General features: G+C 51.9%; 53 protein-coding genes (2 of these 53 cut by a window edge). 26 read left to right on the top strand and 27 right to left on the bottom strand.

Annotated elements, in window-relative coordinates; translation table 11 throughout:
• Positions 1-164: the 5' portion of a ferredoxin family protein gene (locus KF749_03735; GenBank protein ID MBX2990263.1), read on the bottom strand. Its footprint begins 103 nt before the window's first position; only the first 164 of its 267 coding nucleotides appear in the window; its start codon is at positions 162-164; its stop codon lies beyond the left edge, outside the window.
• A gap of 495 nt (positions 165-659) precedes the next feature.
• On the opposite strand from KF749_03735, the gene KF749_03740 reads away from it, so the two are divergent.
• Positions 660-1124 (top strand): hypothetical protein, encoded by a 465-nt coding sequence (locus KF749_03740; GenBank protein MBX2990264.1) that lies wholly within the window; start codon positions 660-662, stop codon positions 1122-1124.
• A gap of 8 nt (positions 1125-1132) precedes the next feature.
• Here KF749_03740 and KF749_03745 read toward each other — a convergent pair whose 3' ends face one another.
• The 4 genes from KF749_03745 to KF749_03760 form a co-directional block, all read right to left on the bottom strand.
• Positions 1133-1837, bottom strand: coding sequence for a toll/interleukin-1 receptor domain-containing protein (locus KF749_03745; GenBank protein MBX2990265.1), 705 nt, complete (start codon positions 1835-1837; stop codon positions 1133-1135).
• 72 nt (positions 1838-1909) lie between these two features.
• Positions 1910-2470 (bottom strand): hypothetical protein, encoded by a 561-nt coding sequence (locus KF749_03750; protein ID MBX2990266.1) that lies wholly within the window; start codon positions 2468-2470, stop codon positions 1910-1912.
• 197 nt (positions 2471-2667) lie between these two features.
• Positions 2668-3192, bottom strand: coding sequence for a DinB family protein (locus KF749_03755; GenBank protein MBX2990267.1), 525 nt, complete (start codon positions 3190-3192; stop codon positions 2668-2670).
• A gap of 20 nt (positions 3193-3212) precedes the next feature.
• Positions 3213-3908 (bottom strand): NAD(P)H-binding protein, encoded by a 696-nt coding sequence (locus KF749_03760; GenBank protein MBX2990268.1) that lies wholly within the window; start codon positions 3906-3908, stop codon positions 3213-3215.
• Positions 3909-4035: 127 nt separating this feature from the next.
• Between KF749_03760 and KF749_03765 the strand changes: the two genes are divergently transcribed.
• Positions 4036-4245: a hypothetical protein gene (locus KF749_03765; protein MBX2990269.1), complete on the top strand. Its 210-nt coding sequence runs from the start codon at positions 4036-4038 to the stop codon at positions 4243-4245.
• 171 nt (positions 4246-4416) lie between these two features.
• On the opposite strand, the gene KF749_03770 is transcribed toward KF749_03765, so the two are convergent.
• From KF749_03770 to KF749_03790, 5 genes are all read right to left on the bottom strand, one after another.
• Positions 4417-5430: a hypothetical protein gene (locus KF749_03770; protein MBX2990270.1), complete on the bottom strand. Its 1014-nt coding sequence runs from the start codon at positions 5428-5430 to the stop codon at positions 4417-4419.
• A 25-nt stretch (positions 5431-5455) separates the two neighbouring features.
• Positions 5456-5836 (bottom strand): nuclear transport factor 2 family protein, encoded by a 381-nt coding sequence (locus KF749_03775; GenBank protein MBX2990271.1) that lies wholly within the window; start codon positions 5834-5836, stop codon positions 5456-5458.
• 42 nt (positions 5837-5878) lie between these two features.
• Entirely contained in the window at positions 5879-6166 is a 288-nt protein-coding gene (locus KF749_03780) for a hypothetical protein (protein MBX2990272.1), read from the bottom strand.
• A 61-nt stretch (positions 6167-6227) separates the two neighbouring features.
• Positions 6228-6506, bottom strand: a complete 279-nt coding sequence (locus tag KF749_03785) for a hypothetical protein (GenBank protein ID MBX2990273.1) — start codon at positions 6504-6506, stop codon at positions 6228-6230.
• A 29-nt stretch (positions 6507-6535) separates the two neighbouring features.
• Complete coding sequence (locus KF749_03790; protein MBX2990274.1) at positions 6536-7099, bottom strand: biotin transporter BioY; 564 nt, start codon at positions 7097-7099, stop codon at positions 6536-6538.
• Between the two features lie 157 nt (positions 7100-7256).
• On the opposite strand from KF749_03790, the gene KF749_03795 reads away from it, so the two are divergent.
• The 14 genes from KF749_03795 (at position 7257) to KF749_03860 (ending at position 27462) form a co-directional block, all read left to right on the top strand.
• Entirely contained in the window at positions 7257-10997 is a 3741-nt protein-coding gene (locus KF749_03795) for an immune inhibitor A (GenBank protein MBX2990275.1), read from the top strand.
• A 980-nt stretch (positions 10998-11977) separates the two neighbouring features.
• Complete coding sequence (locus KF749_03800) at positions 11978-12991, top strand: hypothetical protein (GenBank protein ID MBX2990276.1); 1014 nt, start codon at positions 11978-11980, stop codon at positions 12989-12991.
• Between the two features lie 210 nt (positions 12992-13201).
• Positions 13202-17482, top strand: coding sequence for a T9SS type A sorting domain-containing protein (locus KF749_03805; GenBank protein ID MBX2990277.1), 4281 nt, complete (start codon positions 13202-13204; stop codon positions 17480-17482).
• A 217-nt stretch (positions 17483-17699) separates the two neighbouring features.
• Complete coding sequence (locus KF749_03810) at positions 17700-18641, top strand: ribose-phosphate pyrophosphokinase (protein MBX2990278.1); 942 nt, start codon at positions 17700-17702, stop codon at positions 18639-18641.
• Positions 18642-18719: 78 nt separating this feature from the next.
• Positions 18720-19388 carry a 50S ribosomal protein L25 gene (locus KF749_03815; protein MBX2990279.1) on the top strand — a complete coding sequence of 223 codons (669 nt, stop codon included), beginning with the start codon at positions 18720-18722 and terminating at the stop codon, positions 19386-19388.
• 9 nt (positions 19389-19397) lie between these two features.
• A complete protein-coding gene (gene pth / locus KF749_03820; GenBank protein ID MBX2990280.1) occupies positions 19398-19997 on the top strand; it encodes an aminoacyl-tRNA hydrolase in 600 nt (199 codons plus the stop codon).
• Positions 19998-20144: 147 nt separating this feature from the next.
• Positions 20145-20549, top strand: coding sequence for a 30S ribosomal protein S6 (gene rpsF / locus KF749_03825; protein MBX2990281.1), 405 nt, complete (start codon positions 20145-20147; stop codon positions 20547-20549).
• Positions 20550-20623: 74 nt separating this feature from the next.
• Positions 20624-20845, top strand: a complete 222-nt coding sequence (gene rpsR, locus KF749_03830; protein MBX2990282.1) for a 30S ribosomal protein S18 — start codon at positions 20624-20626, stop codon at positions 20843-20845.
• Positions 20846-20869: 24 nt separating this feature from the next.
• Positions 20870-21313, top strand: a complete 444-nt coding sequence (gene rplI, locus KF749_03835) for a 50S ribosomal protein L9 (protein ID MBX2990283.1) — start codon at positions 20870-20872, stop codon at positions 21311-21313.
• Between the two features lie 155 nt (positions 21314-21468).
• On the top strand, positions 21469-22422 hold the full coding sequence (locus tag KF749_03840; GenBank protein MBX2990284.1) for an endonuclease/exonuclease/phosphatase family protein: 954 nt from the start codon (positions 21469-21471) through the stop codon (positions 22420-22422).
• A gap of 43 nt (positions 22423-22465) precedes the next feature.
• Positions 22466-23530 (top strand): hypothetical protein, encoded by a 1065-nt coding sequence (locus KF749_03845; GenBank protein ID MBX2990285.1) that lies wholly within the window; start codon positions 22466-22468, stop codon positions 23528-23530.
• Positions 23531-23554: 24 nt separating this feature from the next.
• On the top strand, positions 23555-24352 hold the full coding sequence (locus tag KF749_03850) for an N-acetylmuramoyl-L-alanine amidase (protein MBX2990286.1): 798 nt from the start codon (positions 23555-23557) through the stop codon (positions 24350-24352).
• Positions 24353-24590: 238 nt separating this feature from the next.
• The gene (locus KF749_03855; protein ID MBX2990287.1) at positions 24591-26432 is read left to right on the top strand and encodes a 2-oxoacid:acceptor oxidoreductase subunit alpha; all 1842 of its coding nucleotides are present in this window, start codon (positions 24591-24593) and stop codon (positions 26430-26432) included.
• Positions 26425-27462, top strand: coding sequence for a 2-oxoacid:ferredoxin oxidoreductase subunit beta (locus tag KF749_03860; protein MBX2990288.1), 1038 nt, complete (start codon positions 26425-26427; stop codon positions 27460-27462). Before KF749_03855 ends, KF749_03860 begins: the two co-directional genes overlap by 8 nt.
• A gap of 67 nt (positions 27463-27529) precedes the next feature.
• On the opposite strand, the gene KF749_03865 is transcribed toward KF749_03860, so the two are convergent.
• Positions 27530-27916: a hypothetical protein gene (locus KF749_03865; GenBank protein MBX2990289.1), complete on the bottom strand. Its 387-nt coding sequence runs from the start codon at positions 27914-27916 to the stop codon at positions 27530-27532.
• A 158-nt stretch (positions 27917-28074) separates the two neighbouring features.
• Here KF749_03865 and KF749_03870 point away from each other — a divergent pair, with 158 nt between their 5' ends.
• The 5 genes from KF749_03870 to ftsE are packed head-to-tail and all read left to right on the top strand — an operon-like array spanning position 28075 to position 33620.
• Complete coding sequence (locus KF749_03870; protein MBX2990290.1) at positions 28075-29079, top strand: bifunctional oligoribonuclease/PAP phosphatase NrnA; 1005 nt, start codon at positions 28075-28077, stop codon at positions 29077-29079.
• On the top strand, positions 29076-30584 hold the full coding sequence (locus KF749_03875; GenBank protein ID MBX2990291.1) for a leucyl aminopeptidase: 1509 nt from the start codon (positions 29076-29078) through the stop codon (positions 30582-30584). Before KF749_03870 ends, KF749_03875 begins: the two co-directional genes overlap by 4 nt.
• 29 nt (positions 30585-30613) lie before the next feature.
• A complete protein-coding gene (locus KF749_03880; GenBank protein MBX2990292.1) occupies positions 30614-31972 on the top strand; it encodes a GWxTD domain-containing protein in 1359 nt (452 codons plus the stop codon).
• Positions 31972-32961 (top strand): 4-hydroxythreonine-4-phosphate dehydrogenase PdxA, encoded by a 990-nt coding sequence (gene pdxA / locus KF749_03885; GenBank protein ID MBX2990293.1) that lies wholly within the window; start codon positions 31972-31974, stop codon positions 32959-32961. The genes KF749_03880 and pdxA overlap by 1 nt, the downstream gene beginning before the upstream one ends.
• Complete coding sequence (gene ftsE, locus KF749_03890; protein MBX2990294.1) at positions 32958-33620, top strand: cell division ATP-binding protein FtsE; 663 nt, start codon at positions 32958-32960, stop codon at positions 33618-33620. The genes pdxA and ftsE overlap by 4 nt, the downstream gene beginning before the upstream one ends.
• Positions 33621-33783: 163 nt before the next feature.
• Here ftsE and KF749_03895 read toward each other — a convergent pair whose 3' ends face one another.
• The 5 genes from KF749_03895 to rpmE all read right to left on the bottom strand — a co-directional run bounded on the left by KF749_03895 (position 33784) and on the right by rpmE (position 38267).
• Positions 33784-34020: a NifU family protein gene (locus tag KF749_03895; GenBank protein ID MBX2990295.1), complete on the bottom strand. Its 237-nt coding sequence runs from the start codon at positions 34018-34020 to the stop codon at positions 33784-33786.
• A gap of 61 nt (positions 34021-34081) precedes the next feature.
• Entirely contained in the window at positions 34082-35167 is a 1086-nt protein-coding gene (gene apbC, locus KF749_03900) for an iron-sulfur cluster carrier protein ApbC (GenBank protein MBX2990296.1), read from the bottom strand.
• Between the two features lie 55 nt (positions 35168-35222).
• Positions 35223-36440, bottom strand: coding sequence for a glycine C-acetyltransferase (locus tag KF749_03905; protein ID MBX2990297.1), 1218 nt, complete (start codon positions 36438-36440; stop codon positions 35223-35225).
• 40 nt (positions 36441-36480) lie between these two features.
• On the bottom strand, positions 36481-37878 hold the full coding sequence (gene rsmB, locus KF749_03910; GenBank protein MBX2990298.1) for a 16S rRNA (cytosine(967)-C(5))-methyltransferase RsmB: 1398 nt from the start codon (positions 37876-37878) through the stop codon (positions 36481-36483).
• 170 nt (positions 37879-38048) lie between these two features.
• Positions 38049-38267 carry a 50S ribosomal protein L31 gene (gene rpmE / locus KF749_03915; protein MBX2990299.1) on the bottom strand — a complete coding sequence of 73 codons (219 nt, stop codon included), beginning with the start codon at positions 38265-38267 and terminating at the stop codon, positions 38049-38051.
• A 170-nt stretch (positions 38268-38437) separates the two neighbouring features.
• Here rpmE and porQ point away from each other — a divergent pair, with 170 nt between their 5' ends.
• Positions 38438-39388 (top strand): type IX secretion system protein PorQ, encoded by a 951-nt coding sequence (porQ, locus tag KF749_03920; GenBank protein ID MBX2990300.1) that lies wholly within the window; start codon positions 38438-38440, stop codon positions 39386-39388.
• Positions 39389-39458: 70 nt separating this feature from the next.
• Here porQ and KF749_03925 read toward each other — a convergent pair whose 3' ends face one another.
• The 11 genes from KF749_03925 to amrA all read right to left on the bottom strand — a co-directional run bounded on the left by KF749_03925 (position 39459) and on the right by amrA (position 49240).
• Positions 39459-40214 carry a ZIP family metal transporter gene (locus KF749_03925; protein MBX2990301.1) on the bottom strand — a complete coding sequence of 252 codons (756 nt, stop codon included), beginning with the start codon at positions 40212-40214 and terminating at the stop codon, positions 39459-39461.
• Between the two features lie 5 nt (positions 40215-40219).
• Positions 40220-41365, bottom strand: coding sequence for a hypothetical protein (locus KF749_03930; GenBank protein MBX2990302.1), 1146 nt, complete (start codon positions 41363-41365; stop codon positions 40220-40222).
• Positions 41362-42294, bottom strand: a complete 933-nt coding sequence (locus KF749_03935; protein MBX2990303.1) for a CPBP family intramembrane metalloprotease — start codon at positions 42292-42294, stop codon at positions 41362-41364. Before KF749_03935 ends, KF749_03930 begins: the two co-directional genes overlap by 4 nt.
• Positions 42295-42374: 80 nt before the next feature.
• Entirely contained in the window at positions 42375-43049 is a 675-nt protein-coding gene (locus tag KF749_03940; protein MBX2990304.1) for an OmpA family protein, read from the bottom strand.
• A 34-nt stretch (positions 43050-43083) separates the two neighbouring features.
• Positions 43084-44418 (bottom strand): glycine--tRNA ligase, encoded by a 1335-nt coding sequence (locus tag KF749_03945; GenBank protein ID MBX2990305.1) that lies wholly within the window; start codon positions 44416-44418, stop codon positions 43084-43086.
• A gap of 82 nt (positions 44419-44500) precedes the next feature.
• A complete protein-coding gene (locus tag KF749_03950) occupies positions 44501-44938 on the bottom strand; it encodes a hypothetical protein (GenBank protein ID MBX2990306.1) in 438 nt (145 codons plus the stop codon).
• A complete protein-coding gene (locus tag KF749_03955; GenBank protein ID MBX2990307.1) occupies positions 44935-45717 on the bottom strand; it encodes an enoyl-CoA hydratase/isomerase family protein in 783 nt (260 codons plus the stop codon). Before KF749_03955 ends, KF749_03950 begins: the two co-directional genes overlap by 4 nt.
• A gap of 111 nt (positions 45718-45828) precedes the next feature.
• On the bottom strand, positions 45829-46893 hold the full coding sequence (locus tag KF749_03960; GenBank protein ID MBX2990308.1) for a glucose-1-phosphate thymidylyltransferase: 1065 nt from the start codon (positions 46891-46893) through the stop codon (positions 45829-45831).
• A gap of 4 nt (positions 46894-46897) precedes the next feature.
• The gene (locus KF749_03965; GenBank protein MBX2990309.1) at positions 46898-47788 is read right to left on the bottom strand and encodes a DUF2520 domain-containing protein; all 891 of its coding nucleotides are present in this window, start codon (positions 47786-47788) and stop codon (positions 46898-46900) included.
• A 33-nt stretch (positions 47789-47821) separates the two neighbouring features.
• Positions 47822-48676 (bottom strand): AmmeMemoRadiSam system protein B, encoded by an 855-nt coding sequence (gene amrB, locus KF749_03970; GenBank protein MBX2990310.1) that lies wholly within the window; start codon positions 48674-48676, stop codon positions 47822-47824.
• 9 nt (positions 48677-48685) lie between these two features.
• A complete protein-coding gene (gene amrA, locus KF749_03975) occupies positions 48686-49240 on the bottom strand; it encodes an AmmeMemoRadiSam system protein A (GenBank protein ID MBX2990311.1) in 555 nt (184 codons plus the stop codon).
• A gap of 571 nt (positions 49241-49811) precedes the next feature.
• On the opposite strand from amrA, the gene KF749_03980 reads away from it, so the two are divergent.
• The 4 genes from KF749_03980 to glmM form a co-directional block, all read left to right on the top strand.
• Positions 49812-51191, top strand: a complete 1380-nt coding sequence (locus KF749_03980) for a sigma-54-dependent Fis family transcriptional regulator (GenBank protein MBX2990312.1) — start codon at positions 49812-49814, stop codon at positions 51189-51191.
• 1255 nt (positions 51192-52446) lie between these two features.
• Positions 52447-54177, top strand: a complete 1731-nt coding sequence (locus KF749_03985) for a T9SS type A sorting domain-containing protein (GenBank protein ID MBX2990313.1) — start codon at positions 52447-52449, stop codon at positions 54175-54177.
• Between the two features lie 384 nt (positions 54178-54561).
• Positions 54562-56814 (top strand): T9SS type A sorting domain-containing protein, encoded by a 2253-nt coding sequence (locus tag KF749_03990; protein ID MBX2990314.1) that lies wholly within the window; start codon positions 54562-54564, stop codon positions 56812-56814.
• A 168-nt stretch (positions 56815-56982) separates the two neighbouring features.
• Positions 56983-57671 carry the start of a phosphoglucosamine mutase gene (gene glmM / locus KF749_03995; protein ID MBX2990315.1) on the top strand. 694 nt of this gene lie beyond the right edge of the window, so 689 of the gene's 1383 nt are visible here — the first part of the coding sequence; the start codon lies at positions 56983-56985; its stop codon lies off the right edge, out of view.

Genomic DNA, 57671 nt, shown 5'->3' on the forward strand with positions numbered 1-57671 from the left:
GCAATCAGCACCGGCGGATGATACCCCTTTGCATTGTATTGCTCGGAGAATTTCAGCGCCGTTGTGGGGCAGAACTCGATGCAAAAGCCGCAGCCTTTGCACCGCTCTACTGTTACAACCAGCGACCCGACGCCTTTCCTGGTCGCTTGTTCTGATGTGGCCATTCGTCGATCCTGACATTGAAAATGATAGAATTACCTTATTTCCATCATAATTCGCGCCAACAGAAAATGGGCAAATCAAACAAAATAAGGCATTCTTCTCCCTCTGATTATCATATCTGAAAATAGGGGAAGTCAGTTTCTTGAATTTGGAAATGCCTCTGTTGAGAAATTCAGCAGGGTGCACTTGTAGAATCGACAGTTTTTAGAAACCATGGACCGGAAGAAAAGTGTTAATATGAGCAGCAAAGACCCAAGCTCGGAACGGCACACATATTGACCCTGCATATTCCCGAACCCGTATCTCTTCACTAACCAAGGGAATGTCGTTTGAAGAAATCTATCCTGATTGTTCTTGGGCTTTCATTCGCACTTATTAATTGTGGATGTAATGTTACCGAGTCGCCTGTAGATTCCTTGCAACACGGCCTCATAGAACATCATGAGAATCCTGCGGGCATTACTACTCCCGGAGTTTCAACAGGAACATTACTCAAGTTGCCCAGACCTCTGCTCTCGCAACCCAACAGTGTGCGTGTTACAAAATTAGTATCGCCATCCGGAACGACAATCCTGAGCGGAACGATCAGCTACGTAACCGAGAGGTTCGGCGTTGCCCTGTTCGACGTAAAATTTACAGTTCCTGGCGGAGCTGTAAACACCGCGACGTCCGTTACAATGACGATTGACAGTTCGCATACCGTAATCAGATTCCAGCCGGAGGGACTGCAATTTCTCAAGTCCGCATCGTTGGATGTTACGCTGATCAATCTCGATCCGTTCTCTCCGCGTGAAATCATCAAGTTCGTGCATGTTACTTCCTCGGGCAGTTTTGTTCCTCAGGACTTTGAGAAGATCACGATAAGCGGCGCTATCGGAAACATCCTACTGAAAAAAGGCAGGGTCAACCACTTCTCGGCGTACGGGTTCGGAAGGCTGACATCAGAGGAAAACTGGTACTGACATTCACGTCAGATTCTTAGGTGTCCTTCAATACCTTTGATGAGTCTGTCCATATCCTGATGAAAATCGGGGTCGGGGCGGACGGCAATTCCGTTGCGGTAGGAAAGGGAATGAAGGGATGTCGGCAGATCGCCTTCGCGCGGCATTTGCGCCCCCTGTACGAGAACAGGCACAACAGGAATGTCGCGTTGGAGTGCGGCTTCAATTTCTACCCTGACAAAATCACGTTCATCGTTCAATCGACTTCCCCCTTCTCCGGAAACCCACTGTTTGCCGATAACCGCGATAAGAACGTCGCATTTTCCGACCGAGTCTCCGAGATGCTTTCGGAAATCAACGCCCAAGGGAATTGAATCGACATCTTTGAAAACGGATTGCTTTCCGAAGTGCTGACTCAGACGATCGTACATCCGTCCGGTTACATCACTGCTGTCTTCACGCCGGTAGGAAATGAAGACAGTCGGAGCGGCGGCAACCGGGGCCGGAGACTTTTTCTTTTTCTTTGATCGGGAAGGAACAGATTTGGGAGACCACACCTTCGGGGGTTGCTTGCCGGCTGTGGTCGCTTCCGTCCCGTCCCGTTTCTCAGCCCACGATTTCCAAATGTATCCTACCACTACCAGGACAATCACTGCGATCCCGACGTAGAGTTGGAAGTCCCAAAAACCCCAAGAATCCTCCGGCTCATTCGAAGGCAGTTGGTACACGATCATCCCGAAAAGTATCCGGATTGCAGGCATGGGTCCTCATCAATCATGTTAAAAAACGTAGTCAAGCGTTACCGTTCAATTCGGCACCCCGAGTGCCACCCTCCGGCGAACTGCGAACATTCCAACCCGGAAGAAATACGTCAGCCAGGCAACAATGCCGGTCAGTTTTGCCCCGTCTTCAAACAAGTACCTGTCCAATTGCGGTGGTTTGTAGAAATCGAGTACGACTGACGCCCCAAAAAAGAAGAGTGCTGTCGCGAGAACCATGTACTCCGTGTTCAATATCAGGAAACGAAACCGGAAAAGGTAGAGCAACACCAATCCGGGATAACTGAGAACCACAAGGGTTTCCGGAACACCGAAGTACGGGAACACTTCTTCATGCAGAAGGAAGACATCATCGAAACTGAGCCAGAGCGTCACAAGTCCCGACACAAGAAGAAACTTTCTGGCTTCAGAACTCTCCGCATGTCGCGTAAGGATGGCGGCACACATGAAACACACCGCCGCCGCTCCGGCCCAAAAGAATATGCCGAGTTGCGAAAAGAAGCCGATATACGCCTGTATACCGGCGACCGCCGTCGGATCGCGTGTAAGGTAGCCGATGGGAATCCCTCTCCAGTAATGAAGAAACACTACCGCACCGATGAACACTGCTGCGACGCACAAAATCATCGCAATAATGTGTCGCACTGCGCGAAGCTGGGAAAGAGGTGAAAGTTGCAGTTTCATGAGTACGTGTTCCCCCTGACGTTGTGAGAAGTTTGCATCAAATGAAAGGACAATTAGCGAGAGTGTCAATTTATCTGTTCATGAGGATAACAGCCCGTCGATCATCGGTGGAGCACCGACAGATAGTTTGCCCAGGGTCCTACGTCTTCTGAGTACTGCTTTGCCATCACGCGGGATATTTGGGCGAGATGGTCGAGATCGTGCACAACCCATGTCGCCAGTAGCTGTTCAAGCGTTACAGTCCCGAACTCCGGATGCTCGCCTGTTCGTCGCAAATGACCGTCGTTGAGGTTCAACGCCTTCACATCAGCGAGATTCTTTGCCCGAAGAGCGGCAAAGCGGGCAAGGAGTTCGTCAAGTGGCTTCTCCTTGTTGGTTCGGAGATGACGGAACCGGTCGAAAGGCTCGAACTTGCGAACGTGCTCCTGCGAGAGAATAATACGCAACCGTGCCGTCCAGTCGGTTTCTTCACCGTCAATCAAATGGCCGACAACATCAAACGGACTCCATGTATCGGGGCCTTCGTTGCTGCGAGTCCATTCATCCGGCAGTCCGGAGAGCAGAGTTCGCAGAACGGAGGGGGTTCTTTCAAGAATGGCAATGCTGTGCGTCAGATTGAAGTTCATAGTTGGGGCCTGATTTGAAGTTAGGGTGATGATTTGAACGCCAACGCTGACGGAGTTTGACACCCGACAATTGCCGGAGCTTCATGAATCAGTGCATCATTTTCAAGCGCCGCAACCATGAAGAGCGCAAAGTCCACACGGCGCGTGAGGTTGCTTTCGAGTACGGAATCGCCGACATGTTTGCTCCAGACCGGCAGGCCTTGACTCTCCCCTTCTTCAAGATCGCTTCCCCGAACGATAGTCCATTTCGATTCGCTTGCAAAAATCCTGCGGCATGCTTCGATTTGATCGTCAATGTCAAGCAGCCTGGTGAGAGTGCCTATCCAACGGGCGGCACGCTCTTGCAACTTGAGTATGTTTGAAAATTTATCCAGTCCATCCCGTGTGATGTGCCATCCGCAGGAGAAGATCAGCCGGGCACCCGGCCTTGCAAAGTCGAGAACCGCCTGTGCTGTTCCGGTTGCGTACTGCTGCCGACCCCACGGGACCAGAACAGTCAGAACGCCATCGCAGCCGGCGACAGCTTTCTTGATAACTTCACGTTTGTTCGTCGCCCCCGGAATGATGGTGATACGTTCTTTGAACTTGTCGAGTTTTGCAACGCTCTTTTCCCGGCAAACGCCAACAACTTCGTATCCCCGGTCGAGGGCGTGTTGTACCATGTACCGGCCCAACTTGCCTGATGCGCCGATGATGCAGACTTTTTTGATGTTCATTACGGTTGTTCAATGTGAGATAAAATGAGATGATGAAGTGTTGCGTCCCGGAAGTGGGTTGCAACCGCCTCTTTCTCCTATTGCCGAGAAAAGGATAGCGGAATTTTCACTTCATGTCAAGGGTAGGATGACGAACGCATGGCCACCACAGTTCCAAACCGCAGAGGGTGATGATTTCATTATTGGCGACAGAGCCAACGTCTACAAGACAGCCGTTCCCATTCTGAAGAAGAATTCCATGTTCAGCGCTGTTCCTCCGCCTGAGGTGCATCGCCTCATGGCGGAAACAAACGGACAAGTGTACAAGGCTCCGTCAGGCAAAATGGTCAACTTATAGAATGGGTCCCCATTCCCTCGGTAGACTTTTCGGGAATGGACATCTTGATGGGCGTGAGGTTTCATTGCTAAGGTACGGGCTTCGCTGAAACGAACTCTATTCTGTTTGCGCCTGGTTCAGGTTTTCTCAAGGCGACAGCAACCTCGCCCTTCTGGACGCGACAGACCAAACCTATGTGACGAGAAACGTCAACAGGTAGATACTGTCCTCCGAGGCGCTGGCTACGACTACTTCATGCTTACCCTTGGGAGTGAGGAGTCCCAAGTCAAACGTAATCTCGCCTATAAGGTCATCATTCCTTCCCTGAATCGGATTGTTGTCATAATCCCACAACTGGACTCTATGTTTGCCGATTGACTTGGAAATTTCGAGATTTGGTGAAACTGTTTGTCCACCTTTTACATCTTCATAATTCTTGTTGGCCGGCCATACTTTTTGCCCGTTGATATTGATGTACAGGTTATCAGGAGCCCGGTTAGCATCGATTTTGGTCGCGATCCAGCTCCCCAATGATACTGCACCGACCACGAAGGCGGCTCCGCCAACGGAAACGCCAATGATCGGGCTGGCACCAACTGCTGCCAAACCGACTCCCCCCAAAGCAAACCCGATACCCGTCGAGATCTCCGCCACGAGATTGTTGACACCAATGTCAATACCGCTCGCCGGCCTGATGCATTTTACTTCGAGAAGCCGGAGTGTTGCGGACTCAGGAAACACCTCCCACCTCACCTCCTTATGATCCTGGGTTATCTTGCGGCCTTTCACCCCATCTGCGTACATGTGAATGCCGGAGTGTGTATTCGTAATAACAAAACTGTTGGGTTGATATCTCTTCGACAGATCCCAAAACTGGTTCCCTCCGTTCATCCAAGTCCACAACCAAAGCGGATGTCCCGGCTCTTTGTACTGGCGGTCGCTGCTATAATCGCTTCTTGATGTACACACAACCTGCCATTCATTGAGCTTGGTCGCGAGACTCCAACCACGCCCCTGATAATATTTCAGCAGGAATTTTTGATTGTCGTTGCCGGTAAATTCACTGAGGATAAGATTCGTTCCGTCTTTTGCATCTCCGGACAAGGTTAAGAACCCGCCCGACTGGGGATCCCTGATGAAGCAGTTCTTAAAATTGATAGTAGTGCGGGTCAGATCATCCGGCGCTTCAATCGGGAAATTTGACATCCTTCACTTCTCCTTTCGTCTGGCTCTAAAACATACCATGTTCGTTCGGCGATTTTTCAGGAACTGCTTGCACGATATCCCACGCCTCGACAATCCGCTCCGCCTCAAAGCGGAAAATATGTACAACAGCAGCGCCCCGGTCTTCAGGGTGTTGCCTGATGCGTGAAAAGATCGCCACTCTATCACCGTCCTGCAGGGCAAACTGAACCTCAAGAATTTTGTCGGGACTCTCCAACGCATTTGCCTGCATCGCTTCCCGCAATGAATCGGCGTCACCACGGAAGTAGGGATTGTGGTGACGGAACCCCGGCCCGATGTAACGGTCGTAAGCTTCCCGGACTTTGCCTGCGGCAACAAGTGTGAGGAAACCGGCGGCGGATTCTTTCAAGGACTGGGACGGCGGCATAATCCCGAGCTTTGATTGTAGAGGTTGAAGCACATGGTGCGATTACTTCTTGTCGAAATTATGCTGTGCGAGGATTGTGCCGAGATCATCAATTGTGAACTTGGTGAGCTGCACTATCGTAGAGCGGGTTCGGTAGGCGGGAGGAACCAACAAGGCGGCCTGTTCCTTAGTCTCGACATCGGCAATCATCCACGCCTTGTGGACTGCGTCCGAGCAGCCCCACTCCGCCGTTGAGACGAAATGCGAACCCGCCCCAAGAAGCAGTTCGATGGCTCGCCCGCATTCGCCGGGGGTCGGGTCGTGCGAGACTTCAATAAGAAATCTTGGCATGGTGGATTTCCTCCTTCTTTATGTATCAAGAACCGTATGTACAACACATCGAGCGGTTGAACTACCCGCCCCGCCCGATAGCGCCCAACGTGATTATCGTAAGAAGTGCAACTATAACAGCGACAAAGACGATAACGCGTTTCTGCTTCTCGACAGATTCCCGTTCACCGGCATTGGTAGGTCCGGTTCGAACTGTGTCGCTGAATTCAGTCGTTGAACTCGCGGCAACAACCGCCGCATCCGATACTCTGCCGCGAGGCAGTTGCGGTGTTTCCCTTGATGCGGCACAACCGGCAATCGAAACAACGAATACAAACCCGACAAGACTGAGAAACTTCATTTCTACCTTGTATAACGTTTGCAGCAACCTTAACCCAACTTCCTCCACCTCTTCGCCACCTCAAAGTAGATCGTCGAAGCCGCAAACAGCTTCAGAACATCCCACCACGAAAAAATCAGGAAGCCGGAGGTGAACGCCGTCGAAAGATCTTTGATGTAGAATGCATAGAGGTGAATTGTGCCTGATGTGAAGATCACCAGCAATCCAGCGAACATCGAAGCGAGAACCGCCGGGTAGCTTCTGAACTGTTGCACGAGATACCCGACAAGTGCCGCCGCCACGGGAAAGGCAATCAAGTAGCCGCCGGTAGGTCCGAGCAGTTTCGCAAACCCGAATCCGCCGAGCGAGAATACCGGCGCGCCAAGCGCCCCGACGGCAAGATAGAGCATCATGCTGAGCGCACCGTTTCGTGCCCCCAAAAACGCCCCTGCGAGAAGCACGAACAACGTTTGCAGTGTGTACGGTACGGGAACGTTGGGAATTTCCACACGGGCGCCGAGCGCCGTCGCTGCGGCAAATGCCGTTATCCAGAGCGTTTGCGAAAGTACGCTTGTTGCAACTGCCGGTTTCGTCAGGATCGCGTTTGTACTCATACTGTCTCCATCTGTTGTTTTGTTGGTAGGAAATAGGAATGAACTACGGTCAAAATACTGATTGGGGTAGAGAGAATCAATTGCCTTGTGGTTCACGACATCATTCCGTACTTTTGTTCAGGTATCCCCCAATTGTTCTCACCAAATTTGGAGTTCAATGATGTTCCGCAGAGTCACGTTCATTTTCATAGCCGCATTCTGTTTTGCCGTTGCGTATGCGGCGGAAACATTCAAACAAGTCAGTATTTTCGTCCCCGACAAAGCAACGCTTGACCGCATCTGGTCGACGGGCATTGATCACGAGGGCTCGGATGGCAAAATCGGCGGCATGATGGAGTTTGTTGCCGGCGAGTTCGAGCTTCAGGAACTTGACCGTCAGGGTATCAATTACAGTGTTGTGATTGATGACCTCGCCGCATACTACGGGCAGCGGCTTTCCGGCGGCCCGGTGAATGCTCTCGGCTTCGGCCTCGGCAGCATGGGGGGCCACTACACACTTCAGGAAGTGATCCAGCAACTCGACTCGATGCGCCTTCTCTATCCAAATCTGATTACAGTTCGCGATTCCATCGGACGCTCGCAGCAGGGTCGTGCAATCTGGATTGTGAAGATCGGCAGCAATCAAAGTGCGGGAACGCCCGAAGTCTTGTACACCGCATTGCATCATGCTCGTGAACCCGCGGGCATGATGTCAACTATCTATTACATGTGGTGGCTGTTGGAGAATTACACCTCCGACATTCGCGCAACGTATCTCGTAAACAACCGCCAGCAGTGGTTCATCCCCGTCGTCAATCCCGATGGCTACGAATACAACCGCTCGACGAATCCGAACGGTGGAGGAATGTGGCGCAAAAACCGTCGGGATAACAGCGGAAGTTTTGGGGTAGATTTGAACCGCAACTACGGACCGATGTATATGTGGAATGCGTCGAACGGCGGTTCCAGCACAACGCCCAGCAGCGATACGTACCGCGGCCCCTCGCCCTTCTCCGAACCCGAAACCCAGGCAATCGATAACTTCATGCGATCGCGCAACATCAAGACGTGCCTCAACTATCATACATACGGCAGCTACCTTATTTATCCCTGGGGATATTTGTCGAGAGAGAATGGCGACTCGCTGACGTACCGCGACTGGGCCTACTTCATGACGGCATATTCAAGAGCAACGAACGGCACCGATCAGCAAACAGTGAACTACTCGACCCGCGGCAACTCCGATGATTACATGTTCGGCGACACAACCAAACCGATTGCCTATGCGATGACACCGGAAGTCGGGATTGAAACCGACGGATTCTGGGCGCCTTCGGCGAGAATTTTGCCGCTTGCGATGGCCTTTCACCCGACGAACATGCTGCTTGCCTATTTTGCCGGACAGTACACAACGGTTGTCCGACATGAGGTTCAGGATGGCAATAATGGATTTTTGAATAGAGGGGAGAACTTCTCGCTTGTTGCGACGTTGAAGAACAAAGGCGTCGGTTACGGCAGCATGCTCTCCGTGCAAGTGACAAGCAGTCTTCCGACTGTTCAGTTTGCGAGTCCCGTTCTCATCAACCAAATAATGCCGCAACAAGAGCGCCAGGTACTTCTGAGCGGGACCGTTGCAACGAATGCAACGGAAGGAGTCCCCGTTCAGTTTTATGTGAGGATTACCGACGGCGACGGATATCTGAAAATCGACACGCTTCAATACTTCATCGGCACGCCCTCCGTGTTGTTTGCAGACAGCGCATCAAACGGAACCGGCAACTGGAACACCGGAACAGGCTGGGGCACAACATCCAACGCGCATACTCCCCCGTTCGCCTTCACCGACAGCCCGACGGGCAACTATGCGACGAACGCAAACAACTCCCTCACGCTGAACAACGCCATCAATCTTGCCGGCTACAATCACGCCCAGTTGAAGTTCTGGACGAAGTGGGCAATTGAGCCGACGTGGGACTTTGCAACGGTCGAGATTTCATCCAACAACGGAACTACGTGGAACATGCTGCGCACGGAACTGTCGCATTTCGGTTCGGAACGCAGTGGCAGCCGCCAACCGGCGGGCTCGTGGGGCTACGACAGCTACACACCGGGCGGTACGTGGGTCGAGCAGTCGGCGGATTTGTCAAGCTATGTCAATTCGCCAATCAAGTTGCGGTTCCGAATGTCTGCGGACGGGGGAGACAATCGCGACGGGATTTATGTTGATGATATTCGCGTGTACGGTTTTACAACTATCGCGCCGCCACCGGATACGGGCATTGTTGTGTTCCCGTCAGAATTTGCATTCAAGGGACCCACGGGGCGAGTGTTCCGGGATTCGTTGAAGATCAAGAATATGACGGCGGGACAAGTCTCGGTCAATCTCGTCGAATCCGGACAAACTGATGCTGCAATCTCCGGCGAAACGAATCATGGAGATGGATTCAATCTGCAATCAATCATTGGCAAATTGCGACCGGCGTTTCAGCGGGCAGCCCTCACGGCTTCCTCATTTATTGGAGGCGGAGAACCGACAAGCAACCCGTTGGCGTACACGACGATTCTCACGGACGAACGGGGTGAAGTCGGGCCTGCGGCCGCGGATATTTATCGTGTGCAGTACCAGTTCAGAACCGGCCCATTGGGTTCGTATCATGACTTCAAGGTGGTAATGAACGATCTTCCCGATACCAACATCGTTATTATTCTCTCCATTGATACGGATCAGGATTTTGGAACGGGACGATTCCCGACTCCATTGGGACTCGGCTTACCTTCGCGTGACATCGGATCAGAGCGGGAAATTCTGATCGACGCAAGCGGAATACTGATCGACTCGCTCACCGGCTTCGGAAGGATTCGTGCAGGCGTCGTCGTCAGCACGGAAAACGATACGCTTACGATTGTTGGACTGCCGTTCTTGTTGAGCATCCAACGCGATAGCGTACTGACCATCGGAACCGAAACCGCCATCGGCGGCATTACAGTCAGTTCGCTGAACGATCCTGACGGGAAGATGAACATCGGCTTTCTCTCATCTCACATACAACCCAATGCAAATCCCCTCCCGGATTTTGCTCCGCAGATAGGTCACGCCAACATCGGCGGCGAGACAGGCGTCTCGTGGCTGACGTTCAAACCAACGAACCTTCTTCTCGAAAGTAACGACTCGGCAATGGTGCAGGTGACGGCTCTGGCCGCGAAACCTGCCGGAGCATTCAACGCCAACATTGCATTGCAATCTCCGGGAAGAGTTTCTGTGAACGTTCCCATCACGATGAACGTGTCAACGCCACCGTCGCCGGTTATTCAGGTTTCTCCGACAATCGTTCGCGATACGCTTGTGGTTGGAGACAGCATTACGAATATCATCAACATCCGAAACAACGGAGGCGGAACCCTGAATTTTGCGGTGCTGGACACTTCCGCTGCATCGTGGATAACCCTGACGCCGCAGGTTGGCACAGCCGACTCGGGCGTGACGGTTGCTGTCTCGATGAACGTCAAGTCTGCCGGCTTGCGCATCGACACGACGTATGCAGTTCGGCTCTTTGTGGTTAGCAACGATCCGAACTCAACCACAGTACCTGTCGAACTGACGCTGCGAGTCAAGAGCGTGACATCGGCAAGCCCTGGGGGCACGATTCCCGCATCGTTCGCCTTGCATCAGAATTATCCCAACCCGTTCAACCCCGAAACGAACATCAGTTTCGATTTGCCGTGGAGTTCGCATGTGAGCCTGAAAATCTTCAACCTGATCGGACAGGAAGTCGCTGCTGTTGTGGAAGGCCGGCTTGAAGCAGGAACGCATGTGTACAAAGTCGGCAAAGACCGGCACGGGCTATCGAGCGGTGTGTACTTCTACCGTCTGTACGCAGGCGAATCTGTTGCCACACGCAAGCTCGTTTTGTTGAAGTAACGTAGGACGATCAACACATCTCAGTGCTCGCCGGCGTCTGCCGACGACGGCGGGCAGCTTTGGGTTTGCGGTCGTACGGATTTCTTGCACGATCGAAGAATGCAAACACCGTGACAGCAACCAATGTGTACAGAGCAACGGTGAAAACCGTGCACAAGAAACATGACCAAGTTTGTCACATTTGTCGTGAAGAATTTTCCAAACCCGCAACTTTTCTCTTGCAATTCCCGGCATCCGGAAGTATATTGCAGCCGTCAAAGGCAGAAGTAGAATTGCCTGCAATCTCAAACTGTTCCGTTCTTTGACGTGAGGTGAGTTGATGTCGGGTGTAATTGTGGAAGACTCGCCACTCGCCACTCGCCACTCGCCACTCGCCACTCGCCACTCGCCACTCGCCACTCGCCACTCGCCACTCGCCACTCGCGAGCGACAGAACTGTTTCTTTGTGGAGGAGAAGATGAATGTTCAAACTGCGGCACACTTGTTCTCTAATCACACGTCTACACCAGTACATAACGGTTCAGAAAACCGTTGCCGTCATTGGAAGGAGAACATCAAATTGAAAGCCCTTCTCCATCTCGTACGTCTTTGCTTACTGTTGTTGAGTTCCTGCAAGAAGGACGAATCGTGTACGACGTGTGCCGGCACCAAACCAGGCAAACGTGACTTTGTGTGGACGATTGACACACTCTCCTACCCCGGCAGCTTCCAAACACTCATGCGCGAGATCTGGGCGACCAGCCCTACGAATGTGTACGTAGTCGGGCACAATGACCAACCAGGACCAGGGACAATGTTCAGGTACGACGGAGCGCGCTGGGCGAAACGGTCTCGTCATCATAGGAAGGAGGTAATGTTGTGTATGAACGCCCGATAACAACACCGCCACTGTGCTGGTAACACAGCGGCGGCGTACTACTCAAACAAAAGACCCCGACGGAAGATGGAGCGTTACAAAAGAGAATGAAACGGAGATAGACATGAATCGAATCACAATAGGCGCGTTGCTGCTGGCCGCACTGTTACCCCTTTCATGCAAAGATTGTGGCACAGACGGAGGGACTAACAACGGAGGAGGAAAAATCAATCCCAACATACTACTTGTAAAGTCCTGTTGCGACGACCCGTTCATTGGTGGACAATACAGGATGGGGACATGGAGGGAAAATGTCATCTACATAGGCTCACCTTTCAGACGCATCACATTGAACTCGATCTTGGGTGTCGAACGTGACACTCTTATCTACTTGTTCGGCAGGCATCGATTCATATCGAACTTGAAAGGCCGAAGGATTATGATGGTACGATCAAACTATGCGGATGTCTCATCTGGGCAACTTGTGGAGTTCGATGACGAAACGTTGACATTGAGGTCGCTATGCGACAGTACTTACAACATCTCCAGTGCCATCTATTTGCCAAATGAAAATCGATGCGTTTATTATACCTACGGGAATTCAACTAGACAAGTTGTTGCCGGATACTACGCCCTTGATCTTGCCACGCTTCAAGATAGCCTTCTCTTCCAATACGTTTCAGAGATTGGTCCGAACGAAGTCGTAAACGGTTTTGACATAAGCCCGAACGGAGGTAAGCTTCTCTTTCCCGTCAACCGAAGAACCGAGCGACCACTCATTGTCGAGCACTCCCTTGCTTCGGGCGTACGAGAAACACTTAGCGTTGTTCTTGAACGCCAATTGCTCTGGCTTCGGTATCACCCGTCAGGAAATCAAATTCTCTATTCGAACTACCCAGTCGGTGCAGGAGGCCATACCGTAGCCGATGATGGCGAAATCGGAGTCATCGACCGCTCAACGTTGACCAAGAGGATACTTGATGTGAATACAAACCCGGGTGGGCTCTCCGTGAGTGTCTTTCCCAATTGGTCTCCGGACGGAAGACACATCGTGTATGGTAGTGCCAAAGGTCCTGTGTCAGAACCCCCGGGGGCATTGTCATTCTATTCGTTGTACATCTTGAGGGATGTCAATTGAGACAAGGAAGGAGGTGAATCTATATAAACGCGCGATAACAACACCGCCACTGTGCTGGTAACACAGCGGCGGCGTACTACTCAAACAAACGACCCCGACGGATTGACGTTGGCATTGCCAACGGGGGAGCCGTATTGTTTGTGACACAATATAACGAATCCGTTGTTTCTTTCCCAATCCAAGGAGCAACACATTTCAAGGAGTTCATCCATGCACACGAGATCAACATATCTTTGGTTGATAGCGGCGCTGTCTTTCTTGAGTGCGCTTCTGTCCAACACGGCTATTGCTACATCTCCGGCTTTTCCGCCATCTGTTACAATCAACTCCATGGAGATCATTGGAGAACCGACTGAAGGAAAGACGGTAGAACTGAAGATCGCTTACACAGCGTACGTTAATGGTCAGGCGCGATTCATCCTGAATTACCCGGGATACATCCGACCGACAAATCTTCTTTCCGGAGTTTCACTCATGGAAGAAACAGTCACGTTGGTTGCCGGGCAGACTGCAGAGCGCCGCATATCACTGCAGGTCGAACAATCAGGCGCGTCGCTCATCTCTGCAGGAGTGATTCTTTCTCCCCCTCTTGCCGGCTACTCACGCGGCGATTCACGATTCCTGAGTATTGAATCTACCGACAAGAGCTTTCGGATTTATGATGATCGTGCTCCCGGCGAGCCTAATGTGAAAAGAGTTGTTCCGCATTATGGAGCGGATAATCCACTGAAGGGTGGAGGTGAACCGATGGGGGTGAATACAACGTACAATGTTTCAATCACCGGAAAAATTGATTACTACAATCAGAATTTCGAGGTTTATCAAGGTCTCTACGGCAACTATGTCAAGCTCTGGTTTCGCAACACAGCGAATCCGAACGAATGGTATCATCCCGTGTATGCTGGTGATTGTTACGGGACTCGTCACACACACTACGACATGCTTGACGCGAACGGGAATTACAACTTCAATTTTACGTTCAACGGCGATCTGAGCGGCTATAACCAGGTTCTTGTTTTGGTGGAAAGAGGCAATCCGGCTTCATGGATGCCTGTTCAACAAAATGGCATTGAGAGCTGGTGCAACAATGCCGTTACAGTCTACTTCTCCCTTTCCGAAGCCGTTCAGTATTCAATCAACGGAAGCAATCCTAACATTGTGTTGACGAATGCCAACGCACAAGTCAATTGGCAGGACGGTGCCATCTTTCGGAATATGATTCTCGCGCGAGAATTTGTCATTCAACGCTATGGAGGAAATCCCCCATTCACAACCGCCCCGATTGAAACCCGACGTGGAAGCATTAATGGCGGCTTGTTTAGTGTGGTTTGGAGCTTGGAGCGCGGATTTCACTGGTACGTTACAATCGGGCACGCATGGACAGAACCGACGGTCGTTACGCACGAATACGGTCACTATGCAAACTTTAACATGTGGGGTCAGAACGTTGCCGAATGGTTTCTTTCAAATGATAACCTGATTGAAGGATGGGGGATTTTTTACTCTTTTGCGGCTAGAAACTATATCAACAAGGTCTACGGTGATGGAGTCTTCTCCCCAAGTTCCCTCACCAACGACAACACAGAACTTGGTCCGTTCTATGTATCAGGTTCTCGATACCGCAACATCAGCTACGCGTACAATGGCGAGCCGATGAAGGCCGCAATTGGCTGCTATCTCTGGAATCTCTATGACGGCTACGCAGGTGAAGGTTTTGAAATGTCAACCTATGATCCTGGGGATAATGATGACATTTCCGGTTTGTCGAACACAGTTTTTGAAACGATGCGAAACCTTGACGTTGGACAGAGAATCGCGGGTGTGCCGTCTTATCACCAGTATTTCAAGTCGAACGTCTCATCAGCCACTCATCTGTCCATTGACGATATCTACCGGTTTATGTTCGACGACCTTTACAATATTCCAGCACACAAGATGAGATCACCACAAGTGAAGGAAATTGGAGTAATAACACTGTCGCAAGTCGATATACGGTTCTCATGGGTTCCACAAAGCTATCCCAGTTTCTATTCGGAAACAAATCCACCAAACGAGTATCGCATCTATAAGAATGATGGCGGAATTTGGAATCTTGTTCGAACCGCCCCATACGGTTCATCCTCGGTACTCGTGACCATTGCAAATCCCCGAGGCCAATATAGAGTCACTTCAGCAAATTCGAGTGGGGATTCTTATGGTGCGCCAGAAGTGAACATCGTTGCAGTAGTGCTCACCCCTGCTGCATATGTTGAACCTGGTGGGTCTGGCGGTACATATCGTGTAAACGGAAACCCCGTTGGCGAGAGTTGGCAGACCTATGCAATCGCAGGTCAGCAGATGACTATTGAGGCTCTGCCACCGAATTCCGAGTGGGTCTTTGTGCAATGGAGTGATGGCAACAAGGACCAATTACGAACCATACTCGCCAGTGAAGTCAGCTTGTTGGCTCTTTACAAAAAACACCTCGCCTCCTCGCTTGCCGTCGCTACCTCGCCCAACAGCCAGCGGAAGCTTTCGGTTGACAAGGGAGAGATAGACTCGAAAGCCGCGCTTACCTACGCCAGCGGCGGGGAAATCTGGCTGAGCGAAAGCGATGGCTCGCTCGGCACATTCACGAACGAGTTCAGGGTCAGCGATGGCAGCGGCAACTTCAATTTTCCGTCCGTGGTTGCCACATCAAGCATAGGTACTCCGCCGAGTCCGGGCGACGGCTTCAGCAGCTCCCCGCCGCATATTGCTGTGGTGTACCAAAAAACATTTGAGAACGGCTTGGGGGTATCTTTTCGAGAGAAGAGCGGGGAAGCATGGGAGAATCCCGCTACGTTGGAGAGCTACAATTTTGGTGTGGTCAACGCAACTCCTGTAATCGGTCGAACAGGGTGTGAACATTTCCCCCAGTTTACTGTTGTTTGGGTTCGGGGAGAAGGACTGAAATACAGGCACCGTTCAGCGGGCATTTGGAACCCGAGCCCACAAAGCGTACCCGGGAGTACTTCGGGCGATGTGAGGCCCAGCATCTCCACAGGGTACATGAACTATGATCCAAACTACCACGGTACAGCGCCGCTGTTTCTGAGCTACGACAACAGCACAAGTATATTTCTCCAAAGAATCAACGGAGGAACATTCCAGACGCGGGAAACCATCTGGCAAACTACCGGCACGTTTGCGGGCAAATCACAAGTTGCCGCCGATACGCGCAATTCTTCGGAGCTTCATGCACATGTTGTGTGGGAAAATCTCTCTGCCATAGTCGGTCCGAATGAGGAGGAAGAGGAACAAGATGATATTCAACTGCAAAGCTCTGTCATGCACAGAAGGAAGGTCGGCAATACGCTGGGTTGGGTCACGGAATTTCGCAGCTTCGACACAGGAGAACACTACTACCATCCCACCGTTGCATTGTTGGATGACGGCACGGCGCGTTGGGCGTGGGATAACGGAATGGATTGCTTCAAAGCGCGGTGGGACGGTTCGTCATGGGAGGTCACGGACTACCAACCATACACGGCGCACCCAACTCTTCCGGGAAACGGCACGTCGGGTTTACTGTACTCGGCTCCCTTCCTTTCCATGAGCCTCAGCGGCGCCCCGTATGCCATTGAGCAACGGGATCAATCCGATGCAGTCCCGCGAATCGAAACAGCATACAGCAGACGTGTTGCCGGGGCGATAGCGCCCGCCAAAGGGGAACCGCCCGCGGCAACCCGGAAACGACCGGGATTCAGCATTGAACTCCGTCAGGTGCAATTGAAACTGGCCGACGGCTCACGCGTTGGGGTGGAGTTTGTGCAGACGCGAAGCAATCAAACAACTGCTTGGGAGATGATGCAAACCCGTCCCGTGATGTTGACTGCAGCCATTGAGAGTGTTTTCGTCAGAGGAATTGTTCAACTCGACTCGGCACAACGCCTCGGAGGATCGGTACGTATCAGCTTTGATCTGATTGACAATCAGACGGGGAACCTGCTCGGCAAGTTGGGAACGGAACGGGTCTTCACAGCCGATACGGTGAAGGGATTTCGCATCAAGCACCGTATCGCGCCGTTTGCCGGGCGTGAAGTCATCATCCGACCGGCCATACTCGGGTTGAACGAAAGAGATATGAAGTTCGAATTCGTCCACGTACACACGATCCGTGTGGACACGAACTCCATGCGGCCAATCCTCTCGCCGACATTGCTGAAGCAAGAGCCGCTGCAAGGTCCAACGGAGTTTGCGCTGCATCCGACCTATCCCAACCCGTTCAATCCCTCAACCACCATCCGTTACGAACTCCCCGAAGCCGTCCATGCTTCGCTGGTGATCTATGATGTGATGGGGAGAAAAGTGGCGGAGTTGGTCAATGGGACGCATGAGGCGGGTTATTACGCTGCAACGTGGGATGCATCCGGTGTTGCCAGCGGCGTGTACTTTGCGCGGTTCACGGCAACGGATATGAGCGGAGGTGTACGGCTGAACAAAGTGAGTAAGTTGGTGTTAACGAAATAGCTCTCCGTCCAAGTACTCTCAGGGAAAAAGCCGCATCACGAGATGCGGCTTTTTCTTTAATCTTTCTTAATATATTCAGTCAAAAAGCCCCATTTCTTGCACTCCACTTCCCTTTTGCGTATCTTTTTCGCGCTGAAAAGTACAGGTTCTGCTGTAGGTTAAGCCTCCCCTGCTGCACGTCCCGATTGTTGCAATCTAAATTTCGCACGAAACCTGAATGGCAAGCGAGCTTAAGGTATTTTCAGGACGCTCCAACCGGCCACTTGCTGAGAGGATCTCAGGCGAGTTGGGGAAACCGTTGGGAAGCTGTGAAATCAAGGACTTCAGCGACGGGGAAATGTGGGTGAAGTACAGCGAGAACATTCGCGGCTGCAATGTGCATATCATCCAGTCGACGAATCCTCCGGCCGAGAACCTGATGGAACTGCTGATCATGATTGATGCAGCGAAGCGGGCATCGGCAAGGAGAGTAACGGCGGTGATTCCGTATTTCGGCTATGCGCGGCAGGATAGAAAAGACCAGCCCCGCGTTTCGATTACGGCAAAGTTGACGGCGAATCTGATTACCGTAGCAGGCGCCGACCGCGTGATTACGATGGACCTGCACGCTCCGCAGATTCAGGGATTCTTCGACATTCCCGTGGATCACCTGTACTCGTCTGCTGTGCTGGTGAAGTATTTCAAGGCTCATTCCATTGAAAACCTTGCGGTTGCTTCACCCGATGTTGGCGGAATCAAGATGGCACGGGCATATGCCAAACGCCTTGAAGCGGAGTTGGTGGTTATCGACAAGCGCCGCCCGAAGCAGAACGAGGCCGAGGTCATGAACATCATCGGCGATGTCAAGGGAAAGAACATCCTGATTGTTGATGATTTGATTGATACAGCCGGAACTCTTTCCAACGCCGTCATAGCCTTGCAGAAGGCGGGGGCAAAAGATGTGTATGCTGCGGCAACACATCCCGTGTTATCCGGCGCAGCGATCGAACGAATCAACAAGTCGAATCTGAAGAAGATCGTCGTTACCGACACGCTGCCGTTGAAGGTGCAGTCCCCGAAAGTGGAGGTTGACAGCATCGCGCAATTGTTCGCCGAGGCCATCAAGCGGTCGTACAAGCATCAATCAATCAGCACGCTGTTTGATATTGACAAGGGATAACGGTTTGTGTTGATGCGGGAATTGACGGGAATTGAAAAGAGGAACTAATTCTAGAACATCAGTTTTGCAAGGAGTGTTATGGCTGAAATTACGTTGAACGCGGAACTCAGAACCGCAACCGGGAAATCGGCAAAGCGTGTCCGGTGGGAGGGCAAGATTCCCGGCGTGTACTACGCACACGGCGAAGAGAATATTCCCATTCAGGTTCCGAAGCTGAGCCTCGATCCCCTCATCTATACGTCAGAAACACGCGTAATCGATTTGCGGGTCGGCGACATAAGCAAAAAGGCGATTCTCCGGGATCTGCAATTCGATCCGGTCACTGACCGGGCGATTCATTTCGATCTGCAAGGCCTGCAGGAAGATGAGGAGATAACACTTGAGGTGCCGGTTGTTCTCGTCGGAGGAATACCTACGGGAGTTCGCGATGGCGGCATGCTGCAGCATATTATGCACAAAGTGAAAATTTCCTGTCTGCCGAAGCACATTCCCGGAAAGATTGAATTGAATGTGGCCGGTCTCGGGATTAATCAGTCGATGTACGTTCGTGAACTGACAATTCCGAACGTTACTGTTCACGAGGACCCGGATGATCCGGTCGTGTCGGTTGTTCCGCCGACCGTTGCCAAGGAAGCGGCCCCTGCAGAGGCGGCAGCTGCGGAGGCTCCGAAAGAACCCGAAGTTGTCGGCAAGGGCAAGAAGCCTGAAGAGGGCGGCGAAGCAGCCGAGGGCGAGAAGAAGAAGTAATCACGCTGAGTGGCTGACGAGTCCATCATTGTCGTCGGGCTGGGGAACCCCGGCTTCGAGTACGAAGACACGAGACACAATGTCGGATTCATGGTGGTCGAGGAAGTCAGCGTGCGGTTAGGCAGCATGTGGAAGCCGGGGAAAGGCGAATATCTCTTCACCACCGCGATTGTTGATGGAAAGCAGGTGGTGCTGGTAAAGCCGCTCACGTACATGAACAACAGCGGGTCGGCGGTGGTGGAGGTGCTTGAACGGTTTCCTGCCCGCATCGAAAACGTACTGGTGGTTGTTGATGATTTGGCGCTGGAACTCGGCACCATCCGCATACGGGCAAAAGGAAGCGATGGCGGGCATAACGGACTTCGCTCACTGATCTACTATCTGAATTCGAACGAGTTCCCCCGCATACGATGCGGCATACAACAAAAGGAGAAGCCGCCGAAGCGTGACGTAGCGGATTTCGTCCTCTCTCCTTTTGAGAGTGACAGGCGGGATGAGGTTGAGATGATGATCCGCAACGCAGCCGATGCCGTTGAAGAGTTCTTCCGTTCCGGCATTGAGCGGACGATGAATCTGTACAATACACGAAGCAGGGACATTTCTGAGTGAGTTGTTCTTCCGGGATGTGAAGGACAAACCGCATCACGAAGCCCTCTACTCTTCAATTCGCCACCCGGCGATTATTGAAGGGTCACACTAAACCTGTCCGCCGCGAACACGGCGGGCATCATTAGAAGTCCAAAGGGAGGTGACATCATGGACAAGCACAAAACGTACGAATCCACCGTTATCATTAACGCGTCGCTGGATGACCCTCAGATTGAGGCAATCGTCACGCGGATTGCGGAGTTGATAACAAAGAACGGCGGGAGCCTTGCGGCTCTGAACAAATGGGGACGCAAGCGTCTTGCATATTCCATCAACAAGAAAACCAACGGGTTCTACGTGAACTACGAGTTCACAGCCCCGCCTTCATTGATTGCAGTGCTCGAACGTTCGTACCAGCTCGACGAAATGGTTCTTCGCTATCTCACTATAGCGCTCGACTCAAAGGCGCTCGCTGCAAAAGCAGCGTTACCTGTCGCAGAGCCGCCGGCTGAACAACCGGTTCCTGTACGCGAACCGCTGTTCAAGGAAACGGACGAACCGGCAGCATCATAACTCATCAACGATAGGACAAGGAGCTTACAGTGTATAATTCACCGCGAAAACCGCGCCGCGAGAAGGAAGGTCAGATGCCCCGCAAAAAGCGGACATGCCGCTTCTGCGACGCGAAAGAACTCTACATCGATTACAAAGACGAAAAGAAGCTGCAGCGCTTCACCACCGAGCAGGGCAAAATCATTCCGAAGCGCATCACCGGCACGTGTGCAAAGCATCAGCGACAACTTGTTTCCGCAATCAAGCGTGCACGCCACCTTGCGTTGCTGCCGTTTGTTTCCGATGCCATTCGCTAACGTGCCCACGAGGAGAATCAAGTCATGAAAATCATACTACGCAAAGAGCATGAGAAACTGGGCAACATCGGCGAAGTGGTTGATGTGAAAGACGGCTACGCCCGCAACTACCTTTTCCCGCGTAACATTGCCTACCCCGCAACAAAGGGAGCAATGGCCGCGCTCGAGGAGGAGAAGAAGCAGGCAGGTCGCCGGGTTGCAAAGGAACGGAAGGGAAGCGAAAAACTCGCCGCCGACCTGGAGAAAGTCTCCATCACCATTCAAATGAAGGTGGGTGAAGATGAGAAACTCTTCGGCTCCGTCACGTCACAAATGATCGCCGATGCGTTGAAGGAACAGAATTTCAATATCGACAAGCGTATCATCGATCTTGAAGAACCTATCAAGGCGCTCGGCATTTACAGCGTGAATGTGAAGCTGCATCAGAACGTCACCGCCGTCGTGAAAGTCTGGGTCGTTCGGGAGTAAGTCCGCCACACCCTGCGAGAAAATCGTGCCCGTTTCCTTCTTCAGGGAACGGGCATTTTCTTCGTCTGAGTTGACCTTCCCCCTCTTATTCCTTTTCTTGTAGCCCAACGGCAAGCCGCCCAGAAACCGCCACACACAATAAAAGGGACTCCCCCATGCCGGTGTTTCCGAAGCCGTCGTTCCCGTTCGACTTCGATGTGCAGCAGGAGATTCAGCGCCTGCGCAAGCACAAACAAATCCGCGCCATACCGCCGAAGAAGAATGCACGCCTGCTTGTTGCAACGTGGAACGTTGCCAATTTCGGAGCACAGATGCGGCAGGATGCCCATCTCGGCCTCATTGCAGAAATCATCAGTTGGTTTGACATCGTCGCCCTTCAGGAATGCAGGGAGAACTACGGACATCTGTTTGACGTGCATGCCAAACTTCCCTCTTCGTATCGCGTGATCATGTCCGACGTTGCCGGCAACAATGAACGAAAGGCATTCCTCTACAACAGCAGAAAACTCAGACCGCTGGAAGAGGTTGGTGAGATTGCCTTCCCTCCATCCGAATACAAGAACGTTAAACTCCCCGGTGTAACACAATTGTTCAACGGCTTCGATCGCACGCCGTACTTTGCGACATTCGAGGCGGGGAATACGTCGTTCGTTTTCGCCAACGTCCATCTCTACTACGGAGATACCGGAAAGAAATCCATCGAACGTCGTTCGTTGGAGACCTTCGCCGTTGCACGCTGGGCGGACAAGCGAAACAGAAGCAACTTTTCGTTCACCCGTGAACTTGTGGCGTTGGGCGACTTCAATCTTCCGAAAGTAAGCCCCGACGATCCCATCTTCAAGGCCCTCACAAAACTCGGGCTGGAACTTCCGAATCATTCTTCGCAGATCGCTTCCAATCTTGCCAACGATGCCTTTTACGATCAGATAGCAGTTCTTCCGAAAACAACCCAGCATACATTCTCCGGCAACAAAGGTGTGTTCGATTTTGATGCCGTTCTATTCCCCGACCTGTGGGGGAATGGCAAGAACAAAAAGAATTTCGACGCGTATTTGCGCTATTATGTTTCCGACCACCGTCCGATGTGGATGGAATTCAAGATTGGATAGTATGTAACCCCTTTCCCCTCACAATGATGTAAGGAGAAACGTCATGTTCGACCTTATCGACAGTCTCATTGCCACCATTACGGTCGTGTTGCTCTTGAGCCTGATAGTTCAATCCATCCAGCAGATTACCAAACAGGTATTCCACATGAAGTCAAAGCTGATGGAACGTGAACTGATGGCGCTGCTGACCAACACCCCGTACAAGCGAACGTGGAAGCCTCAACTCATGCAATTCAATGAAGCGGCTGCAAAGCATCCCCACGTCAAGCAACTTGTGGACAACATACGGGACAAACTCTCCGGGTTCGGGTACAACGATGCAGGCATGCTGGAGGGGATGAACAAGGAAACATTTTTCAAAATGGCGGGTGATCTGTTCGACACAACCGAGCTTGAGCAGCGCGATCGTTCGTCTCTCTCTCCATCGGAAAAAGATGAAATCGAGAAGAAAGCCCGATTTCTGGAAAAAGCCCGTTGGGATATCGAGCAGTGGTACGATCTCACAATCACGTCGTTCAAAGATCACTACGAACGGCGAATGAAGATGTGGGCGTTTCTGATGGGCGCCGTGGTTGTTGTGTGGCTGAATGCAAACATCTTCGACATCTACAAAGAATTCAGCACGAACCGCGTTCTGCGGGATTCCGCCGTGAAGATCGGTGAGCGCCTCGCCGCAACGCCGAAGGATTCCCTTATCATTGCGAAAGCAGTAGACGGCAGTGATTCCGTACAGTATGTCCCCGACAGTGTTGCATTCAAGGCGATACAAACACATATCAGGTTCATCGACTCGACAGTGAATGCCCAGTCGTTCCAGCTCATGCGTTGGAACACGCCGTCCGGAACGCCATTGAGCTGGAATGCAGGAGTCATACTTTCAGCAATCTGGGAGAACATACTCGGATGGCTTGGTATGACGTTGCTCGTCGGACTGGGCGCCCCGTTCTGGTATGACATTCTGAAGACCATCGTCGGCCTGAAGGAACGTGCTCGCGGCAATGTGCAAGGCGGCGGACAAACCAGCAGCAACATCGATCGGGAGAGATTAGCACACGAATCTCGCACTCCGACTCCCCCCGCAACCGGCGACACACCGGCATACGGTTAAAGAGCAGAAAAAGGAGAAATGACTATGGCATTCAAGGAGAAATACACCATCACACCCCGCTACCTGACATCAAACACCAAGCGGCGCTCAGGTTTGAAAATGTCACCCGGCGTGAAGTTCATTGTTGCGCACGACACCGGCAACCCGAACTCCACGGCAAACGGCAACGTGCGCTACTACGAAAACTCACGCAACGAAATGAGCGCATCAGCGCATCTCTTTGTCGATGACAGGGAGATTCTCGAGTGCATCCCCGCCCTCACAGGTCCGCCCGAAAAGGCCTGGCATGTACTCTACGGCGTTCCGACTGACAATCAGTTGTTCGGCTTCAACGCAAACGACGCGGCAGTCGGAGTCGAGTATTGCTTCGGCAACAACATCAACGCGGATGAGGCATACGCCCGATTCGTGTGGGTGATGGCGTTCATCTGTTACAGGTTCGAGCTGGATCCGCGAAAGTCCATTGTGGGACATTTCTTTCTCGACCCGAACAGAAAAACCGACCCCGTGACGGGTCTTGCTCGCAGCCGCCGGACGTATGAGCAACTTCTGGAACACGTCGTTGAGGAATATGAAGAGTGTACGAAAACCGAACTTCCCGCCGTTTCTCTTCCCATAAAGAAAGGGGGGACGGTCAAAGCGACCGTCCGATTGAATGTCCGAAAGGGAGAGCCGAACACAATGTCGCAGATCGTTCAGTCGGTTGATCCGGGAACCACTCTCGCGTACGAATCTTCGGTGTTAGGGCAACCCATCAACGGTAACCCGAAATGGTACAGGGATGCGAACGGGAATTACTTTTGGAGCGGCGGAGTAGTGTGAACCACCCCGGTGTTGTGCCGACGAGATGATGGAAACATGGGGAATTTGCCGCTCCCGGTGAGTTCCCCGTGGCCGCATTCATCCCCGTACCTTGCTTTTCCTTCCTAAACAACGTATTTTTGTGCACAGAGATGTTGTAATTACGTACAATTTCTAACCGATGGCAGAATCGGCTTCTCGAAATGAGAAATGTCGATTTTTTTTTATCAACACTACTCAATAACTACAGAGATGAGGTATGGGACGAACTGTTAAAACCCTCGAAGATGTCACGATTCGCTTCGCGGGTGATTCCGGAGACGGCATGCAACTCACCGGAACGCAATTTACCAACACTGCAGCCGCGCTCGGCAACGATCTGAGCACGCTGCCCGACTATCCGGCGGAGATTCGCGCCCCTGCGGGCACAACCTACGGCGTCAGCGGCTTTCAGATTCACTTCGGCAGCACGGATATTCTCACGCCCGGCGACACCTGTGACGTTCTCGTTGCCATGAATCCGGCCGCGCTGATTACCAATGTGAAGATGCTGCGGGAAAACGGAACGGTTATCGTCAACGAAGACGCGTTCAACGAGAAGAACTTCAAGCTCGCCGGAATTACCAGTAACCCGCTCGAAGACGGTTCGCTCGGACATTTTCAAGTGTACAAAGTTCCCATCAGCAAAATGACGAGCAACGCACTCGCCGATATGAATCTCTCAACAAAGTTCATCGACAAAACGAAGAACTTCTTCGCACTCGGTTTAATGTACTGGATGTACAACCGTCCGCTGGATCAATCAATCCGCTACATCCAGGAGAAATTCAAAAAAGATCCGCAGGTCATTGAAGCCAATACACGCGTGCTTCATGCAGGCTACAATTACGGCGACACCGTCGAGATCTTCACTACACGTTACGAAGTGAAGCCGGCGAAACTGGCTCCCGGCAAATACCGGAACATCATGGGCAATGTTGCCACCGCTCTCGGACTTGTTGCCGCTGCGAAGAAAGCAGGCCTTGAACTCTTCCTCGGCAGCTATCCCATTACGCCGGCAAGCGATATTCTCCATGAGCTTTCGACGATGAAGAATTTCGGCGTCAAGACGTTTCAAGCCGAAGACGAGATTGCCGCCATTTGTTCGGCAATCGGCGCGTCGTATGCGGGAGCGTTGGGCGCGACAACCACCAGCGGTCCGGGTATGGCACTGAAGACCGAGGCAATCGGCCTCGCAATCATGCTGGAACTTCCGCTCGTGATCGTGAACGTTCAACGCGGCGGGCCAAGTACGGGACTTCCGACAAAAACCGAACAGGCCGATCTTCTGCAAGCAGTGGTGGGAAGAAACGGTGAAGCCCCGCTGTGCGTCATTGCCGCTTCAACGCCTGCCGATTGCTTCTCGACTGTGTACGAAGCAGCCCGTCTCTCCGTCAAGTTCATGACTCCGGTTATTTGTCTGACAGACGGCTACGTGGCAAACGGTGCCGAGCCCTGGCTGATTCCGAACGTTAATGACTTGCCTGATATTCCGGTAACCTTTGCGAAAGATAAGGAGACATTTCAGCCCTATGCGCGTGACGAGAAGACTCTTTCACGTCCGTGGGCGATTCCCGGAACGCCCGGACTCGAGCATCGCATCGGCGGATTGGAAAAGGAGCATATTACAGGTAACATCAATTACGATCCGGACAACCACGATTTCATGATCAAACTCCGCGGAGAAAAGATCGAACGCATTGCTGATGATATCCCGCTACAAACGGTGGAGGGCGACAACGAAGGCGATCTGCTCGTGCTCGGTTGGGGCAGCACGTACGGCTCCATCAAATCCGCGGTGACAGAAGTACGCGAAGCGGGATACTCCGTTTCGCATGCTCATCTTCGCTATATCAATCCGTTCCCGAAGAATCTCGGTGAGATTCTTTATAAATTCAAGAACGTGTTGATTCCCGAAATCAACAACGGCCAGCTCATCAAGCTCATCCGATCGAAGTACTTGATTCCCGCCGTCGGATTCAATATGGTCAGAGGGCTGCCGCTACGGTCAGAAGAAATCGAACAGAAAATTTACGATATACTTGGAGTCCAGAATGGCTGATACAATCACTCAAGACAAAACAACGCCCGTCAAACTGACGATCAAGGATTTCCAGTCCGACCAGGATGTGCGGTGGTGCCCGGGTTGCGGCGACTACTCAATTCTCGCCCAGGTACAGAGGGTGTTTCCCGAATTCCCTCACGCAAAAGAGAACTTTGTTGCTGTATCCGGTATCGGATGCTCGAGCCGATTTCCGTATTACATGGATGTGTACGGCATTCACGGCATTCACGGCCGAGCGACGGCAATTGCTTCGGGAGTGAAGATTGCAAACCCGCTGCTTGATGTCTGGGTGGCAACGGGTGACGGCGACGGGCTCAGCATCGGCGGCAACCACATGATTCACATGTTGCGCCGCAATCTGAACATCAAGGTACTTCTTTTCAACAACCAGATTTACGGACTTACAAAAGGACAGTACTCCCCCACGTCGTTGTTGGGACAGGTCACGAAATCCACGCCGGTCGGGGTCATCGATTATCCGTTCGTTCCTGTGTCGCTGGCGTTGGGCGCGAGCGCAACATTCGTTGCGCGCACAATGGATCGCGACCCGAAGCATTTACAGGAGATGGTACGCAGGGCGGAAAAGCATCAGGGTTCCGCATTCCTTGAAATTTATCAGAACTGCAATGTGTTCAACGACGGGGCGTTCTTCCAGTTCACCGAGAAGGAGACTCGCGACAATACCATTGTCTATCTTGAACACGGGAAACCGCTGGTGTTCGGGAAGCAAAAGGAGATGGGAATCCGTCTCAACGGCTTCACGCCCGAAGTCGTGAACACCACCGAAGGGAAATACTCCGTCAGTGATCTTCTCGTTCACAATGAGCAGGATTCGACGCTTGCGTTCATTTTAGCCGACATGATTCACAATCCCGAATTGCCCCGGCCGATGGGCGTGTTTCTATCCCAGCAACGCCCGACATACGAGCATCAGGTTGAGGATCAGATTGCGAAAGTGAAGGCGAAGAAAGGCGAAGGCGATTTGCAGAAGTTGTTGGATGGGGACGAAACGTGGGTGATCCAATAACCGTTTTTCGACGAACCGTTTGCATGACAAAAGGGAGGCTCTTCGCCTCCCTTTTTCGTTCAGACAATTACCCTTTTACTGCGTAATGTTTGAGTTTCGTTGCACACTCCAGCCGACCTGCCCCCCTCGCAAAGCCGTAATTCTCAATCCTTGTATCGTTTTCGGAAAGTTCGACGGTAAATCGTGCCCCGACGGGATCCGCGCAACGATTGTCAAGCGGCAGCCATGCCTGAACCACAGGAATTCCGGCCGCTATCAACTCCGAAAGAAGCGTCTCCGGATTGACGAGATTTGAATTGTAGAAGAAGATGAACGACGTCGAACCAAACTGAGGTACTTCGTTCACTCCAATTTCGGAAACGACAAATGCCCGGGCGTCAATGGTGTTCGTTTCCTTGCAAGCACCGAAACCTGTTAACAACGAAAAAACAACTGCAAAGCGGATTCCCTTCATACACACTCTCCTTTCTCAACAAACACTTCTCCCCTTTGTCTATGCGAATGTATCTATGAAGTGACTGAGATGCAACGTTGAACGCTGCGTATCCTTTCTTGTTGTCATCGGATTGAGTATATTAATTGAAAATTCAACGGAATTCTCACGTTCTATTGATGAATCAGGCAATTCAGGCAGTCGCTGAAGTACTTAAGAAACACAGAACTTTCGTTCTCACGACACACGTCAATCCCGACGGCGACGGGCTTGGCTCCGAAGTAGCGCTTGCCGAGTGGCTCGCCGGTCAGGGCAAGTTGGTTCACATTCTCAACCACAGCGCTACGCCCGACTTCTATTTCTTTCTCGACCCAGGCAATCGAATCAAGCAATTCAACGAAGCGACTGATGCTCGCACTTTCGCCGAGGCTGATGTCATTGTTGTTTTGGATACGAACCACACGGACAGGGTTCGTTCGATGCAGGCACATCTTCTCAGCAGCAAGGCAATCAAAGTGTGCATCGACCATCATCTTGATCCGGAGGAGTTTGCAGATCACTATCTTATCGATGATGATGCAACTTCAACCGGCGAACTTGTATACCGCTTGCTGGTTCATCTGAATGGAAGCAGCCTCTCCCCTCTTATCTCGCAGGCTCTATACTGCGCAATTATGACGGATACCGGCTCGTTTCGCTTCCCTCGTGTCGATGCGGAGATTCATCGAATCGTTGCACACCTGATAGAATGCGGCGCCGATCCCGTTCGGATCTATCACGAAGTATACGAACAATGGACTGCAGGTCGTGTGCAGTTACTCGGCGACGCTCTCGCCAGTTTGCGAACAGAATATGATGGCCGACTCGCTCACATAACCATCACGCAGAACGATCTGAAACACACCGGCACAACAGAAGTTGACACGGACAACTTCACGATCTACCCCATGCAAGTGGCAGGAGTGGTAGCGGGAATTCTGTTTCTCGAATTGAAGGACGGTATCAAAATGAGTTTCCGGTCGAAAGGCGATATTCCCATCAACGAACTCGCAAAGGAATTCGGCGGCAACGGACATAAGAACGCAGCCGGGGCCAGACTCTATGGCTGCACACTCGCCGACACAAAGGAAGAAGTTCTGAGTGCAGCATCCAAGTACATTAACAACGGGGGAATTCCTGCATGATTGCATTTCGCACTGAGCACGCAAGTCTGGCACGAATACAAGCCGATGTCGTGGCGTGTTTCGTTTCTGAAGATAAACCTGCGTACAAGCACCATACAGCTCTTCACACACAGCAGTTCCCGAGTCTGTCGCCGGCTTTCCAGGCAGGAACGTTCACCGGGAAATTCCAGGAAACCATCACCCTCTTCCCTTCCGAAAAAAAGGTTACGCTGCTTCTTGTCGGGCTGGGTAAGAACGAGCAACTGTCGATTGAACGAATCCGCAAAGCGGCTGCAACCGCGGCAAAGACGGCACACTCCCTGAAGGCAAAAACGCTTGCCCTCGTTGTTCCTGACCCGGCAACAATTTCATCGGAACATTTCGAGAGTGATGAATACCCTGTCAGCGTTGCGCTTGTTGAGGGTTCGGGTCTCAGTCTATACAGATTCAACAAATATCTGACCGTAGAGAACAGCGGAACGATTTCCGTCAAGCGGATTACGCTCGTTGCCAATAGTGCTGGCGGGTTGCGGGATATCAAGAATGCTGTCGCATTTGCTACTACTCTCGTTGAAGCGACATGGCTCGCCCGCGATCTTGCCAACGCCCCGCCGAACGAGATCTATCCGGAAACTCTCGCGCAACATGCGAAGCAGGCAGGAAGGAAGAACAGGATTTCTGTAACTGTTTTGGATGAGAAGAGAATCCAACGTCTGGACATGGGCGGTGTTCTTGCCGTTGCCAAGGGAAGCGAGAAACCGCCGCGCTTCATCATCATGGAGTACAACAAGAAGCGTAACATCCCGACCATCGTACTTGTCGGCAAAGGCGTCACGTTTGACTCGGGCGGCATTTCCATAAAACCCGCTGCAGGAATGGGCGAAATGAAAATGGATATGGCCGGGGCGGCGGCCGTCATAGCAACAATGCAGGCCGCGGCAAAACTCAAGCTCCCCATTCATCTCGTCGGACTTGTGCCTGCAGTCGAGAACCTTCTTTCCGGCAGGGCGATGAAACCCGGAGACATCATCACGCATCTAAATGGCAAAACATCCGAGGTGGATAATACTGATGCGGAAGGACGGCTGATTCTCGCAGATGCCCTCTCGTTCGCTTCGCGTTACAGGCCCGGGATTGTCATCGATTTGGCAACGCTTACAGGTCACGTTGTTGTGACTCTCGGCCACTTCGCGACCGGAATGCTCGGCAATGACCAGACAACAATGGACATGTTGAAAGAGGCCGGTGAACGGACGTACGAACGTGTGTGGCAACTTCCGATGTTTGATGAGTACGAGAAATTGAACAAAAGCGACGTTGCCGATGTTAGGAATTCAGGAGGACGGGCTGCCGGAACCATTACCGCAGCCTTCTTCCTCAAACAATTTATCGGGGAGTACAAGTGGGTTCACCTCGACATCGCGGGCACGGCCATTCTCTCAGAACCATCGGATTATATTCCCAAAGGAGGCTCGGGTGTCGGTGTACGGTTGCTTGTTGATTTTCTTCGTCATTACAAGACGTGAATTGTCAGAGGAATTAAGAGGAGGGTAGAATGAAACGCATGATGGTTGTGTTGACGGCGGTGCTGCTGATAAGCTCAGTCCGGGCGCAGCAACAAGGGACACCGCAGCCCCAGGTTCAAGCCGAAACGCCGCAGTTCGTGTTCTACGAAGCAATCAATCTCGTCGATCAGGACTCAACAAGATCACGTATCGATATTCCGTACCGGATCGATAACAACTTCTTCATTGCTGTGAAAAATACCGAAGCTTCCCTCCAATCGCCATTCATGCGGCGGGGAGAAGTGTTGATTGAATTGCTGGACAAGAACGGTATGTCAAAGGCGCGTGATATTAGCCGCTTTACGAATCCTGCTTTCAGCACGGAATCCCTTTCTGATGAGAAGAATTGGCATCACGGCATCGCATCATTTTCGGTAGAGCCGGGCGAGTACACGATCGTCTTTGAGATTGATGATTTAGAGTCCGAGCGCAAATTCCTTGAACGGAATAAAAAGATCGAGGCAGCGCGCTTTGCCGGAACTACACTGCTTGTGTCAACCCCCGTCTTCATCCAGACTGTACGGAATGACACACTCATGTTGCAAAACTTCGGCGGCAATATCGGTTTCGGCAGCACGGCTTCCCTCTATCTCCAACTCTACTCCGACGTATTGACGGCGGAGCCGGTTCGTGTCGAATATACGATTTCGACGCAGCCGTTCATGTTTCAGGATCCAAAGGTGATGGCGTCCGACACGATCAACCAACTCCCGCTCTTACAGCCACGACCTTCCGTCGGAGCGGCAGAGAATTCCGCACCGACATATATCCTTGCGCCCGATGATGGCGGAGAGAACACGTCGGCCATTCTTGTCTCTTTGGGCGCGGAGAAACTCCCCCTGCGTCCGTTCATGTTGGAGATGCGAATCATGCAGGGAACGCTCTCCGCAACTCTCAAGAAACCATTCCTGATGGTGTGGCCTGAAATGCCATCTTCGCTGCGTGACGTGGATTTCGCCCTTGAGGCACTACGGCACATTACGCGGGAAGAAGAACTCGACTCGCTCAGAAGAGGCCAACGTGATGCCCGGCTCCGAAGCCTCGAGGAATTCTGGAAACAGAAAGATCGTACACCCGACACCGACTACAATGAAGTGATGGTGGAATACTATCGTCGCGTGGATTATACCATGCGCACCTTCAGTTCGATGAAAGGAGGCGACGGCTACAAAACCGACCGCGGCCGGATCTATATTCTGTACGGCCCTCCTTCAAAGACCGAACGCTCGCTTGACCCTAACGCGGGCTATGTCGAAGTATGGTTATATGAAAAGCTTGGCAGAAAATTCGTTTTTCGTGACCAATCACGCTCGGGCAACTACACATTGGTGGCAACACAAAATCTCTGATGCGCAATAGCAACAAGCCCGTCATAGCAATCACGGTCGGTGATTTCAACAGCATTGGACCCGAAGTGACGCTCAAAAGCCTCCGGGCTCCCGCCGTCCGGAAGGCTTGTCGTATTGTCCTCATCGGGCCGCGTGAGGTGTACTCGTACTACTCCGGTCAATCGTGGTTTGATCCCCCGACCGGATTCTCGCTCATTGAGACGCCCTCAGTTTCTCTGACCAACATCTCTCCCGGAACACTCTCGAAGCAAGCAGGCGCAACAGCCGCGTTCGCCATTGAAGCCGCCGTCAGAGCTGTTCAATCCGGCATCGCTGATGCAATCGTGACAGCGCCTGTTTCAAAGCAGGCGTTGCATCTTGCAGGTATTGATGTTCCGGGTCAAACGGAAATGGTGCAACATCTGTCGAATTCGCCGAAGGTTGCAATGATGCTTGTGTCGCAAACAATGCGCGTCGGACTTGTCACTATTCACGTCCCGATTAAAAATGTCGCGAGCATGATTACAAAGCAACTTCTTCGGGAAAGAATTGCTATCATTCATTCGGCATTGCGGACAGATTGGAGAATCCGCAAGCCCAAGCTTGCCGTTCTCGGACTCAACCCCCACGCAAGCGAAGGCGGGGACATAGGGAATGAAGATGTGAAAATTGTGGCGCCCGTGGTAAAGGAATTTCAGAAGAAAGGAATGAACATTGAAGGCCCCTTCCCCGCCGATGCATTCTTCGGAACATACAAGCCGGGCATATACGACGGCATTGTCGCAATGTACCATGATCAGGGATTGATTCCGCTGAAGATGTCCTCGTTCGGCAAAGCGGTCAACATTTCCGTCGGACTTAACATCGTCCGGACGTCGCCCGATCACGGAACAGCATTTGATATTGCGGGAAAAGGAATAGCCAATCCTGGAAGCATGATTGAAGCCATCATGCTTGCGGCACAAGTCGTACAAAACAGAAGGTACGCCCAAAAAGCAGGAAGAACATGATTCAGTTTTCCAACGTCACGGCGGCGTTCGACGGACACAATGTTCTGGAAGATGTGTCTGTGCAGATCAACCCCGGCGAATTCGTCTTCGTCGTCGGGCAAACGGGCAGCGGCAAAAGCACACTGCTCCGGCTGATGTACATGGATGTGATGCCGGAAAAAGGAGCCGTTATCGTCGGCAAATACAACTCGCAGGCAATTCAGAAGAAGGAGAAGCCCTACCTGCGGCGGACGCTCGGCATTGTGTTTCAGGATTTCCGCCTGATGGAAGACAGAAGTGTGTTTGAGAATGTCGCGTTCACGCTGCATGTAACAGGCACGCCGAGGAAAGATATCAAGAAAAGCGTGCTGCGGGCGCTTGCCGATGTGGGCCTGAGCCACCAGCGCAACAAAATGGCGCTCGAACTTTCAGGAGGCGAGCAACAACGTGTAGTCATTGCGCGGGCGCTTGTGAACGACCCCCTCTTCCTTCTCGCCGACGAACCTACAGGAAACCTCGACCCCACAACATCGTGGGACATCCTGCAACTTCTCAAAACCATTAATACTCGTGGCACTGCCATAATCATGGCAACTCATAACCACGATCTGGTAAAGCGGATGAACGCGAGGGTGATTGAGATTCGTGACGGGAAGTTGTTTGAGGTGAAGGACTTCTAAGCCGGATACTCATCAGCGGGGGGGGGCAGAATCTCTTCAGATTTATATACGTTTGCTTTGGACACCGGGAGAAAGAGGGATGAAGGACGCAGAGCACGGGGAGGGAAAACTCAAAATCATGACTCTGTGCTCTCAGCGTCTCTGCGATGAAAACCCTCGCCACTTACCCCGCCACCGCCTCCACTCTCTTCACCTCGGGTACAGCTTTCATCACAGCGCGTTCGACGCCGGCGCGCAATGTCAAAACTGAAAGCGGACAAATCATACAGGTTCCTTCCCACTTCAACTCTACAACACCCGTTTCAGATTTGAAGCGAAGGAACTTCACATCGCCGCCATCAGCCTGCAGGTAGGGACGGCATGTTTGAAGGGCGAGTTCTATTTTTTCGGAAATATCCATTACGGAAAAAAGGAATCCTTCTGCGTTGACTCGGCAATGATGAAGGATGCCTTCACGGTATTCACATCAACTGAATATCGATTGCCGGTGCTGCTTCCTGCTGCGAGTTGCGGATACTGACTTGCGCCGCCAGATTGCGTGCGATGTTCTGGATAATATCCCCCTGCGCCTTGTAGCGCTCGTCAAAAACAACGGGCTTCCCGGTATCTCCGCCTACTCGTATTGATGTGTAGATGGGGATGTCGCCGAGGAACGGCACACCCAATTCTTCCGCTGCACGCTTTCCGCCGCCGTTGTCAAAAATTTCTTCGCGATGTCCGCAGTGGGAACAAGCGAAGTAGCTCATGTTTTCCACGATGCCGAATACGGGCACGTTCACCTTTTGGAACATGACGAATCCTTTGCGCGCATCGGCAAGCGAAATATCCTGCGGCGTCGTGACAATGACGGCCCCCGTCAGCGGGATGGTTTGCACAAGCGTCAGTTGAATGTCGCCCGTGCCCGGAGGAAGGTCGAAAACGAGATAATCCAACTCTCCCCAATCAACGTCAGACATGAACTGCTTGACTGCACCGCTCGCCATCGGGCCGCGCCAGATCACTGCCTGCATCGGATCGACAAGAAAACCGATGGACATTACTTTCACCCCGTATTTTTCCATCGGCTGAAGGCGCTGATTTTTCACCATCGGGCGTCCGGTCAATCCCATCATCAGCGGGATGCTCGGCCCGTAGACGTCGGCATCCACCAGCCCCACCTTTGCCCCGTCTTTCGCAAGTGCCACGGCAAGATTGACCGCAACAGTTGACTTCCCGACACCGCCTTTCCCCGAGGCAACAGCAATTGTATTGCGGACGCCGGGCAGCACATCCTCTTTCTGCTTATTCTCATGACGGGTGACGTTGGATGTCATCTCAATGGAAACCGCACCGACGTCAATCGAGCTGCGTATCGCCTGCTCCGATTGTGCTTTCAACTCGTCACGAACCGGACAGGCCGGTGTCGTGAGTTCAATGTCGAAGCTGAGATTGCGTCCATCGATCTTCACATTCTTCACAAAATTCAGCGCGACAATATCACGATGAAGGTCGGGATCTTTAACGACTTTCAATGCTTCGAGAACGTTGGCTTCGGTCAATTGTCTCATGGATTACTCCCTGTGGTTCTATCAATTCAACGAGACAGGAGTCTCGCTCTACCTCTCAGATTACTTTCATCCTCTTGCCGACTTTCTCGAAGGCTTCGAGAGCCCGGTCAATATCTTTCCTGCTCAATGCGGCAGAAATCTGTGCCCGCAACCGCGCTTCGCCTTTCGGCACAACGGGAAACCACAAGCCTTTGATGTACACGCCTGCCTTCAGCAACGCTTTACTCATGTCCTGTGCAACCGCCGCCTCACCCAACATAATCGGGACTATGGGATGATCGCCTTCGAGGATCGTGAAGCCGAGGCTGGCGATTTCTTTGCGGAAGTACGCGGTATTTTTGTGCAGTCGTGTCACAATCGACTTGTCTTTCATAAGAAGGTCGAACGCCGTTGTCGCACCGTACACAATTGGCGCAGGAAGGGAGTTGGAGAAGATATATGTTCGTGCCTTTTGCCGCATATACGAGATCAGCTCTTTCTTGCCGCTGATGTACCCGCCGGCGGCTCCGCCGATTGCCTTACCGAGTGTTCCGGTCAGCACATCAATCTTGCCGTGAACCCCTTTTGCTTCCGGAGTTCCGCGCCCGCGCTTCCCGCAGACGCCGACCGCGTGTGAATCATCAACAAACAGAATTGCGTTATAGTTCTTCGCTACCGCAACCAGCTTGTCGAGATGCGCAAGATCGCCTTCCATGCTGAACACGCCGTCTGTAGCAATAATCCGCAAGCGATAATCGGCGTTCTTATCTTCCTCAAGCTGCCGGATAAGATCATCCACGTCGTTGTGTTTGTAGATTTTCCTGTCCGTTATCTCCGCTTTGCATAACCGCTGTCCGTCAATGATACTGGCGTGATTGAGACGATCGGAATAGATGACATCCTTGTACGTTTCATATCCCAACTTCTCATTTGTTAACGAAGCAAAGAATGCTTCGTTTGCCGCCCAACAGGAGGAAAAGAGAATGGTGTCTTCCGTTCCGAGAAACTTCGAGATCTTCTTTTCAAGATCGAAATGAATACCCTGCGTGCCGCAAATAAACCGGACGGACGCAACGCCGTACCCGTATTCGTTGATTCCCTTGATCGCCGCCTTTCTGACTGCCGGATGATTGGAGAGCCCGACATAGTTGTTTGACGCAAGCATCACTACCTTTTTGCCATTCACGCGGACGACGCCATCTTGCGGCCCTTCAAGCGGTACTTCATACTTGAATGTTTTTGTTTCTTCAAGCTGTTGAAGCTCTTTTGAAACGAGTTCCAGATAATTCGGCATAGTGTATTCTCTTTGGATGTTGGTTGGTGGTGGAAAGCCCTTACCCCGCCTTCTTTACAAGCCGAGCGGCGAACGAGCCGTCCATTCCGTGCTTGTGCGGGAATGTTTCGACGAACCCCTCCGCATTCACGAGATCGCTGCTGAAGAACTTGCCTGCATGTTCCAATTCAAATTCCGGGTGTGTCGCAAGAAACTTCCTTACCACTTCCTGATTCTCCTCCGGCTCGGTCGAACAGGTACTGTACACGACCACGCCGCCCGGCTTGACAAGCCGTGAAGCATTTTCCAGCAACCCGGCTTGAATCTTGCTGAGCTTGACGATATCAGAAACATCCCGCTTCCATTTCAGGTCGGGTTTCTTGGTCAACACGCCGAGTCCGGAACACGGCACGTCGAGCAGCACACGGTCAACAGGGTCATACTCGAAAGACGACGCATCAGCAACAACAAGCTTCACATTCTTCAATCCCAATCTGTCGCACGCTGCCCTGATGAAGCTCAATTTCACTTCATACTTGTCGATCGCGAGGACTTCGCCTTGATTCTTCAGAATTTCGGCAATGTGAGTCGTTTTGCCGCCGGGAGCTGCACACATATCCATTACACGCTCGCCGGGTTGGGCACCGAGCAGGAGGCAGGGCAATGCGGCGCTTTCGTCCTGAATCGTAAACATTCCGCCCCGGAACATTTCATTTTGTCCGATACGCGGAAAGCTCTTTACTTTGATGAAGTAGTTGATATGGTTCGAGCCCTGATATTGGATTTGCTGGGCTTCAAATTGCCGCAGTAACGTCGCGGGCTCTGTCCTGAGTTTGTTGATCCGAAGAGTAAGGGGCGGACGCTCGTTGTTGACACTGAGCAACTTCCTGGTTTCTTCGCCGCCGAACCTTCCCACCCAACGCTTCACCATCCAATGCGGATGGGAGAACATAACGGAGAGGTACTGCACCTCATCATTCGCCGGGTCAGGATAGCGGATGCTCTCGATGTTCCGGATGATGTTGCGGAGAACTGCGTTCACAAGCCCGGCGGGCTTATCTCCCCGGATACGCTTGATAAACTCGACCGCTTCGTTGACAGCAGCCGGATGCGGGATTCGCTCAAGATACAGAATCTGGTACAAGCCGACTCGCAGCGCATTTTTTACATTGATTTCAGATTTCGCAAAATTCCCGTGCGAGAAGCCGTTCAACACCCAGTCGAGTTTGTTCTGCCAGCGCAGAACGCCGTGAACCAATTCCGTCAACAACCCTTTGTCAATATCGGGCAGGTCGCCGGAGCGAAGTTCGTTGTCCAGCAGTTTGTCGAGATACGCGTCCGTCCGCTCCACACGGTTCAGAATTTTCACGGCGGTGCCGCGAACCCCGTCATACAGGTTGCGTTTCTGTTCAACGGTATTATTATGCGTCTGATTTGTCATGATGCGGGATCGATTCATGGCAAGCGCAGGTGATGCAATGAGGAATACCGAACGAGGAATGCTTGATACATCCAAGGTGCATGAAGCGCGCTCAAGAAAATGTTGCGTACAAGACGACTGTGGCGCCCGACTGCCGACCGGCATGCACAAGGCGCCACAAGATTGTTACAGCGTACAACAGGCCTGCTCTATGCCGCCGGGGTTTCGGCCTTCTTCGCGTATTTCCGGTTGTATTTTTCAACACGCCCTGCAGAGTCAACCAGCTTCTGGCGCCCGGTAAAAAAAGGATGACAAGCGGAACAAATTTCAAGTTTCAAATCACCAATGGTTGTGCGGGTTTCGAAGGTGTTGCCGCACACACATGTGACGGTAGCTTTCTTATACATCGGATGAATGCCGGGTCTCATTCTGCCCCGTTCCTTTCAGCAAAACAAATGAATTCTTTGAATTAAGTGCATTAAAGATACACAAAACGTCGGAGAGACGCAAACCGACTTTCCCCGGCCGATTTCCTTGATATTTCGATATTGAATTGATAGATTGGAAGCACGCAGTTCACTTGTGAAGGAGATTCCCGATGAAACACACACGGTTGTTTGCGCTGGCAGTAGTCCTCGCATCGTTTCCACTCACTCTTGCAATAAGCGGCAGCAATTCGACGTACGATTTTCTCAGAACAGATGTCGGGGCACGCGCCGGCGCGCTGGCGGGCAGCTTCGTCACCATCACCAATGATCCCGCAACGATTTTCTACAATCCGGCCGGACTGGGCACGCTGGAGGAGCCAATGGGCTCGCTCGGGTTCTTCAAACATCTGCTTGATATCAATTCAGGATATGCAACATACTCACAGCCTATTTCCGACGTCGGGCATTTCGGCGTCGGTGTGTTGTATGTTAATTATGGATCGTTCGATGAGACGGATGACTTCGGTAACAAAACAGGAAATACGTTCAGCGCAAGCGATCTCGCATTCAGCTTCGGATATTCCAATACGATAGACGAGAATCTCTACTGGGGAGCGAATGCAAAGTTCATCTACTCATCCATTGCGGGTGTGAAGTCAACGGGACTTGCCGCCGATCTCGGGATTCTGTATACCATACCCGAAAGCCGCGTTACGCTCGGCGCAAGCCTTAGAAACCTGGGAACACAGTTGACCTCATATCTCTCCACGAAAGAGAATCTGCCTGTTGATTTTGTAGTCGGCGCATCTGTCGTGCCGAAAGGGATTCCCCTCCTTCTGAATCTGAATTTTCACAAGCTGAATGAAGAAGCAGAAACGTTCGGCGACAGGTTCAAAGCGTTTTCCATCGGCGGGGAGTTCACGTTAAGCCGCGTATTACAGGCGCGGGTAGGCTACAGCAATGAACAACGACAGGAATTGAAGACCGGAGCTTCCGCAGGACTTGCAGGATTTTCGGGAGGAATTGGAATTACTGTCAAGGAATACAAAGTGGATTACGCACTTTCGTCGCTCGGCTCAATCGGCGCTTTGCATCGTATTACCATAGGGGCGATTTTCTAACTTCCAACAGTCAGGACAACGGACAGCCGTTGCTCATCAAGAGCGACGGCTATTTTTTTGCGTTCGTGGTTCAATGAGCGTGATGAAAATAGGCAGACACCAGCATCTGGCCCACATAGAAGAGCGCCATCCCGCCAAACACAAGTACGGGAATTATCCGATTTTTGGAATGATTGATTTCCGGAATCAGATCGCTTGCACCGACGTAGGTTGCAATTCCTGCCGAGAAGGCAAAAGCCTTTCCCACAATTTCTTCATTCACGCTCGCCAGGAAGAACACACTGACGATGCCCAGCATTGTTGCAACCCCGATCGCCGCCGATGCGAGAAACGCGGTTCGCCTCCGGTGTTCCGCGGCCAGCATCACCGAAGCAATCGTCAATCCCTCCGGAATCTTGTGAAGAAGAACTGCTATGAAGATGAGAAGTCCGAGAGAGAAATCAAACTGCATGCCTGCCGAAATCGCAAACCCGTCGAAGAACGCGTGAATGAAAAGTCCCGCAAACGTCGACATGCTCGCAATCTTCGACACCATCACATCGCGATGCGTTTCCTCGCCGAAATGCAGGTGACCGACAATTGTATGTTCAAAGAAGTGCAGCACCGAATACCCCGCCAACATGTACAGAGGAGCCTCGAAACCCACGGCGTGAATCCCCTCGGGAATCAACTCCATGAACACAAGGGCGAGAATGAAACCGGCGCTCAGGGCAAGCAGGTATTCCTGGATTTTTTTGGGCCATTCTTTGCGAAGAACAACCAACGCCCCGCCGAGAATTTCAGCAAGCGCGGCAATGAGTCCGTAGATGATGATTGTAAGAGCCATCGGGATTATTTCATGTAGGGAGATTTGATGAACTGACGTGCCTGGCTGTGCGAGTCACGATACTCTTTCATTTCCAATACCTTGCGGTATTGGAGCATTGCAAGATCACGTTTCGACAACACATCGTGAATGTTGCCTGCCTTGAGGTTGGCCAGCACCATGAAGCCGGAAGGCCCGTCGACGTCGAGTTTTCTGCTCAACTCATCACAACGATAGAAGTGTTTCAGCCCGGCCTCCGGATTCCCGACCGTCAGTTCATACATTCCGAGGTAGTATTCCGCTTCGCGTTCCGTGCTTGCGCCGTATCCGCGCTGCTTTTCTTGACATCGTTGTGCGATAACACCGAATACCTCCTTCACTTTCTCCCAGTTTGCCGTCACAACGTAACATCGGCCAAGGTATTTGTGGAACAGCATATTATTGGGAAAACGGGCATGGAGTTTCATCGCCAACTCCAACGCCTGCGGATAATCCTTCTCAAACTGGTAATACAATTGCATCAGGAAGTAAGAAGACTCTATGCTTGCATACTTTCCTTTTTCCGCGGCAGCCCTGATCTGCCGGATGCCTTTTTCTTTGTCGCCCCGCGGAACGAACAGCAACAGGGGTTTCACAAAGGGGTATTCGTTGGGAATGACTTCGGCATAGTAGTTATAAATTCCCGAGCCGAGCAGGATGTCGTAGTTGTTCGGATCGAGGGATGACGCCTCCTGCACAATCGGTAAGGCTCTCCGCCCGGCATTTGCTGCGTCGAACCAAGAACTGCGGTGGGCCTTCAACCGTCCGCGGAATCCGATTGCGCCACCTTTGAAGAAGAGGGCCGTAACGTCATTCTCATTTTTGTCGAGCATCTTGTCGCAGAGTTCGACGACAGTCGAGAGTTCGTCGTAGAACCGGTCGTCATACTGCTCGTTTTCCATGTCAATAAGGATTCTCCACCACGTCACCATCGCACGGAAGAAATATCCCGCCGGATGATTCGGGCGCATCCTGACAAGTTCGTTGAATTCGTTGTCGGCATTCTCGAATTCAAGATTGTAAACGTATTCGATTCCCTTCAATGTTCTTGCGTCGAAATCCTCGTCACTTTGCGCCGCAAGCGGGGCGGAAACAAACAGACACAAAACTGCCAACCGGTACAAACGGATCACGCCGCTTTTCTCCTCTCCAGAAAATCAACAGTCAGATTTTCGTCCTTGCGCTCGAGTGTGACTATGCCTTCAAACGGATGCAGACTTCGTGACAGAACCAGATAGACACCGCACAGCAGAATCACCAACGTTGCCAGGGCGCCGCCTTCGGGACCGTACGCTCCGCCTGTCATCCACTCAGGCCCGAACTGTGTGAGTTTTGTAAGCTCGTACGACGTGAAATGCATGCCGCTCGTCGGGTAACCGAAGAGTGTTGTTTGAGAGAAGTTCCACGCAAAGTGAATGCCGAACGGCAGCCACAATCCCCGTGTGCGCCAGCAGGCAAGACAGAAAACAAATGAAACCAGGACTGTATTAATGACTCCAAATGCACCGGCGTTGGGGTTCCTGATGTGGGCAAAACCAAACAGTACGCCAACAAGTACAGCGGCCGGAATGAACCGTATGCCGCGCACGAGGGTTTGAAACAGATAACCGCGGAATAAGACTTCTTCGAACATTGCAGCGACCGCAAAAAAGACGATGGATATTCCGAACATCGTAAGTCCTTCAGTCCACGTCACCTCAACGGCAACCACCTTGACATATCCCGACAGGTACTGGATGCCGAAGATGGCCGTCATCATCAACCAGCCGATAAGGCATCCGATGCCGAGTTCACGCATCGTCTGTGCGTTGATTGCAAGTCCAACGGCAGTCAGCGGTTTGCGATTGACAAATTTCGTGACGAGAAATGTCGTAATCACCGTTGCGACGAGGGATGCCGCCGCAAGGGCAAAGGTGTCCTGGATTCTCAAGAAAAGAATGAGAGGAAGTGTCACGGCCGCCGTTACGGCCGCCAACACGATCAGAAAGAGGGCAATTTGCCAACCTGCCCGAAGCTCATCGAATTGGTTTTTGAAGATGTTCTTCACATTCATGCGTATCATCCCTTGTACACAAAAAGGGTGGGCATGAGCTCCCACCCTTCAGCCGGAGGAGGCCGGCTTTTGCTTGTACGTTATGCGCCTCAGTAACGAAGCTGGTTCTTTTCCGCAGCTTCTTTCAGATCGTCATTGGCAAAGATGGCAATTTCCACGCGACGGTTTTGCCTTTTCCCGTCGGCTGTTTCGTTACCTGCAATCGGCTGCAATTCGCCATAGCCCACGGTGGTAATCCGTGTACCTACAACACCCTGACCTTTGGTATAACCTGCAACTGAGTTTGCCCGTGCCTCGCTCAGCTTTTGGTTGAATTCTTCCGAGCCGTCAGAATCCGTATGTCCCTCGATGAGAACGTTCGTATCTTCGTACTTGTTCAATATCACCGCGAGCTTTGCGATATTGGATTGTGCTACGGGCTGCAACGTTGACTTACCTGTTTCAAACAGAATTCCTGAATCGAATGTGATTTTTATTCCTTCACCCACACGTTCGACCTTTGCCCCCTCGATATCCTTCTGGATTTCTTCGGCTTGTTTGTCCATATACCGTCCAATCAACGCTCCGGCGGTACCGCCAACAGCAGCGCCTATAATTGCACCCAGCGCCGTGTTACCTGCCGCCTTGCCGATTACTGCTCCCACAGCACCGCCGGCAGCAGCGCCAATTACCCCGCCCTTAACCGTTTTGCTGGCGCTGCATCCCGACATGACGATCGCTGCAACGACCAGTACCGCTATTACCGATTTCCACGATGTTTGCATAATGCCTCCCTGTTTTTCTGATTGTCTATGCGATCTACAGGCTGATACCGCTACTAAGATAATTCCGGACTTGAGAAATTGCAACTCTTTCTTGCTTCATTGAATCACGCTCACGGACGGTGACAGTTTGATTGGCAAGCGTTTCGGAGTCAACCGTAATGCAGAAGGGGGTCCCGACTTCATCTTGCCGCCGGTAGCGCCGGCCTACTGCGCCGCTGTCATCGTAGAACACACGCATATGCGGGCGCAGCTCCGCTTCGAGTTTGCGCGCAATTTCGGGCATACCGTCACGATTGACAAGCGGGAACACGGCAGCTTTCGTTGGCGCGAGGCGGGGATTGAACCTCAACACGGTCCGTACCTCGGTTTTGCCGTCGGCTGTCGGCGCCTCCTCTTCGTTGTACGCATCAATCAGAAACGCCATGAAGGAACGACTTGCCCCGGCCGAGGTTTCGATAATATAGGGAGTGAACTTCTCTTTCGATTCCTGATCGAAATACTGCATCGATTTGCCCGAGTACTTTTCGTGTTGAGAGAGATCGAAATCGGATCGGTTGTGAATTCCTTCTATCTCGCCCCAACCGAACGGGAATTGATATTCAATGTCGTACGCGTCTTTTGCGTAGTGAGCGAGCTTGTCAGGTTCATGTTGATGCCATTGCAGCTTCGCGTTCGTCATTCCGAGATCGACAAACCATTGCATCCGTTCGGCCCGCCACTTCTCAAACCACTCAACATCGGTTCCGGGCTTGACGAAAAACTGCATCTCCATCTGCTCGAATTCCCGTGTGCGGAAGAGAAAGTTCTTCGTGTTGATTTCGTTGCGAAACGCCTTGCCGATTTGCGCAATGCCGAACGGCGGCTTCTGCCGAGAACCGGAGGCAACGTTCAGAAAGTTGACAAAGATCCCTTGCGCTGTTTCGGGGCGAAGGTAGACGACGGCGCCTTCGTCTTCCACCGGACCGACAAAGGTCTTGAACATGAGATTGAATTGACGGGCTTCGGTGAACTTCCCTTCCGCCTGACACTTTGCAGCTTTTCGCCCTTTATACGCGGGGCTGCCGCACATCGCCTCTTCCACCTGGTCGGCGCGGAAACGAGCTTTGCATTCCTTGCAATCCACCATTGGGTCGGTGAAGTTGGCAACGTGCCCCGATGCTTCCCATACGCGAGGATGCATCAGAATAGCGGCATCAATGCCTTCGATGTCTTCGCGGTACGTCATGGATTGCCACCACGCATCCTTGATGTTGCGCAGCAACTCGACGCCCAACGGACCGTAATCCCAGCAGCCGTTGAGGCCGCCATAGATTTCGCTTGATTGAAATACAAAGCCCCGCCGCTTCGCAAGCGAGACGATTTTATCCATGATACCGGCCGTATTGGATGGTGCCGGTTTCTGCGGCTTCTGTTCCGTACTGATGACTGTTTCTCCTTTCAACCTCAGGTTGCTACTGTGTTTCTTGCTTTATCGTGAATACAATACTCTGGTGAATCACTCCGTCCTTCTTGATGTGCATCGTGACGGATTTATCTTCCGATCTTTCCGTAGCAACAACCGTTGCCCCGAACGGAACAACCGCACGACTCAGATCGTAATTGAAATTCAACGTGCTGAAAGTTGACGGAACGGCAACACGCATCTCTGTCCGCGAGAATGTCCCGTTGTTGCTTCCAACCCGTCGGATTCGCACGGATTTGAGGTCGATGTTATGCCCGGCAAGCGACTGCCGCACTGCTGTTTGCAGATCGGGTATCGATGTAACCGCCGGCCCCTCCCGATTCGCAGTGTGAAAGAACATAATCCCGGCCGTAACGGAAATTACCAGCACGCCACCAAAGGAAAGCAGGAGAGTCCGCCTCGATTGTTTGAAATTCTGCCGACTCATTTTTTCTTGAAGACGGGCTTTCTTTTTTCAAGGAAAGCCGCCGTTCCTTCCTTGAAGTCCTCGCTGTCACAACACACACCGAACAGCGACGCTTCAAGCTTCTGCCCGTCGTTGAGCATCGTTTCTTGCGTCATGTTCACTGCCTTGAGCGCCATCCTGATGGCGATTTGTCCTTTACTTGCAATCAACTCTGCCATCGTCAATGCAGCACTCATCAAATCGGCTTGCGGCACGATTTTGTTGACAAGCCCGACGCGCAGCGCTTCTTGTGCATCCATTTGATTTCCGGTGAGGATGAGTTCCATCGCCCGGCCTCGTCCAATTAAACGGGCAAGCCGTTGCGTGCCGCCGTAACCTGGAATGACCCCGAGGTTTACTTCCGGTTGACCGAACTTCGCATTTTCCGAGGCGATACGTATGTGACACGCAAGCGCAAGCTCGCAACCTCCGCCCAGTGCGTAGCCGTTGACGGCTGCAATCACGGGCTTACCGAGGTTCTCGATCAAATCAAATACTTCCTGTCCCTTGGCGGAGAATTCCTTGCCCGTTTCCGAATTCAACACCGTCAACTCCTTGATGTCCGTACCGGCAACGAACGCTTTCTCGCCCGCTCCCGTCAGAATCACAACATCCACACTGCTGTCTGTTTTGATTTGTGAGAACACTTCCCGCAACTCCGACTTTGCTTGCGCATTCAGCGCATTCAGTTTGTCGGGACGGTTGATGGTGACGGTGGCGATTCTCTCGTTCGTCTCGAAAAGTAAGGTCTGAAGGTTCATTTCTCTATCGATCTGGTTACTGATTACTGATTACTGATTACTGATTACTGATTACTGATTACTGATTACTGATTGCTGATTACTGATTGCTGATTACTGATTGCCAAGTTACTACGCCACTTCCACCCTGCTCTGATCGCCAATCATGAATCTGTGAACTCGCGGCTTTCCCGTCGCTTCAACAATCTCGACGTCGTTGCCGAGAATGCTTCCCTCAAGCCGCAATCCTACATCAACAATCTTGCAGTCTCGCAACACAATGCTGTACTCGACTTCGCTGTTCCGAACAACAGTCCGGTCGCCGATCGAGGCAAACGGCCCGATGTAGCTGTTTTCGATGATGCAATTCTTGCCGATAATGACCGGCCCGCGTATCTTGCTGTTGAGAATGCGGGCTCCGCCTTCGATGACGACTTTCCCCGCGACATCGGACTGGGCATCAACTTCTCCGTCGATGCGCGGCGCAATCGAATCGAGTATCAGCCGGTTTGCTTCCAACAAATCAACGGGTTTTCCTGTGTCTTTCCACCAACCTGTGATTTCCGTGTAACCGACTTTGAATTTCTTGTCGATAAGATATTGATGGGCGTCGGAGATTTCAAGCTCGCCGCGGGAACTCGGTTTCAGCGCTTTGACCGCCTCGAAAATATGGTGGTCGTAGAGATAGATTCCTGCAACGGCGTACTGACTCTTCGGGTGGGAGGGTTTCTCTTCGACGCCGATAATCTGCCCGTTCTTGATTTCGGGAACGCCGAACCGCTCGGGGTCTTTGACTTTCGACAGCGTCAGAAAGCAATTGCAGCCGCTCTGTTCGAACTCGTCAATGAACCGCTTGATTCCTCCGACAACCATATTGTCGCCGAGATAGAAAATGAACTTGTCATTTCCCGCGAACTTCTCGGCCAGCATAACGACTTGCGCGAGTCCGCCCGGAACCTCCTGCGGAATGTAGGTGATCTTCACACCCCATTTTGATCCGTCGCCGACGTAGTCCGGCACTTCAAGACTGTCGGCGTTGTGCACAATGGCGATTTCCTTGATACCCGCATCAGCCGCCGCCTCAATCGAGTAATACAGTATCGGCTTGTTGGCAATGGGAATAAGATGCTTGTTTTGTGTATGCGTAATCGGACGAAGCCGGGTGCCGCGTCCGCCGCTTGCAATCAATGCTTTCACGAAGTCAGATCCTCATATTGGAGAAAATCAGATTGTACATCATTCTTGCCTGTTCGTGGTCAATGGAGCCCTTCATCTCGGCAAGCCTCGTTGTTTCCGCCGACATCGAACCGTAGTACGGAACAAGATTCGACGCGAACTGTTGCAGTGCTTCGAAGTGATGCGACACCGTTTCGACTCCGCCGCGGGCAATCGGCCCGCTCAATGATTGTGCGGGAGATGTTCGCGCAGCATTGTGCAATGCCGCCATGATGATCGGTTCGAAGACGGGATAGAATTTCTTCTCATTCGTCTTAAGAGCTGCAAACATCTGCTCGAGAATCCACAACAATGTTGTCACGTGGTTTGAAGCAACGACGCAGGCCGCGTGATAGAATGTCCGCATTTCAGGCTTGATGTAGATGGTTTTGCCTTTCAGCTTCGACGCGAGCAGTTTCGCTTTCCGCATTGCCGCGGCATTGCCGTCAACCCCGTAGTAAATTCCGCGTACTGTCGGCAGAATATCCTTCGGCTCAAAGTCACGCGGGAATGTCTGCAAGGGATGAAAGGAGAAGACTGTGGCGCCTTTTGCAGCAAGCGGCTCAAGCACATCGGCGTTCTGAATGCCCGAGGCATGACACACGGAGAGTTTCTTGAAATCGAGATGCGCAACCGCCGCGAGTTTGTGCGCGACTTCTTCAACAACCCTGTGCGGTGTTGTTATCATCACCAGATTCGTTCGCGGAGGAATGGCCGCCAGAGATGTCGAGACGTTCCGGCACCTCACGTATTTTCCCGTCTTCACTGCCGAACGGTTGCTGCGCGACACGACCGCAACGATCTTATCCCCGCTCGCAGTCAGAATCTTCCCCAGCACCGAACCGACTTTGCCGGCGCCGACAATTGCAATATTCACTCCCTGAGACCTTTCATTCGGTTGGTGGTACGTCTATGCCGGGACATCGGGCGCAGGGCTTTCATAGACTACTGCGGATACATACCCGACAACACTGCTGTAATCCCCGGTCGTATCGCCGGAGGTCGCGTAGTGCAGCACTTCAATATTCTTCACGCCGAGACGGTCGAGCGCGGAGAGTACCGCAACAGTTGGTCCGCCGCCGCACGCTTCAGTCCGCCGCGATTCCAGATCGCGCATCAGTTGTTCATAATCGAAATGCTCAATGTCCCTGATCATGACATCATCAAGATGTCTTGCAGTACCGGATGCATGGAAGTGGGACAAATCCGTGCTGGCCACAAACAACGCATTTTCGCCGCGGACTGCAGCAGCGAGGGCTGCGCCGAGATCAAAACAGCATTCCGCCGCCTGATCTCCGGCAACAACCGGCAACACTTTGAACGATTGCAGCGCCTTTTGCAGGAACGGAAGCTGCACTTCCAGCGCGTGTTCACTCCGGTGCCCGTCCTCCGAAGCATAAATAGTGGCATTCGCATCAAGCAACCGCTCGCGCAGGGCTGTGTTCACTTCAACCGCACCGAGCGGCGTCACGTACAGATCACCTGAATACACGGAGACACCTCTGAAAAACTCCCGATGACTGGGCGAGACTACAACAACGGTGTCGTACGCCTCACCCCGAAGCATTGCGTATGCACACGCAGCCGTCAAACCCGAATATACGTATCCGGCATGCGGCGCAATGATACCGCGAATTCTGCCGGCAACGCTTCTCCTCTCCGCTTGTTCGAACAAGCTGTCAATTTCTTCAGCCAATTCCGCAGGGTCGGCAGGATAGAACATCCCGGCAACGACGGGAAAGCGTGCTGTGCGCGCTGTGCTCATGTCCAACTCCTAATGAAGCACATCGGCTTCCTGAGCAATCTCTGCTTCAAAAACAAAAAGTTCCACCTCCGGAAATCGCCAGGCGTACGGTGGAAGTCCGGCTTTTTGCATCGCTGCTTTGAGGAAAGTCTCGCGGTCGAGAGCATATTCTGCCGCCACCTGGGGAAGAAGCAACCCGCGTTGTTTGCCCAAGGCAACTACCAATCCGTGCATGCCGAGTTCAATCTCCTCGGACCCGGTGATGCGGTGGAGCGGAGAGAGAACCGACACCTCGAGAGTCGCCTCTTCCACTTCCGCTAGTGTCATTGGAGGAAAACGGGGATCGTCAAGAGCCGCTTTTACGGCAACTTCCGCTACAACTTCAACGACCGGTTTTTCCGATTCGATCTGGCCGATGCACCCGCGCAATTTGTGGTCAATCCGGATTGTCACAAATGCTCCGGCAGATTGTTCCAGACCCCCGGTTGTTGAAGCGGGAAAATGAAACTCCTGCCGCTTCAACGCGCATGTAATGGCCTTGCGCGCAACAGCCAATAACTCCTGCTTCTCTTCCTGCGATAACATGGCCTTTAGTCCCGTTTTTCCCGGAAGAAGCCGCTCTGAACAAAGAAAACCTAACTAAAAACCGTGCGAGTTTCAAGCAAGCAGATCCCGCGGCACCCCGGAGATATCTGAAGAAAATCACGAAAGAATTCTCGAACTTCATTTCGTGGGATTCTCTTTTGACTTTTGAAAACGACAAGCGTATATTTCGGCTGAACGTTTACCTACCTCATTCATCCGGTTCAAGTTCATTCTCATATCATCGATAATTAGACTTACCGCTTCAGCAGGATCTATCAGGGCGTCCGGCTACAGCACGGTAATTCCGGCACGATTCAATCGAGAACCAGGAACTCGATCGAAAACGGCCGCGAGTTGTGCAGAAAGGCATAGTAGTTCATAGCTGTGTGCTTACTGCGCGACAAATTCTGCAATTCATTGCAACTGGGACGATATCCAAGAAACAGAAGCAAATTGAATGCAGAACAATAAAAGTGCTACTATGCTTTGACTATCTGCCGGCATATTCCTATTCCGGACGCCGGTGTAAACGCTCCGCATACCTCTGCGGAAACAACTTTCGGGAGGGAATATGGATACCCTGCTTCTTGTCGACCGCGACAAATCGTTTCAGGAACGTGCAGCTTCCTATTGGGGAACGCATTTTTCCGTCATCTGCGCAGACAGCATTAACCCGGCACTCGAAGCCCTCACAACACGCAAAATCGATGTAGTGCTGATCGAAATCTCGTTCCTGACCGGAGATGTGAACCTCATCACCCGCATCAAGAAAGAATTCGATCCCCATCTTCCTGTGATTGTTCTGTGCGAACAGGGCAACCTCGATCAGGCTATTACCGCGATGCGAAGCGGAGCCTACGATTTCACACTCAAAGGACTCAATCCCGAACTCCTCTTCGAAAAAATTGCCGGCGCCCTCCGATTCCGGGAGTCGGAAATGCATCTGCAGCTCCTTCACACAAACGCTGCCGAAAAGCACGATCGCTTTGTGTTCGCAAGTGATGCCATGAAGAAAATCCATTTTGAAATCACCCGACTTGCAGAGCAGAATTTTGATGTGCTACTGTGCGGAGAAACCGGAGTTGGCAAGGACTTACTGGCGTTCGAACTTCACCGTCGCAGCAGCCGTGCGGCAAAGCCCTTTATTACGCTTCCCATGCGCTCGTTGAGCGAGACGTTGATCGAATCCGAGTTGTTCGGTCACGAAAAGGGGGCGTTCTCCGGAGCCGACAGTATGAAAATCGGAAAACTGGAAGCCGCCAACCAGGGAACATTGTACATTCCGGAGATTTCAACACTCACTGAATTGTTGCAGTTGAAGCTTCTTCATTTTCTACAGTACAAAACCATCACGCGGGTCGGACAGGATTCGAGAAAGCCGGAAATACCTCTCGATGTCCGGTTGGTGTTTGCCACGAACAAACGTTTGGAAGATGAGGTGGAAAGAGGACATGTTCGTGAGGATTTCTACTACCGAATCAGCGGCGTTACGATCATGATCCCGCCGCTTCGCGAACGGGTCGACGATATCGAGCCTCTCTTCAGGTACTTCCTGGGCAAGTACACGCCTCTGACAACTGCGCTGCCCTTTTCCATTGCCGACGAACTTCTTGATGCTCTGCGGCACTATCGGTGGCCCGGCAATGTGCGCGAGATTGAGAATTGCGTGAAACAGATTCTTGCAAAGTCAAGCAACAACATGCTGAACATATCTAATCTTCCGTTCTCGGTCGAAAGTGCCGAAGCAGGTGAAACCTGTCGCGTTTGTCTCGGGACAAAGTTTGCGAATTTCACCAAGTACTCTCAGGCTGAGACACAATTCAAACGGGCATATTTTTCCGTTCTGATGGAGCATGTCGGAAATAACATTTCACTTGCCGCGAAAGCAGCCGGAATGACACCGCAAGGACTTCGCAAGGCACTCAAAACATTGACTCTGGATAGACATTGACTTTCTGCTCATACCGTTTGTACCATTCCTTCGAGAAACGCTTGTTTACGAAAAAGTAACCTGAGTTTCTTCCTCACTCCAACCTATCCATAATAAGCTTCAAAAAGGTATCAATTTCGCCGGGTAATCGCTGGCACGTCGTTGGCGAAAGCTAACCTGAATCCAGATGTTGAGTGTCTCTTTCCCCAAGAGAAGAGGAGTGATTCAGAACGCAGCCAATCAAGGTCGGGATGTTGTTGTACGAACCCGATACAAACTCTGTCCGCACTGCGCCAATTTTTCCGAGTTTTCGGCGCAGCAGGTCTTCTGTATTGTTTGTGGTGTTAAGTTGCTTGAGGATTGCAGCCAATGTCGGGAGCCAATAATCTATCCAACGGCCCGATACTGTCCGGCGTGCGGAACACGGTTGGTAAGAAACGGGAGAGATTCTGAGCTTACATAACTCCCGAAGATTCGCAGAGGAAATATCTAGAGGTCGCATACTAATTTGTTCAACAATCAGAAAGGGGGTATTGACGCACTTTGTATGAAACGGAAACCCAACACTTCAGTTGAAGTCCCCCGTCTCCCAAACGAGAGAGAGACTCAACAGCTCATTCACAATTCAGGAGACACAACAATGAGAATCGTTTCTTTGTGTATTGTTTTTCTTTTCGTCTGTTTGCTTTTGTGCAGCAATAGCGACGCCCTCGCGGGTGTTGGTACGGTTACGGTACAACTCAAAGCGAGCGATGGAATTGCCGGCGTTGCCAATGCCAAGGTGTCGTATTTCAAGGGTGGAAAGCAGCTTCTCGGTTATACTGATGCCAATGGTGATTTTAGTGCCTACATTACAGACATTGCCGGCACCACGACAATTCACCTCGAGCCTCCCTCCGGAGGAAACAGAATATGGCTTCTAGTTGATCCGGGAACCAATCCGACACTCACAGCACAGATGGTTGCCGTAACCATTGATCTAAAGACCTGTGCAGGCGCTTCACTGACGGGTGAGGCCTTCTATTACAAAGGTGGATTTACGAGCTTGGGCAATACTCCTGTCATCGTCGACCTTCTTCCTTACACGGGTCTCGGCCCCGGCCAGGGCAACTACGATTTCCAAGTGAAATATGATGGTCGCACAAGCCAGATCCACACGCAGGATGTTTCTGTTGATCCAGTTGTTGTTTTCAAGACAACAAAAGTCTCGCTCTTCGGCAGCAATATCCTCTGGTACAATAACGGATGGAAACCATTTACAAGTCCCAAGGAGGTAATGGGGGGTACAAGCAATAGGTACGGCAACATTGCGTGGGCTGATTTCAAATTTGATGGTTCAGGAAGTCCAACCGTCACGATGAACATTGATGGCTGCAACCTCACAGGTGGGTACCTGAAATTGGTAGATGAAGCAGGCAATCCACTCGGCAATTTCCCTCCTGAGTATCCGGGAGAGACACGCATTCTGAAGTACAAGTATCGTTGCGGCGGCACTTGGGGTCCTGAGACCGCGTTCAAGACCGATGCCAACGGCAAGTTCTTCTACGCGATCGACGCAGGTTGCACCAACTGGGACAAGAAGATCACGCTGACTCTGAATCAGACTTCACTGGAACAAGATGTAACTGTCAACTCTGTTTTCCAAGCTGCCAAGGTGAACGTTAGCCTGGCTACGTGCAATCCCGCTGCGCCTTTGGCAGGTGGCGTCGTGGAACAAGGCGGCGGCCACTGGTACACCCATGGCACAACGAACGGCACAGGTACAGTGTCATTCTACACATTCCCCGGAAATATCAAGGTGAGGATGAGCTACAACTACGGGAGCCAAACCCTAAACTCGGTCCCAATTGTCGCTGGCGTCAATCCTATCAACTTCACGACAACCACTGTGAATTTCTACTATGGCGGGACAATAAAAATCCAAGTTGGCGGATGGCCTACTATAGCGATGCCGATTGAACTTCTTCCCGGTACATACGGGTTCAGATTCGGCAGCACACAGGTAAGCGGAATTAGCATTAGTAGCTGCGAAATGAACAAGGCATTTCTCACCGTTGTCGATGAGAATGGTAACGGTGTTGCCGGCGGCAAAGCGAGACCGGCGTATGGTGGCACGTGGGGCTCCACGCTTCCGGGTGAAACGAATGCCAACGGAATCTTGCTGGCTGACATACCCCCTGGATTTACCAAGATTGAAATGACGGTCAATCAGGGTTCACAGGAACAGACGTTGGCACAGTTGAACGCCTCTAACTATAAGTGGGTTACTCAAATTCTTCGTGTTTGGCTCCATGACCATGCCAACGCGGCGATCACTGATCAACTCGGTGTTCTTGACCAAGGTGGCGGTCATTGGGTCACGTGGGGCAATCTTAATGCTTTGGGATATAGGGATGTTCAGCTATTCCCTCGATCCGGTGCCTACACATTCAGGATGAACTACAATTGCAATGCACAAACACTGAACCCTGTTGTGAGCGTAAGCGCTGGAATCCAGAATTTCTACTTCCAGACTGGTGAGGTTATTGGTCCCACCGCGACGCAATATCAGGGCTGCGGGTGGTCCACATTTACGAATCCAATGGAGCAGATGCCCGGTACCCGCGCATTCAAGTTCAATGATGGCACTCCGCAAACCAACTTCACAATTGTTGCGGGGCAGATACTCACAATTCCGGCGGGAACGTACACACTGCCAAAAGAGCCTGTTCCCGAACAGCAAACACCGACTACGTTTGGCCTCTCGCAGAACTTCCCGAATCCTTTTAACCCATCCACGACGATTCGTGTCGCCCTTCCTGTTGACGCAACTGTTAGCCTTGTTGTGTACAACACGCTGGGTCAGAAGGTGGGAGAGTTAATGAACGGAACCGTGAGCGCTGGCTATCACGATGTCACGTTTGACGCAAGCAACCTTGCGAGCGGGCTCTATATCTACAGAATCGCTGCCCGAGGAGCTGACGGCAAGGAATTCAGCAGCGTCCAAAAAATGTTGCTGATGAAGTAAGACCTGAAGGCCCAGACTGTTTGGGAGACAGGCGGTTTCGTTTGGGTCGTCGAAGACGCAGAGGGCACTCCAACAGATTCGTCTGAGGGAGTGCCCTCGACTGTTTTGCTGATACCCCAGAAATCTGCGGCCACAGAGAAGAAACTGCGGATCGTGAGTTGGGGGAAACTCTGGTTCTCAGAGGGGTAACTACTGTTTCTTTTGGAGATCTTTGAACATGAAAGACCTGTAAATACGCTGGTCTTTCAGCATTGGCAGTACGGCATGACTTTTGGCTTCACCTTCATCTAAAACAGGCTGTACCCGTCAAGTGCCTTGCTCAAATAGTTGCAAGGATTTAGAAACAACAACAACTCCATCAAACTTAGAGAGGGGAGTACAACCATGAACAAAAACAAGTATGTTGTCGCGACGATTGGTGCCATACTCGTGCTGATAATCGCGATGGGAACTGCATTTTCTCAGACGATTCCTGTTACTGTTTGCCTCAAAGCAAGTGACGGAATCACTGGATTGCAGGGTGCGGTGGTAGAATACGCCCCAGGCGGAACATGGTTTTCTTTTGGAACCACTGGTATCGACGGTTGCGTTTCTCTGGGGCTTGATGCGAATTATACCAATGTGAAGATTAAGATTGCGTACAACCAAGGGAGTCGGCAGCTCACTCAGAACATACAGACGAATCCCAGCTACAATTTCCAAACCAGCGAGACTTTCGTTCAAGTGATTGATCATCTGGGCAATCCAATCTCAGGTGCACTTGTTAGTCAAGGTGGTGGTTACTGGTATGATCATGGCTACACTGGCGTTGATGGAAAATACATGCTTCAGTTGTTTCTACCCGATTTGTACAAATTCAAGGCAACGGTGAACCATACAAGCCTGACTCTAGAGAGCCAGCCAATGCCAATAGTGTTCCAGACCGGCTTGGTGCGGCGGGACAATGACTATGCAGGCACAATCAGATCTTCATTGATTGGAGGTTGGCAGTATCTTTGGCCGACTCCCGGTTCATCAGTTGAGATGCTTCCAGGAACATATTCCATGCAGTACAATCCTATTCCCGCTGGCGGATCGCCTGAGGCGGTAACGGTTGTTGCCGGGCAGGTCAAGGTAATTCCATGGGGTGGCGCCGTCACATCATACACTCTTACGTATACAGCTGGTCCAGGCGGCACGCTCGCAGGCACGACCCCACAGACTGTAGCCTCAGGCGGAAACGGGACACAGATAACGGCAGTACCCGATCAAGGATATCACTTCGTCAGTTGGAGCGATGGCGTGCTGACTGCATCGCGAACGGATGCGAATGTCACGGCAAACATTGACGTGACAGCGAACTTCGCCCTTGACACGTATCAGTTGACTGTTATTTCAGCGCCGGGCGGTTCCATCACAGCACCCGCTGCCCTGCCAACAGCCGTAGAACACGGCGTCCCGACACCGATAACGGTAACCCCTGTAGCAGGTTATACGTTCAACGGGTGGATTGTCGAAACGGGTACGGCAACTTTGGCTGATGCATCCCAGTCGAGCACAACCGTAACATTGACCTCAGGCAACGCTACCGTTAAAGCAACATTTACAGGTCTACCCGGAACCATTTGCGGTACAGTGAAGGCAGGTACTGTTCCGCTGGAGAATGTAAAAGTCGAGTTACGCGATGGCAATGGCGAATTAGTGGACTGGCTCTACACCAATACTGCGGGCTACTACTGTTTCAACACCGTTAATCCCGACAACTACCAGGTACTCATTGTCAAACCGCTCGGGTATGCCATTGATCCGAACTATCAGAACATAGCTCTCATGCCCGCAGAGACAAGAACTGTGGATTTCGTTCTCACAAATGTTGTTCTCTGCAACAGGGCGAGGGACTTCTCCTATTGGAAGCATCAGTTCGAAACACACAGGTGTCGCAGGCATAATTGGCAGGAAAGCCTTGAAAAACTGAACGGCTACATTGCCGCCGTGCATCAATATTATACGCCGCACTTCCCGATATTTGCAAGCCTGACTGACAAGGACAATTGGGAAGATCTCTTCACAATGCGCAGCAATCACCCGATGCGAAAGAAGGCCATCAAGCAATTGGCCGCCCTTGTAATGAACTTCGTCTCGCTGAAGATCGGGCAAAACACCATCGTCACCAGAGACAACAAAACAGCTGGCGATGTACTGACGTACGTGTCCCAACTCGTCACCAACAGCACCTCGAATGACGATAACCTCGCCCGCCAACTCGCAATGAAGGTGAACGATGGCGACAAGATCCCCGCTGGAATCGTGCCTGATGGATCAATTCTGTACAAGGGGAGCAGCGGAAATCACAACATCAACTGGGGATTCGATATCCCGAAGGAATACGCCCTTGAGCAGAATTATCCGAATCCGTTCAACCCCTCGACGATTATCAGATTCGCTGTTCCTGTCGAGGGGAATTTGAGCCTTGCAGTGTTCAACACTCTTGGTCAGCAACTCATGGAATTGATGAACGGAACGGTGAATCCCGGAACGTATGAGGTTCAATTCGAAGCATCGAGTCTTGCCAGTGGCTTATACTTCTACAGAATTGCCGCCAAGGGGTCGGATGGCAGCACGTTCAGCAGCGTCCGAAAAATGTTGCTCATGAAGTAACCATCGCAATATCAACGACTCAACAGGAGGCACATACGCAAGTGTGTGCCTCGCCTTTTTTCCACCCATTCGCTGCGTCATTGCAACTCTTTTCTGACTTCCCTACCTTGGGAAGGCTTAAACCGGTCAAATTCCAGATTTCAAATTCCAGACTCCAGACTCACATTCATGTCCCTCATGATCTCCATCTCCGGCATCCGCGGGATTGTCGGAGAAAGTCTTACGCCCGATGTCGTTGTCAAATACGCTGCGGCATTTGGTGAGTACTGCAAAAGGATCAATCCTAAAAACCCCGAAGTTGTGCTGGGACGGGACGGCAGAATCACCGGCAAAATTATCGCAAACATTGTCTCTTCCACCCTTCTTTCCACGGGCGTGAATGTACGCGCTGTAGGCATTTGCCCGACGCCGACCGTTGCGCTCGCAATAGAACAACTGGGAGCGGCCGGCGGAATATCCGTGACGGCAAGCCACAATCCAATGCAATGGAACGGACTGAAGTTCTTCGCTTCCACAGGATTGTTTCTTGATGCAGAGGAGAACAAGGAAGTTTGGAAGACTGCCGACAACAACGAGGCGACGTTCACTTCGTGGGAGAAGATCGGCACACATACAGCCGATGATTCCTGGATTCGGAAACACATCGATGCGGTGCTTGCTCTCCCCTATCTCGATATCGAGAAGATCAGAAATAGAAGGCTGAAAGTTGTGCTGGATGCGGTCAATTCTGCAGGCGGCATCATAGCACCCGTTTTTCTGCGGGAACTCGGTTGCGAGGTCGTCGAAATGAACTGCGACGTCAGCGGTGTATTTGCACACACGCCGGAACCGATTCCCGAAAACCTCACCGATTTGTG

The sequence above is a fragment of the Bacteroidota bacterium genome (genome assembly GCA_019637975.1).
GTDB lineage: Bacteria > Bacteroidota > Ignavibacteria > UBA10030 > UBA6906 > CAADGV01.

Coding starts and splice junctions, on each gene's coding strand:
- KF749_03745 (MBX2990265.1), bottom strand. CDS start 1,837: ATGATCGTGTACCAACTGCCTTCGAATGAGCCGGAGGATTCTTGGGGT.
- KF749_03755 (MBX2990267.1), bottom strand. CDS start 3,192: ATGAACTTCAATCTGACGCACAGCATTGCCATTCTTGAAAGAACCCCC.
- KF749_03760 (MBX2990268.1), bottom strand. CDS start 3,908: ATGAACATCAAAAAAGTCTGCATCATCGGCGCATCAGGCAAGTTGGGC.
- KF749_03765 (MBX2990269.1), top strand. CDS start 4,036: ATGACGAACGCATGGCCACCACAGTTCCAAACCGCAGAGGGTGATGAT.
- KF749_03770 (MBX2990270.1), bottom strand. CDS start 5,430: ATGTCAAATTTCCCGATTGAAGCGCCGGATGATCTGACCCGCACTACT.
- KF749_03775 (MBX2990271.1), bottom strand. CDS start 5,836: ATGCCGCCGTCCCAGTCCTTGAAAGAATCCGCCGCCGGTTTCCTCACA.
- KF749_03780 (MBX2990272.1), bottom strand. CDS start 6,166: ATGCCAAGATTTCTTATTGAAGTCTCGCACGACCCGACCCCCGGCGAA.
- KF749_03785 (MBX2990273.1), bottom strand. CDS start 6,506: ATGAAGTTTCTCAGTCTTGTCGGGTTTGTATTCGTTGTTTCGATTGCC.
- KF749_03790 (MBX2990274.1), bottom strand. CDS start 7,099: ATGAGTACAAACGCGATCCTGACGAAACCGGCAGTTGCAACAAGCGTA.
- KF749_03795 (MBX2990275.1), top strand. CDS start 7,257: ATGATGTTCCGCAGAGTCACGTTCATTTTCATAGCCGCATTCTGTTTT.
- KF749_03800 (MBX2990276.1), top strand. CDS start 11,978: ATGAATCGAATCACAATAGGCGCGTTGCTGCTGGCCGCACTGTTACCC.
- KF749_03805 (MBX2990277.1), top strand. CDS start 13,202: ATGCACACGAGATCAACATATCTTTGGTTGATAGCGGCGCTGTCTTTC.
- KF749_03810 (MBX2990278.1), top strand. CDS start 17,700: ATGGCAAGCGAGCTTAAGGTATTTTCAGGACGCTCCAACCGGCCACTT.
- KF749_03815 (MBX2990279.1), top strand. CDS start 18,720: ATGGCTGAAATTACGTTGAACGCGGAACTCAGAACCGCAACCGGGAAA.
- rpsF (MBX2990281.1), top strand. CDS start 20,145: ATGGACAAGCACAAAACGTACGAATCCACCGTTATCATTAACGCGTCG.
- rpsR (MBX2990282.1), top strand. CDS start 20,624: ATGCCCCGCAAAAAGCGGACATGCCGCTTCTGCGACGCGAAAGAACTC.
- rplI (MBX2990283.1), top strand. CDS start 20,870: ATGAAAATCATACTACGCAAAGAGCATGAGAAACTGGGCAACATCGGC.
- KF749_03840 (MBX2990284.1), top strand. CDS start 21,469: ATGCCGGTGTTTCCGAAGCCGTCGTTCCCGTTCGACTTCGATGTGCAG.
- KF749_03845 (MBX2990285.1), top strand. CDS start 22,466: ATGTTCGACCTTATCGACAGTCTCATTGCCACCATTACGGTCGTGTTG.
- KF749_03850 (MBX2990286.1), top strand. CDS start 23,555: ATGGCATTCAAGGAGAAATACACCATCACACCCCGCTACCTGACATCA.
- KF749_03855 (MBX2990287.1), top strand. CDS start 24,591: ATGGGACGAACTGTTAAAACCCTCGAAGATGTCACGATTCGCTTCGCG.
- KF749_03860 (MBX2990288.1), top strand. CDS start 26,425: ATGGCTGATACAATCACTCAAGACAAAACAACGCCCGTCAAACTGACG.
- KF749_03865 (MBX2990289.1), bottom strand. CDS start 27,916: ATGAAGGGAATCCGCTTTGCAGTTGTTTTTTCGTTGTTAACAGGTTTC.
- KF749_03870 (MBX2990290.1), top strand. CDS start 28,075: ATGAATCAGGCAATTCAGGCAGTCGCTGAAGTACTTAAGAAACACAGA.
- KF749_03875 (MBX2990291.1), top strand. CDS start 29,076: ATGATTGCATTTCGCACTGAGCACGCAAGTCTGGCACGAATACAAGCC.
- KF749_03880 (MBX2990292.1), top strand. CDS start 30,614: ATGAAACGCATGATGGTTGTGTTGACGGCGGTGCTGCTGATAAGCTCA.
- pdxA (MBX2990293.1), top strand. CDS start 31,972: ATGCGCAATAGCAACAAGCCCGTCATAGCAATCACGGTCGGTGATTTC.
- ftsE (MBX2990294.1), top strand. CDS start 32,958: ATGATTCAGTTTTCCAACGTCACGGCGGCGTTCGACGGACACAATGTT.
- KF749_03895 (MBX2990295.1), bottom strand. CDS start 34,020: ATGGATATTTCCGAAAAAATAGAACTCGCCCTTCAAACATGCCGTCCC.
- apbC (MBX2990296.1), bottom strand. CDS start 35,167: ATGAGACAATTGACCGAAGCCAACGTTCTCGAAGCATTGAAAGTCGTT.
- KF749_03905 (MBX2990297.1), bottom strand. CDS start 36,440: ATGCCGAATTATCTGGAACTCGTTTCAAAAGAGCTTCAACAGCTTGAA.
- rsmB (MBX2990298.1), bottom strand. CDS start 37,878: ATGAATCGATCCCGCATCATGACAAATCAGACGCATAATAATACCGTT.
- rpmE (MBX2990299.1), bottom strand. CDS start 38,267: ATGAGACCCGGCATTCATCCGATGTATAAGAAAGCTACCGTCACATGT.
- porQ (MBX2990300.1), top strand. CDS start 38,438: ATGAAACACACACGGTTGTTTGCGCTGGCAGTAGTCCTCGCATCGTTT.
- KF749_03925 (MBX2990301.1), bottom strand. CDS start 40,214: ATGGCTCTTACAATCATCATCTACGGACTCATTGCCGCGCTTGCTGAA.
- KF749_03935 (MBX2990303.1), bottom strand. CDS start 42,294: ATGATACGCATGAATGTGAAGAACATCTTCAAAAACCAATTCGATGAG.
- KF749_03940 (MBX2990304.1), bottom strand. CDS start 43,049: ATGCAAACATCGTGGAAATCGGTAATAGCGGTACTGGTCGTTGCAGCG.
- KF749_03945 (MBX2990305.1), bottom strand. CDS start 44,418: ATGGATAAAATCGTCTCGCTTGCGAAGCGGCGGGGCTTTGTATTTCAA.
- KF749_03950 (MBX2990306.1), bottom strand. CDS start 44,938: ATGAGTCGGCAGAATTTCAAACAATCGAGGCGGACTCTCCTGCTTTCC.
- KF749_03955 (MBX2990307.1), bottom strand. CDS start 45,717: ATGAACCTTCAGACCTTACTTTTCGAGACGAACGAGAGAATCGCCACC.
- amrB (MBX2990310.1), bottom strand. CDS start 48,676: ATGAGCACAGCGCGCACAGCACGCTTTCCCGTCGTTGCCGGGATGTTC.
- amrA (MBX2990311.1), bottom strand. CDS start 49,240: ATGTTATCGCAGGAAGAGAAGCAGGAGTTATTGGCTGTTGCGCGCAAG.
- KF749_03980 (MBX2990312.1), top strand. CDS start 49,812: ATGGATACCCTGCTTCTTGTCGACCGCGACAAATCGTTTCAGGAACGT.
- KF749_03985 (MBX2990313.1), top strand. CDS start 52,447: ATGGGGGGTACAAGCAATAGGTACGGCAACATTGCGTGGGCTGATTTC.
- KF749_03990 (MBX2990314.1), top strand. CDS start 54,562: ATGAACAAAAACAAGTATGTTGTCGCGACGATTGGTGCCATACTCGTG.